Raw genomic sequence first — 56,924 nt, forward strand, 5'->3', positions numbered from 1 at the left:
TCGTTCGAGATGGAAAAATCGTGAAACGTGACCCCTTTCGCGATCCCTGTCCCCAATGCTTTTGAGGCCGCTTCTTTGACCGCAAAGCGCTTAGCAAGATAACGGCCTTGCAGCTTAAGCTGTGAAAATTTAGCCATTTCTTCTTCTGAAAGAATACGCTGAGCAAAAGGCTCACCACTACGAGCTAGCGCTTTTTCAATACGCTCAATTTCTGCAATGTCGGTGCCTAACCCTATAATCGCCATCTAGATAGCCCTATTACTGGCGTGCCTCAATCATCAGTGCTTTCATGTCCGCAACCGCTTTATTCAAACCATCAAATACCGCGCGACCAATGATTGAGTGACCAATGTTGAGTTCGTAAATTTCTGGTAATGCAGCAATTGGCGCGACATTGTGATAAGTCAGGCCATGCCCGGCATTAACAATAATACCTAGGTCATGAGCATAACTCGCACCAGCGGCAATCTTCTTCAGTTCAGCTTGTTGTTCGTCTTCTGTCGTCGCATCAGCATAATGACCCGTGTGTAGCTCAATAAACGGAGCACCACACTTTTTCGCAGCTTCAATCTGTTGACGGTCAGCATCAATAAAGAGTGAAACTTTAATGCCTGCATCTGTCAGCTTTTTCGTCGCAGCTTTAATTTTTTCAAGCTGCCCCACAACGTCCAAGCCACCTTCCGTCGTCAGTTCTTCACGTTTTTCAGGCACTAAGCACACAAACTCTGGTTGAGTTTGCAGCGCAATCTCAACCATTTCGTCTGTCACTGCCATCTCTAGATTCATACGCGTTTGAATGGTTTCACGCAGAATACGTACATCACGATCCAAAATATGGCGACGGTCTTCACGTAAGTGAATTGTGATACCATCCGCGCCTGCACGCTCAGCAATTTCTGCAGCGTGAACAGGATCAGGGTATTTTGTACCACGTGCATTGCGTAGAGTGGCAATATGGTCGATATTGACGCCTAAATAAATTGAGCTCATTTTCCGTTACTCCGTGCTCTGGGGTCTGAATGAAAAATTCACGACTTTTTAAAGGTTTGCCGCCAAGATACGGCTTTAAGGCTATACGTGTAAAGCGTTTTGCCGCTTTTAGCTGCTCTTTAGTGACGAACCGCCGCTCACTGATAGCAATCAGTTCATTCCCTAAAAACGTGAGGTTATCGCGCCTAACCGAAGCTATGAAGCCTTTTTGTTCCCGGTAACGATACGTCATCTCTGGGTCGACGGGCTCGCCAGTACCTGCACAGTGCAAGAAATCTACGCCATATCCCATCGCAGATAGCAATGCTAACTCAAAACGACGCAGTGCTGGCTCAGGGTTCTCGTTGTGTGCCAACTCTGTTAGCGCATGCAAATAATCATGAAATAGCGCTGGCATCGGCACTTCAGCCATCAATATCCGACCAATCAGTTCATTGACGTACATGGCAGAGTAGAGATTAATGCCCGTTAGCGGTAAGCCTAGGCTTATCGGCTCGGCTTGACGCAAAGTCTTCATCGAACCTTTCCCCGACCATTTAAGTAACAGCGGAGTAAAAGGTTGCAATGCGCCTTTTAAGTTCGAACGCTTACTGCGCGCGCCTTTGGCCATTAAAGTCATTCGACCATATTCCTCACTGAATACATCAAGGATTAAGCTCGATTCACTGTAAGGGCGGCGATGTAAAACAAAGCAGCGCTGTAAACCTTCGGAAGACAGATTACTCATCTAAGTCATTGTGCCTAAAAAGTGTGAAATAAAAAATAAGGAGCCGAGCGGCTCCTTATTTTAATCGATACTAATTTTTCATCGATGTTGGAGCGAAGCATCTTCGCAGCCAAGATTATAAATCGTCGATATAGCCCAACGAGCGCAGTGCTCGTTCATCGTCAGCCCAGCCAGATTTCACTTTTACCCATGTTTCTAGGTAAACCTTACGACCGAACAACTCTTCCATATCTAAACGCGCTTCACGACCAATGGTCTTGATCTTCTCGCCACCTTTACCAATCACCATTTTCTTCTGGCCATTACGCTCAACAAGAATCAAGGCATTGATGTGGAAACCGTCGGTTTCTGGGTTGTAATCAAAACGTTCAATCTCGACCGTTACCGAGTATGGCAATTCTTCACCCGTAAAACGCATTAACTTTTCACGCACAATTTCAGATGCCATAAAGCGCTGAGAGCGATCAGTCACGTATTCTTCTGGGAAGTGATGTGTTGCTTTAGGTAAGTGATTACGCACGTGCTTACGCAGTACATCAATGTTCTTCCCTTGCTTCGCAGAGATTGGCACAACGTCAACGAAGTCCATCTTTTTAGACATCTCAGCCATGTGTAGCATCACTTCGTTACGATCTTGCACGTTGTCGACTTTATTGACACAAAGCACAACTGGGAAGTTCGATTTTTGAAGCTTAGTTAGCACCATCTCATCGTCTTTAGTCCAATGCGTACCATCGACTAAGAAGAACACTAGGTTTACATCACTTAGAGATGAGTTAGCCGCACGGTTCATCAAACGGTTAATCGCACGCTTTTCTTCGATGTGAAGTCCTGGCGTGTCAACGTAAATCGCTTGGTAATCGCCGTCCGTGTCCACACCCATAATGCGGTGGCGTGTTGTTTGCGGCTTACGTGAGGTGATCGAAATCTTCTGACCCAAGATTTTGTTCAGAAGTGTCGACTTACCTACGTTTGGGCGACCAACAATAGCAATGAAGCCACAGTGCTGGTTTTCTGGCGAGCTTGGCTCACCTTGTGATGCGAAAAACGCATCGATATCGAATTCGTTATCAGCCATTTGTTAATTGCTCAAGTGCTGTTTCAGCAGCCGCTTGTTCTGCCTTGCGGCGGCTGGTGCCTTTCCCGATTACAGGCTTGTCCACACCTGCTACTTCACACTCAACCGTAAACTCTTGGTTGTGCGCTTCACCTTTAATATTAGTCACTGTGTACACAGGCAGCGGTTTTCTTCTGCCTTGTAGGAACTCTTGTAGGCGAGTTTTGGGATCTTTTTGTGAGACGCCAGGTTTAATGGCTTCAAGGCGTGAGTTGTACCAACTCAGTACAATGCCTCGCACGACTTCAAGATCGCTGTCTAGGTAAATTGCGCCAATAATGGCTTCAACCGCATCGGCTAAAATAGAGTCTCGGCGGAAACCGCCACTCTTCAATTCACCTGGACCTAATTTTAAATAATCTCCTAGATCGAATTCACGACCCAGTTCCGCCAATGTATGTCCACGAACCAAAGTAGCACGCATACGGCTCATGTCACCCTCGTTCACTTTCGGGAAACGATGGTACAGATCATCAGCGATGACAAAACTTAAAATTGAATCGCCCAGAAACTCAAGACGTTCATTATGCTTACTGTTGGCGCTGCGGTGAGTCAGCGCCAAGTTGATAAGCCCGGCATCTTGAAACTGGTAGCCGAGCTTTCTCTCTAGTTTATCAATTGGAGAATTCATACTCTCTCGATATAAAATGGTTAGTGAATACCACCGATGCGGTTAAAACGCACACCAGTTGGAATCCATGAAGGTAGAACGCTATCTGCGCCACGATCAAACTCGAAGCTGATCCAAATGGCGACAGCTTTGCCGACTAAGTTTGCTTCAGGAACGAAGCCCCAGTAACGGCTGTCAGCACTGTTGTCACGGTTATCACCCATCACAAAGTACTGACCTTGTGGTACAACCCACTCTGTCGTGCCGCTACGTGGGAAGTATTGCTCCACACGGTTACGAACAAGAGGGTTAACCAAAATATTGTGCTCCACGTTACCCAATCTTTCATCCAGTTGGATCATTGGAATACCGTTCGAGCTAAACTGACTTTCTTCAACATTGCTCAGTTTAACTGGTTTACACGCCGATTCACCTTGGCTTTGCACGCAAAGCTGCTTATCACTTGAATAACGCACGATATCACCAGGCAAACCAACAACACGCTTAATGTAATCCACACTTGGTTGTGGCGGGTATTTGAATACCACGATATCACCACGCTCAGGTTTACCTGTTTCAACTAACTGCGTGCGCCATACCGGATCTTTCAAGCCATAGGCGTATTTTTCTACCAAGATAAAGTCACCCACCAACAAAGTCGGCATCATTGAGCCTGATGGGATTTGAAATGGTTCGTAGATAAAAGAACGTAATACTAAAACGAACGCAATCACAGGAAAAATTGAGACGCTATTTTCAACCCACCAAGGCTGACGCTCAACTTTTTGCAAGGTCACTGCATCCAAACCATTAGACGTCTGAGCTTGAATCTCAGCCAGTTTTTCCTGACGCTTTTTCGCGAAAACCAGCTTTTCCAATAGCCAAACCACGCCAGTTACCAAAGTCGCAATAACCAGCATCAGTGAGAATGTATTCGCCATTAAATTCCCTTATCTAAAAATACGAAAGTGAAAGAGCCGAAACCCTTTCACTTATTTTAATATCTAACGTCTTAAGACCGACAAGTGTGAGACAAAGTTCAACTTTAGTCTTTACCTACGTGAAGGATGGCTAGGAACGCTTCTTGAGGCAGCTCAACGTTACCGATCTGCTTCATGCGCTTCTTACCTTCTTTCTGTTTCTTCAGAAGTTTCTTCTTACGACTTACGTCACCGCCGTAACATTTCGCGATTACGTTCTTACGCAGCTGTTTTACAGTTGAACGTGCGATAATGTGGTTACCAATCGCTGCTTGGATTGCGATATCAAACATTTGGCGAGGGATAAATTCTTTCATCTTCTCTACCAGCTGACGACCGCGAGTCTGAGACTGGTCTTTGTGTGTGATCATCGCCAATGCATCAACGGTGTCACCGTTCAGAAGAACGTCTACACGTACCATATTCGAAGCTTCAAAACGCTGGAAGTTGTAATCCAAAGACGCATAACCACGAGATGTCGATTTCAGACGGTCGAAGAAATCCAGTACCACTTCTGCCATTGGAATATCGTAAGTCACGGCAACCTGGTTACCGTGGTAAACCATATCGACCTGAGTACCACGCTTTTCAACACACAGCGTGATCACGTTACCTAGGTACTCTGAAGGTACCAGGATATTACAACGAGCGATCGGTTCACGAATTTCTTCAATATCATTGATCGCTGGTAGTTTGGCAGGGCTATCAACGTACAGCAGTTCACCATCGGTCTTTTCAACTTCGTAAACTACCGTTGGTGCCGTGGTGATAAGATCTAAGTCGTATTCACGCTCTAGACGCTCTTGGATAATTTCCATGTGCAGCATGCCAAGGAAACCACAACGGAAACCAAAGCCAAGTGCCGCTGAGTTTTCTGGCTCGTAGAATAGCGATGCGTCGTTTAGACTTAATTTGCCCAGCGCATCACGGAAGTTCTCGTAATCGTCAGAAGATACCGGGAACAGACCTGCGTAAACCTGAGGTTTTACTTTCTTAAAACCTGGTAGCGGTTTTTCACAGCCGTTCTTAGCCATAGTCAGCGTATCACCAACTGGTGCACCAAGGATGTCTTTAATACCACAAACCACCCAACCTACTTCACCAGTACGAAGGATGTCGGTATCTACTTGTTTTGGCGTAAAAATACCAAGACGGTCTACACCCCAAACTTGGCCCGTACTCATCACTTTGATCTTATCGTTCTTCTTCAGTTCGCCGTTTTTAATACGTACTAGAGAAACAACGCCAAGATAGTTATCAAACCATGAGTCAATGATCAGCGCTTGTAATGGCGCATCTGGGTCACCTTCCGGTGCTGGAATCGCTGATACGATGTTCTCTAGAACGTCATCAACACCGATGCCTGTCTTCGCAGAACAGCGGGTTGCTTCCATTGCATCGATACCAACGATTTCTTCAATTTCTTCTGCCACGCGCTCAGGATCGGCTGCTGGTAGGTCAATCTTGTTCAAGATTGGCACAACCTCTAGATCCATCTCAATCGCGGTGTAACAGTTAGCCAGTGTTTGAGCCTCAACACCTTGACCCGCATCTACAACCAATAGCGCACCTTCACAAGCCGCTAGAGAACGTGATACTTCATATGCAAAGTCAACGTGCCCCGGAGTATCGATGAAGTTCAGCTGATACGTTTCACCGTCTTTAGCGGTGTAGTTTAGCGTCACACTCTGAGATTTAATGGTGATACCACGCTCACGTTCAAGATCCATAGAATCCAGAACCTGTGCGGCCATTTCACGATCGGTTAACCCGCCACAAACTTGGATTAGACGGTCTGATAGGGTCGACTTACCATGGTCGATGTGGGCGATAATCGAAAAGTTACGAATGTGCTTCATAGATTTAGGGTGACTAACTCTTTACAAATAGGGACAGTAAGAAACGCCATCTACTGACGGCATTTCAATCAAGTTGGCAGATTCTACCGAATTTCGTTAACGGGCGCACGTAATTTAAAGTACATACCCAAATAACCTTTAGTGGAGGGGGACAACACTTACTGGATTGGCTCTCCAAGTACCCGAACGAGGGTAACTTGGCGCTTGGATTCATCCTCTAACGGACGAGAAACACGTTTTGCGATCCACATTCCACCAGCTGCAAATAGTACTGATGCCAATATGATGATACCTTCCCCGCCCGCGGTCAGCGGCGCTAATAGGAAGTGACCAAACATCGCACCGATAATCAAACCAAACAACGGCAGTAAATAAACCGCCATTGCTGATTTTATCAGGCTCGACTCAGGAAAGCCTATCTCGACGACTTGACCTATCTTCACTGATTTATCCGTGCGCAGGTGCCAAGATAAACTCTTGTTACCAATGGCTTTAGTCACAACGCCCGTTCCACAGCTTTTCTGTGAAGAGCAACTACTGCAACTGGTCTGCTGTTCGCAGCTTAAATCAATTTCGTATTGTTTACCGCGACGATGTACGTCTGTCACAGTAGCCAACGCGGTCATCATTGTTGTTTACTCTTTGTTACATTAAATGTGACAGATTGAGCGATACGCTGTGCTGTGGTCGGCGGAATGTCTCCAACTACGGAGATTTCATGTTGACCGCTCACAAAACTATGCAGCGTTCTTCGGCCTTGGCGAACCAACTGACCTTTTAACGAATGCTCATCTTTGTTTGCTACGTAAACAGAGAAGCTAAATAGACCGTCAGAGTACAGCTGACTCTCCACCATTTGATTAGTGACGGCCATACGATAGCGGTTCAGCTCGTTCGGTTCGAAACCTTCAGGGATCCAACCTACCTGCCAATTGCTGGTTCCAATATCGCCTTTTGGCATGGTGAGAACAGCTGGTAATTGAACATCTTGTAGGCCACTCATTAACTCTGCGATTTTTGGATTCACCGTGTAAGAAATAGTGCGATATTGTTCAAGCATCTCACCATCACGGTCCACAAGGTCGGCACGTAACGGCAATTTACTCTTTTCATCGATCCATAGTACGTATGAATAGCGCAGACCGTCTTTAGGGACGACACGCAGCACTTGTGTTGCTACACCTGCTTCACGAGCTCTACCCACTTTTACATAGTCGTAATACAAGTTTAGCTCATCGATATTGGTGTTGAGCATAGGCATGGTCGGAGCGACCATTTTACCTGACTCGATGGTGAATGGTTCTAAACCCGTTTCGATATAGCTTACTTCTGTGCCACGACGAATCACTTCGCGCACAGGGCCACTTAAATAAACAAGATGAGCATATTGATCGTCACCATGCGTCGCATGACGATACAGCAACGGCTCAATGCTGTTCTTTTTGATAAGGATATAAGAGAGTTCGTAACTTAAATTCTTACTCGCCTCGCTCATTTGATGCAATAAAGCCTCCGCTGGCTTATCACCAGCAAAGGCTTGAGAAGACATCATACTGAACAGAGCGCAAGCGCTGATCAGAAATTTTTTCATTCAATATCCGGATTCAGATTTGCATCTTGTTGAGATGCATCACTGTTAATTCGTAACTGCAATTCGTAGTCTCGCAGCATAGCATGAACACGCTTACGTTGCTCTTGCATATTTGCTTCACCTACAGAACGCTCAACAGACTCACGAGTTAAACTCACAGGCTCTGCGCTGCCAGCAAACGGAACTGTCTGCAACACAGGTAATTGATCTGTTTGCGGCGACATTGAATCGCTACCACCGTACTGCTGTACACCTAAAATAACGACAAGCGATACACATGCAGCAACAGCAACTTGACCAAACTGTGTCAACCAACCTGGCAACTGACGTTTTGCTTTTTGCGGTTCTGGTTGCGACTCTTTTGGCGTATCAGCGATTGAGATAACATTTGCACTGTGCGCATCAAACGCACGGTGTGCAGGTTCATCTTCTAACGCTAACGCCACGCTTTCAGCAATATTCCACTCAGGTTTTGCTGGCGCTTCGCCACGCATCACATCACCTATCAGGTGATAGTTCTGCCAAGCATCACGGCTCTCTTGGTCTTGCTCTAACTCTTGAATTAAAGCCTTATCGACCAATTCTCCATCCATGAGAGCTGAAAGTTTTTCTTTGTCAGCCATTATTTTCACCATAGTTATTACTTGTACTAGCGTTGCAAAAGAGGTCTGATTTTCTTTTTCCACCGCCTCACGAGCACGGAAGATACGCGATCGTACCGTTCCTACCGGGCAATCCATCACTTCTGCAATTTCTTCATAACTCAAGCCATCGAGCTCTCGTAATGTCATTGCGGTTTTTAAATCTTCAGGTAAAGCTTCGATTGCACTGAACACCACCCGTTGCAATTCTTTGGACAACGTTAAGTTCTCAGGGTTCGATATTTCTTTAAGTGCACTACCTGTTTCGTAAAATTCAGCATCTTCAGCATCGACATCTGTCGCTGGAGGTCTACGCCCTTGAGCAACAATGTGATTTTTCGCAGTATTCACTGCAATGCGATACAGCCACGTATAAAACGCACTCTCCCCACGAAAGCTGGGAATAGCTCGGTAAGCTTTAATAAACGCTTCTTGTGCTACATCTGGTACATCGCCAGGATTACTAACGTATCTGGAAATAAGATTACATACCTTGTTCTGGTACTTCGTTACCAGCAGGTTGAATGCTTGCTTATCGCCATTCTGAACTCGCTCAATCAATACTTGATCGGTCAGCTGCTCGTTCATTCGAGCGGATACTCCTATTTGTTATGCCCCTACTCTTCTCAGATATGGGTACTAATTATGCAAAACGTAGTATTGACACCACTGCTTACTTGAGCACTATTGTGACCCTAACGTGAATGAGAAAGTTCCATGGTTTCTCAAGTTTTTTGTCATTGTTTTTTCACAGTGTGATGTCTGTACCCAAATGACCACCGTTGCCTGACTTTAGTCTAAGTTTGACAAGCGAGCATCTTGAGGGGAATTGGGTATAATGAATGATCTCTGTCCCAGATTGTGCTGGGTCGAGCATGGAAAAGCAATGGCATTGACAAACTATTACTTTTCATTTGCATGGCTAATGGCTATCTGAACACCGCGTTACAAATATAACTTAGGAAGCATGCTCATGCTCTGCATGAAAAAGAAGAGTGGCTCAGTCACCGCAGTAACACGGATGTCGATAGGTCTCCCAACTTAGCCCTTAGCGACGGGTGTCGCGATAATGGAATGCACATGGTGTGCAAATAATACACAAGGTGACTTTGTTACCTTAGCTTGGGATTATAAAAGTTATATGAACACAAATCGTGAACATGAGTGTGATGTGTTAGTGGTAGGGAGTGGCGCGGCTGGTTTGTCGTTGGCTTTGCGCGTTGCTAACCACTGTAAAGTGATGGTGCTGAGTAAAGGGCCACGCAGCGAAGGGGCGACCTATTATGCCCAGGGTGGTATTGCTGCTGTATTTGATGAGTCAGACACCATTGAGTCACACGTTGAAGATACACAAATCGCCGGCGATGGTATTTGTGACGAAGATACTGTGAGGTTCATTGCTGAACATTCAAAAGAGTGCGTACAGTGGTTGATCGACGGTGGTGTCCCATTTGATCGTGAAGAGGATGACTCTGACGATGAGCCTCGTTACCACTTAACTCGTGAAGGTGGCCATAGTCGTCGTCGTATTCTTCACGCGGCAGATGCAACAGGTATGGCGATGCAAACCTCTCTGCAAGATAACGCTCACAACCATCCAAATATTCATGTTCTCGAACGTCACAATGCGCTGGACTTAATCACCGAAGACAAAATTGGCGGTGATAAAAACAAAGTTATCGGTGCTTATATTTGGAACCGCAACGAAGAGCATGTCGAAACCGTGCGGGCCAAATTTGTGGTTCTCGCTACAGGTGGAGCTTCAAAAGTTTATCAATACACCTCTAACCCAGATGTTTCGTCTGGTGATGGTATTGCCATTGCTTGGCGTGCAGGGTGTCGTGTGGCAAATATGGAGTTTAACCAGTTCCACCCGACGTGTTTATATCACCCAGAAGCACGTAACTTCTTGTTGACTGAAGCGTTACGTGGCGAAGGTGCTTACCTGCGTCGTCCCGATGGTTCTCGCTTTATGCCAGATTTCGATGAGCGTAAAGAGCTTGCTCCGCGTGACGTCGTGGCTCGCGCTATCGACTTCGAAATGAAGCGTTTGGGTGCCGACTGTATGTACCTCGACATCAGTCACAAACCTGCGGACTTTATTACGAAACACTTCCCAACCATTTACTCACGCTTGATGGACTTGGGCATTGATATCACCAAAGAGCCAATCCCAATCGTACCTGCTGCGCACTACACTTGTGGCGGTGTCATGGTGGATAGAAATGGCTGCACCGATCTTAAAAACTTGTATGCGATTGGCGAAGTCAGCTATACAGGGCTGCATGGTGCTAACCGCATGGCATCAAATTCACTTCTCGAATGCGTGGTTTATGCTTGGTCTGCGGCGAAAGATATTCTAAAACATCACACTAACGTGGAGCTTCCTTCACAGGTGCCATGTTGGGATGAAAGTAAAGTGACCAACAGTGATGAAGAAGTGATCATTCAGCACAACTGGCACGAGCTTCGTCTGTTTATGTGGGACTACATGGGCATTGTGCGAACTGACAAGCGTTTAGAGCGCGCCTTACGCCGTATCCAACTGTTGCAACAAGAAACACACGAGTACTACAGCAATTTCCGCGTGTCGAACAATTTATTAGAACTGCGTAACCTTTTACAAGTAGCAGAGCTGATGGTTCGTTGTGCGATGCAGCGTAAAGAGAGTCGAGGTTTGCACTACACGCTTGATTATCCGAACCAACTGGAAAACAGCGGACCAACGATTTTGGTCCCAGCTAAACAGCTTTAACTTTACCAAGTAAACTATTACATCAACAGGGAGCATTGGCTCCCTGTTTCATTTCCCACTGGCGTAATACTAAAGATAATTGACGATACTGCTCATCGTCACAGCTATCACGCCAAATCGTGACGCTACGGCCAGACTGCAATCGAAATGTTATCTTGAATGGCAATGTCGATGTATCGATTCGTTGTAACTGATCCTTTTCAGACTCAAGAGCCGCCGAACATTCACTATACTCAAGGGCCTCAAACCTAACCGAGCCATCGCAATGCACATACCAATAACCCTGACTTGTCGGTTTAACAAAGCCTTGGCTCAATAGTGCCTTAACAATCATTAATAACAAATAAATCGATAATACGAGAGGGATGCTAGAGAGGGTAACGGCCCAAGTCATCAGTAAGAAAAGTATTACATTGAGAACTCGGGCAGTCAGAGAGGGAGAAGCGGTAAAATTAACGAACTTTGCTGAGGTTATGGGCGACAATTTTATCAACCATTGCAGCATGACCTAAGTTTTCGCTGCGGCCATGCCCCATTATCCAAGTAAACAGATCAGGATCATCGCATTCAAGTAAAGAAACAAAGTCACGCTGCTCTTGTTCACTCAGAGTATCAAAGCACTCTTCAAAAAACGGCATAATTACTACGTCAAGCTCAAGCATGCCTCGACGACAAGCCCATTTAATACGCGCTTTTTCTTCCGGAGTGTACATTCACTATTCCTTCATAGATGTCTTGTTGTTAGTGCGGAGTGTAACAAGGGATGTGCTACGTCACTAGTGTGCGGGTCACAATACGATAGTGAAAGCAGACAAATGTTGATTCGTAAATCGCTCCCCTAGTATCTCAAGGTTATTTGGGTATAACATAGCGGAAAAATATCTTCAAAAGGCATTGTAATTATGGAATGGCAAACTCGTTTTTCAGCACTACCTCTCTCAACTCAAGACGCACTTCCAGAGTTATCTATCTCGCTGCTGGACAATTTCGGCATGATCACCATGGTCGGTGACGATAAAAAATCATACTTACAAGGTCAGGTTACCTGCGATGTCGTTTCTTTAGAACAAGACCAATCAACATTAGGCGCACATTGTGATGCGAAAGGTAAAGTGTGGAGTGTGTTCCGCCTTTTCCATCACCACGATGGCTACGGCATGATCCAACCAAAATCGGCGATTGACGTAGAACTTAGCGAAATAAAAAAATACGCCATTTTCTCTAAAGTAACGATTGAAGCTTCTGATGAAGTTATCTTAGGTGTTGCCGGCGTCAAAGCCGATGAGCTTATTTCTTCAATGAGCAAAACGACTGGCAGCGTTCGCCCTGTTGAAGGCGGCACCGCGGTACAAGTTTCACAAAACCGCTGGCTACTGATATTAAGTGCGCCAGCTGCACAACAAGTCGTTGAAAATACAGATGCTGCCCTTACGACAAATGAGCTTTGGAATCGTTTCGACATTGAAGCTGGTTTACCATTTGTCTCTGCATCCGCGCAGAATGCTCACATTCCACAAGCACTCAACGTGCAAGCTTTAGGAGGCATTAGCTTCACAAAGGGCTGCTACACAGGACAAGAAACGGTAGCACGAGCTAAGTATCGCGGTACAAATAAACGTGCGATGTACATCGTAAAAGGGGCAACTTCTGCTCCATTTAGTGACGAGCCAATTGAGCTCGAACGCAGCGTGGGTGAAAACTGGCGTTCAGTGGGTGCTTTATTAAACCACTACCAGTTCAGCGACAATCAAGCGATTGGCCTGATCGTACTGCCCAATAATCTCGATGAAGACACTCGTCTTCGTTTGGTTGCTCAACCAGAATGTGAATGGACAATCGAATCACTGCCTTACAGCCTTGATGATGAGTAATACAATCAATACTCCTTTGATGCAATTTCTCACAGACCAACACATTCCGTTTCGTCTGTTACCGCATCAAAGACCAGCAACCACTATTGAGGATGCCGCGCAACAACGCGGCATTCGCCCTTCTCAAATGGTAAAAGCGATCTTGCTACGAGACATGGGTAATCAATATGCTCTCGCCTGTGCGCCTGGTGATCGTAGTGTCGATCCCAAAAAAGTGCGCTCGTTACTGCAATGCCGCCGGATGACTTGCGTTGATCAAGCCGACGTTGAGGCCATCACGGGTTACAAAATTGGTACTGTCACTCCACTATTACTCAAACGACACATGCCGATCGTGTTCGATCCTAGCTTACTAGAAGAACAGGAAGTCACGATCAGCAGTGGCGATCGTATGGCTGGACTGGCGCTTTCTATCCAAGATCTTATCCAATTGTGTCAGCCGACCGTAGCTGAGATCTGTCGTTAGTCGTCTAAAAATAATGTAATAGCACGTAGTTTTTCTATCACCACGTGATCTCGCTCATATCTATAAAAATAGATGATAGAATTTTTAATCACATATAAAACATAAATAGTCACAAAGATAAAACTCGTATATGCTGAATTTGTTGGTTAAGTTTCAAACAAGCACTTAACCAACATAAAGTGAATCAGCTGACTGAATGACAGTATTCATGCCGTCAGCTGTCCACTTTTGTGTAATGCATCTGTGACTATTCGCCCGCTGAAGCGGGCTTTTTTTGTGCGGAACTTTTTTCTCTTCCTCTTTCTCTAACCGTTAGGACGTAAAGTTTGTTCTGTTGGATACCACCTCAATAGAAACAATTAGCAAACAATCATTTTCGTTCTATTCTTAATTCTGTAACAAAACTATTGCTTAATGCGTCACGTAAAAAGGAGTGTATTGTTGTAAGGGTTCCTTGAACGGTGATTTTTTGGGGTAATCCTCACGCTATTTAAGAGATGACACTGTCAAATTGTCTAAGACAACACAAATCTCTGACGCAACACCCTACATCTGTATTTAATACTATGGCTGTCACAATAATTTTCGCGTCCAAAACGTAGAATACCTAGGCTAGGTTAGATAAAAGGAAAGTAAATATGAGACTGTTTAAGCGCTATACACCAAGTATGATTGCTAAACATATAAGTCGTCTTTTTAAAGGAAGAATTTATATTTACGGGGTCGGTAGATTCGAGTTTGATAACGGCAAGTTAATACTGCCGGAGAAAGCAGAGCAACGCCATTTCCGAGCGGTCAAAGAGATCAACCAAGAAATAATGAAACTCCGATGCGCATATGCTTAGCAAAACGTTGATAAAACAAAGGCTGGATTAACCAGCCTTTTGTGTATTTGAAGTTCGCTTTACACCTACTGACGTGCCAGATCAGGCAGATGACCTTTTAGACCAAGCGCACGCTTCATGATCTCATCTTTCGCTCCCGGCAATTGACCCGCTAAACTCAAACCAATGCCACGAACCAGCTTCTTAGCAGGATTCTCTCCAGAGAACAGGTCTCGGAACCCTTGCATTGCAGCGATCATCTTTGCTGCTTCCGCTTTGCGCCAACGCTCATAACCTCTTAGGTTGCGTTTGCTGCCAATATCTTGGCCTTGCTTCCATAGCGCTAGCACCTCTTGAGCGAGGCTGGCTGCATCTAATAGACCTAAATTTACCCCCTGGCCCGCTAGAGGATGAATGGTATGGGCCGCATCACCAACCAATGCGACTCGCTCCACAACAAAATCTCGCGCATAACGCATTTTCAGAGGAAACGCGGCACGCTCTCCCACGACTTCACATAGACCAAGTCGTGTATCAAATTCGCTCGTCAATGCTTTGTTGAAATCATGCTCACTCATTGCCAATAGCTGCTCTGCACGATTTGGCTCAGTGGACCAAACAATAGAGCACATATCTGGTTGCGACATTGGCAAAAACGCCAATGACCCTTGAGGAGTAAAAATCTGTCGTGCAATGCTATTGTGCGGAGCAGCGGTTTTAACATTCGCGACCAGAGCATGATGTCCATAATCCCAATGCGTTAACGGAATATCCATTTGATGACGAAGCCACGAGTTTGCCCCATCGGCTCCGACCACTAACTTAGCCGTCATGGCTTGACCATTGTCGAGCGTCAACCAACTTTCTTGTTCGCCCACCGCTAAGGTCGCGCAACGTGCAGGCATGAACATCGTGACGTTATCGAGCTTTTGGACTTGTTCGAGCAGTGCGAGTTGAATCACTCGATTCTCAACAATATGCCCTAAATCAGGTTGTGCCATGCTTTGTGCATTGAACTCAATACTAGCGAAGCTATCTTGCTCCCACACTTCCATACCGTAGTATGGTGAAGCTCGGCGTTGCTCTATCCCCTGCCAAGCGCCAAGCTTACGCAAGATCGTTTCACTAGAACGGCTCAACGCAGACACACGCACATCAGGTAACTCTTTCAACGACTCATCTGGCACCTTGCCTTCTATTACGGCGACACGCAGGTCACTGTCCTTGAACGCGGCAGCAAGTGCCAACCCAACCATCCCTCCGCCGATGATGGCGATATCTACACTTTGCATCATTGCTTTTTATTACCTAATTCAGTGCGGCCGTTCATCGTTTTACCAAACCAAGCGTATGGCGCAGTAGCGGCTGCTTAAAAATAGAAAGGTTATCCATCGCTGCTAAGGCCGTATTTCGCCCAATTCGCATCGCGGGTAAATCATTTGAAAAAATATGCACTAAGGCACTGGTTAGCCAGATCGTTTCGCTTCGATCTGCCTCTCTACGCTGACTAAAGCGCATCAAGCCTTGATAAAGACCAACATCATCGCTTTGCTGCACGATTTCTTCTGCTAGCGAGACAACGTCGCGAATACCAAGATTAAAACCTTGTCCAGCTATCGGATGCAGCGTTTGCGCCGCATTCCCAACAATCGCAAAACGATGAGAGATATTTTGCTTTCGATGGCGAAGAAGCAATGGGTAACTCGCACGTCGTCCCACTTTTTTCATCGCGCCCAAACGCCAGCCAAAATCTTGTTGTAAACGTTGGAGAAATGCTTGGTCAGATAACTCAAGAACTGCTTGGGCTTCCTCAGGGTGCAGACACCAAACTAAAGACATTCTATTGTCACTCATTGGCAATAAAGCAACAGGGCCATTTTCAGTAAAACGTTCAAAGGCTCTACCTTGATGAGGTTCTTGAGTAACAATATTGGCAATGACAGCCACTTGTTCAAAATCTTGCTCAGAAAGCTCTAAACCAATTTTCTGACAACAAGTCGAAACAGCACCATCGGCTGCCACCAGCAGTTTTGCTTCAAGCTTCCCACCGCTTTTCAACGTAATATGGGTACAGTCTTGCTCGCGCTCGATATCGGTAACAGAGTCAGGGCAAAACAGCGTAATAGATGCGCTGCTATCTAATAATTCTTGATATACGCGACCAACATCGGCTAATTCGACAACATACCCTAGTGCTTCAACGCCAATCTCTTGCTTGGTAATTTCCGTCATCCCAACATGAGAGCGATCAGAAACGTGAATATGTTCAATGGGTGTGACAAACGGTTCTACTGAAGTCCAGAGCTGTAGTTGACGCAACAGATTGACAGTACCGTAAGACAATGCGATTGAGCGAGAGTCAAAACCAGGGTGCATATCTGACTGAGCTTTAAAAGGCTCAACGACGGCAATGCGGAGCTTTCCCTGGGACAAATGGTCAATCGCTAATGCCAACGTTGCACCAGCCATGGCACCACCAGCAATGACTACATCATATTGCTTCATGCTAACCTCTGGACCATCTACGATTAATGAATAGTAGGCTTTTTTATCGCTACTTTCAGGGCGAACACCAAACTCAGCATGAATCGTTAGTACGCAAGCTTTGATGTGTTCAATCACTTGTTCTAGCAATTGCGCTTGTTCACCGAGGTCGTCATCTTCATCAATGCCTAATTTGGCAATCTCTTCTAGGTCAGCCAATGCTTCTTTAGCGTCATCTGACGCTTTATTTAGCGCAATACCTGCTAGACCTAACCCAGAAATAAAGTGGTTTACGAAATCGGACACGCTGTCAGCCAACGCGAATAAGCCTTCTTCTCCCGGCTCATCTGGCAATAATAAAGACAGCTCCATCGATGTGCCCGTGAGTTCATTGACAGTAACGGTGAATACGCTTTGAGCAAAAGCTAGCGCAGTAGAAGGCCAACCCATACCATCATTGGTGTAGTCAAACAGAATAGGCTGCCAAGTTTGATCATTAATCGCCAATCCACCACTTAACATGCCGACAAATAAGCCATGTAATTCCGCAGGTGTTACTGCTAGGCTTGCAGATTGCAGTTCAGCAGCAATAGATTGGTATTCAGGAAGGGTGATTTCACTCATAACTTGGCTCATTCTTGCATAATAATGTATTGGTATATCCTACCATCAAGGTTAGTGGTCTGAAACGGCTATCAAATTCAATTTTGAACAGCATTTGCTCAATTTGCCCAATTCCTGTGTGATCTCGTCATCATTTCTCTTTCTGTGATGGGAAATGCTTGAATCTTAATAGCGGTTTTCCTATAGTTTGCTCCTCGGTAGTTGTATGAAGCAACACCTTAGATAGCGCGAATATAGAGTTTATTCATCATGAGCAATCAAGCGATCGACGTTGAAATATTAGGCAAAGTTACACGAGTGAATTGTCCTACAGGACAAGAAGAGTCTCTTGTTGCAGCGGCAAAAGATCTGGATCGCCGATTGAAAGAAATGAGCGAACGTACTAAGGTAACCAATGAAATCCAACTGCTGACCTTCGCTGCATTGAATATTTGTTATGAGTTGCACACCAAGTCATACGAATCAAACGGTCAACAGCAAGAAATTACTGAGCGAATGGAAAAGCTCACTGCGTCTCTTGAGAACGCACTAAGCAAAGTTACGCAAGGACAGCAGTAAATACAAAATTTACCCTGGGGTGTGCGTCAGCAGGATTTAAGTCCCTGAGCCGATAAGCAATACCTAAGGGTTAGTATTTGGTAACTATTGAGCAAGCTCGGCATGTACCGAGAAGCCTACGGTTGTCATTGCTGATCCGCCTTGAACCAGCTGGTTCAAGGGCCACAATCCTCAACGGCACCCTGGGGTATTCTCTCTATGTCAGACCTCTCTCGACAAGACTTCCGCAAACTGATTCGTGAAAAGCGCAACGCATTGTGTAGCGATACGCAATTCCAAGCGGGGATCGACCTTGTCACTCAGTTCTCTCAACTTCCTGAAATCCAGCAAGCACAGCATATTGCTATTTATCTTTCTGCTGACGGTGAACTTGATACCAAGCCGCTCATTGAGTGGTTGTGGCAACAGGGAAAATCGGTTTATCTACCTGTCATCCATCCGTTTTCCAAAGGTCAGTTACTGTTTCTTTTGTACGTAAGTGATGATCAATTGGTCTACAACAAATACGGCATCTTAGAGCCCAAACTGGACATCCGCCACCTCAAGCCCGTTCGTCAACTTGATATCATTTGTACACCTTTGGTTGGATTCGACAGCATCGGCCACCGCTTAGGCATGGGCGGAGGGTATTATGACCGTACCCTGTCTCATTGGTTTATAACCGGAGAAGGTGCCAAGCCTGTTGGTATCGCTCACGACTGCCAACATGTAGAACGCTTACCAATTGAAAGCTGGGACATTCCATTACCTAAGATCGTGACCCCAAGCCGAATATGGCAATGGGAAAGTGGCAAGTAAGCCGCTATAATCACGCCCGCAAACGTTAACGAACATCTATTCAGGAGATTGGCATGACTCAAGATGAAATGAAAAAAGCGGCTGGTTGGGCAGCACTAAAATATGTTGAGAAAGGCAGCATTGTCGGTGTTGGTACTGGCTCTACCGTGAATCACTTCATCGATGCACTAGGCACTATCAAAGACGATATTAAAGGTGCAGTGTCTAGCTCTGTCGCTTCAACTGAGCGCCTTAAAGAGCTTGGTATTGAAGTATACGAGTGTAACGACGTAATGAAGCTGGATGTGTATGTTGATGGCGCAGACGAAATTAACCCAGCACGTGAAATGATCAAAGGCGGCGGCGCGGCTCTGACTCGTGAGAAAATTGTCGCAGCAATCTCTGATAAGTTTGTATGTATTGTTGACGGCACCAAAGCAGTTGACGTACTAGGTCAGTTCCCACTACCTGTAGAAGTGATCCCAATGGCACGCTCTTACGTTGCGCGCGAATTAGTAAAACTGGGCGGTGACCCGGCTTACCGTGAAGGTGTTGTGACTGACAACGGCAACGTAATTCTGGATGTACACAACATGCAGATTACTAACCCGAAAGAAATGGAAGACAAGATCAACGGTATCGCGGGTGTGGTGACTGTGGGTCTTTTTGCTCACCGTGGTGCTGACGTCGTAATCACAGGTACACCAGAAGGCGCAAAAATTGAAGAATAAATAACAGCTCAAATCGACCTATCTGGTTCACTTTTCTGTTATTTCATTACATACGGTGCTGCAAGGCACCGTTTTTTATTCCTTTCTCTAAGAAAATTATCTCTTATTCCGTAATTTTCTTACCCAAAGCAATTTTTTTGTTACTTTATTGAACAGAAGACGCACAAGGAAACGTTTGTCCTCCTACAAAACTATCAATTATCCCCTTTTTAATAGTTTTGCCCAATGTGCGCCACATTAGCCCACCTTTCCATTTTAAGGACGAGAAAAATGGCCAAAGTTTCACTGGAAAAAGAAAAGATTAAGATCCTCTTGTTAGAGGGACTCCACCCTTCTTCAGTTGAAGTTCTTCAAGCAGCTGGTTATACCAACATTGAGTACCATAAAGGTTCCCTTCCGGAAGAAGAATTGATTGAAGCGGTTAAAGACGTGCACTTCATCGGTATTCGCTCCCGTACGAACCTATCCGAAGAGGTAATCAATGCGGCGAATAAACTGGTTGCAATTGGCTGTTTTTGTATCGGTACTAACCAAGTAAACCTAGACGCAGCAGCAAAACGCGGCATTCCTGTGTTTAATGCACCGTTCTCTAACACACGCAGTGTGGCTGAGCTAGTGCTTGGTCAAATCCTACTACTTCTGCGTGGCATTCCTGAAAAGAATGCGCTTGCACATCGCGGTATTTGGAAGAAAAGTGCAGACAACTCTTACGAAGCACGTGGCAAACGTCTTGGCATTATCGGATACGGCCACATTGGTACGCAGCTAGGTATTATTGCCGAAAACTTAGGTATGCGCGTTTACTACTACGACATCGAGAACAAATTGTCCCTTGGTAATGCGACGCAAGTACATACCATGAGTGAACTACTAAACAAGTGTGACGTAATTTCTCTGCACGTTCCTGAAACGCCAGAAACAAAAAATATGATGGGTGAAGCTGAGTTTGCTCGCATGAAGCCAGGCTCAATCTTTATTAATGCAGCACGCGGCACTGTCGTGGATATTCCAGCGCTTTGCCATAGTTTAGAAGCAGGTCATATTGCGGGCGCTGCGATTGATGTATTCCCAACAGAACCGAAAACGAATGCCGACCCGTTCGAATCTCCTTTGCAGAAGTTCGATAATGTCATTCTCACTCCGCACGTTGGTGGTTCAACGCAAGAAGCACAAGAGAACATCGGTGTTGAGGTCGCAGGAAAACTGGCGAAGTACTCTGACAACGGCTCTACGCTTTCAAGCGTAAACTTCCCAGAGGTGTCACTGCCAGAGCACGGTGGTGAATGCTCTCGCTTGCTTCACATCCATAAAAACCGTCCTGGTATTCTTACTCAGATCAACACCATCTTCGCGGAAGACGGTATTAACATTGCTGCACAGTACCTACAAACAGCCGCTGAAATCGGCTACGTAGTGATCGATGTTGAAACCGAGCGCTCAGAAGAAGCGCTAGCGAAACTGAAAAGTATTGAAGGCACTATCCGTGCTCGTATCCTTCACTAATTTGTGAAGCAGAAATAACAAAGGCAGGGAATACCCTGCCTTTTCTTTTTGCACCCAGCCTTATTTCAGCTTGTAAATCACGTCAACTTGATCGCGAATAATCATGGTAGAATCTTGGTAGCTGTTTGCCCCTTCTTTACTGTCCATCGCCATCGAGCGCATTAGAACTGGCTGAACGTGCATCTGTCTGTAATTGATCTGCCAAACATCACCCAATTTTTTCTCAAAGCCAGTAGCCAGTGACGCTGCTTTTTCTCGCGCATCCTGGATAGCCGCCATGCGTGCCTTTTGCTGATACTCAGCCTGGTTGCTTACCTTAAGTTGAATATTATCAACCTGATTAATCCCTGCTTCTAACGCCATATCTAGGTACTGGTTTAGGTTTTTTAGATCCGTAACCGTCACATCAATGCTACGAGAAGCGCGATAACCAACGAGCTCTGCTTTGCCTGATTTAGGGTAGTGGTATTGAGGCGCAAGGTATAAATTCGAACTGGTAACATTGTCTTTTGATAAGCCAGCATCGGATAGATTTTTCAGAAATTGCTCAACGGTTTTGTCAACTGACTGCTTGGCCTGTTCAGCAGTCATTGTCGTATCTACCACTTTCACAGAAAACGTCGCCATATCTGGTGTAGCAATAACTTCACCATAACCCGTCGTCGTTACGTGAGCAAATTCAGGCGAGTTCGCCAACACTGAAGCACTAGTAAGGCTGAGTGCAGAAGCCAGCAAAAATGAATACAGTCTCATTCAATAAATCCATCCATACAAAAATAAAGTACTTACTCTCAGCAGAAAGGCTCAAGATTCAGACAAAACTATCACTACTGAGAAAGTGTATGGTTTCATAATAGAAACTTCTGTCGATTATCCAAGCACTCAGAATGACTTCTAACACAACTTTGACTATGTAACATTGGCGTAATTTTTCAACGAAACACTCTGTCGGCAATGAACCCATCGCTGCGTGCGTATTTCGGAGCATTCCGAACAGCCATTTCGGTATGACCCGAACACCTATTTCGGTTTAATCCGAACGTACATTCCGCGATTATCCGAACACTTTTAAGCGAACTCCGAAATCAGCGTTCGGAATAGCGAAAACCGCGTTCGGAATGCCCGAAATCCTTCCTTTTTCTCTTTTAAATCAATAGCTCGCTATTCTTTACTTCTTAAACAAGAACGTAAGGAAGCGACAATGGCTAAAAAGAGAACTCCAATGAACAAAATCAAAGAGATATTACGCCTTAAGTACGAGTGTGGGTTGTCCTACCGTAGTATTGCTAGTTGTCTCAATGTCAGCCTTGCAACAGTCTCAGAGCTTGTCGCTCGCTTTAAGCAAAGTCAGATAGGCTGGCCTCTCCCAGAAGGTTGCAGTGATACGGACCTTACCAAAGCCCTATATCATTCGAAGCAAGCCAGTCGAGACAAGGTTATGCCAGACTTCGCTCAGTACGCTGTCGAACTCAAACGTAAAGGCATGACAAAGATGTTATTGTGGCAGGAGTACCATGAGCAATATCAAGAGCAAGCTTACGCTTACACTCAGTTCTGCGAGCACTTCACTCGTTGGTTCAAAACCCAAAAGCGCAGTATGCGTCAGCTCCATGTTGCAGGTGATAAGCTGTTTATCGATTACTGTGGGCCTCGGCTTCAAGTGGTCAACCCTGATACAGGTGAAGTGCGCGAAGCAGAAGTGTTCGTAGCAAGCTTAGGCGCGTCCAACTACACCTATGTGGAAGCCTTCCCCAGCCAAGGGAAGTCTTACTGGTTAGAGGCGCATGCCAATGCCTTCGAGCACTTCGGTGGCGTCCCCCATCTCTTGGTTCCCGATAATCTACGCAGCGCGGTCAGCAAACCTAACCGTTATGAACCGAGGCTTAATGAAAGCTATCAAAAACTGGCAAATCATTATCAAACTGCCGTGATGCCAGCTCGCCCCTACAAACCGAAAGACAAAGCCAAAGCAGAAAATGCCGTCCTCCTAGTGGAACGTTGGATCATGATGCGACTTCGCCATCAAACCTTCCATACCTTTAAAGAGCTGAACCTCGCCATCCGTGAGCTTATGAATGACTTAAACGAACGTGAGATGAAGCAGTATGGTGCGAGCCGCAAAGCACTGTTCGACAAACTCGATAAACCCGCGTTAAAGCCCCTTCCTAAACAGCGATATCTCTATACCGAAACCAAGCGAGCCAAAGTTGGGCCTGATTATCACATCGAATATCGCCGTCACTACTACTCGGTTCCCCATCAACTGGTTGGCCACCATGTCGAGCTGGAAGCCTCCAACCGTCTGGTGCAGATCTACCACCAAGGTAACTTGATCGCTCAACATCCACGCAGCCAAAGGGAACGTGGAAACAGCACTCAACCAGAGCACATGCCGAGTAACCATCAACATCAAAAGTGGTCGCCTGGACGCTTGCTCAACTGGGGAGCCAATATCGGCCCAGCCACCCGAGAAGTCGTCAATAAGATGCTGAACGCCAAACCTCATCCAGAGCAGGCCTATCGTTCCTGTCTTGGGCTGCTCAATCTGAGTAAAACCTATGGCGAGTCGCGCCTAGAACAAGCCTGTAAAGATGCATTGATGCTGACAAAACCCAATTACACCTTCGTCAACAATCTACTCAAGAACAATCGTGAGGGGCACCTGAGTAAAGATAAAGCGAATACGCCGAACCTTGTTCACAGCAATGTTCGTGGCCCGAACTGTTATCACTAGGAGAAAGGATATGAACGCACTGAATGACCAACTCAAAACCCTGCGCTTAAGTCATGCGGCGAAAGCGTTAGAGCAGCAACAAGAGCAACTGACCACCTACGCAGAGCTGGACTTCGAGGAGAGGTTAAGCCTACTTCTGGAAAGTGAAATCTTGAATCGCAATCAAACCAAAATCCAACGCCTGAAACGACAAGCCAAGCTGAGAGTGGATGCTCAGCCGAGCCAACTTATTTACAAGGAGGGACGAAACCTCAACCGCAAGCAGATGAGCGAACTGCTAACGGGTGGCTATCTGCACAAGCACCAGAACATCTTGATCACAGGCCCAACAGGCGCAGGTAAAACGTATCTTGGTTGCGCACTGGCAACCAGCGCCTGCGACCAACAGCAAACGGTCAGATACTACCGATTAACTCGCTTGCTCGATGACCTGACCGCAGGTCGTCTGGATGGTAGTTATCAAAAACAACTTCAGTCGCTGGCTAAGAAAGGCTTACTACTCCTCGACGACTGGGGGATGGAAAAACTGACTCAAGAGCATGCTGGTCACTTGTTAGAAGTACTTGAAGATCGTTACCAAAACAGCAGCACAATCGTCATCAGCCAGTTACCAGTAAAAGAATGGTACAACATGATCGGCAACGCCACTGTCGCTGACGCTCTAATGGATCGTCTAGTTCACAATAGTCATCGAATAGAACTGGGAGGAGAATCAATGAGAAAACTGGCGCAATCCGAACACTTAGAGTAAAAATAGGGAAAGAGAAAAAGTGCTGGTTAAGGTGTTCGGAATAAACCGAAACAAGCGTTCGCAATCACCGAAATACGCAGCTGCGACAATGAACTTATTGAGGTAAGTGTCGCTGAGCATACCCGACTATCGCGTGTGAGATTTCTTGTAGAACCCCCGTTTCCAGTTGCCAATGATGCCAATAAATCCGATGGGACATTAAAAAACCGGGAGTAACATCAACCAACGCGCCACGCTCTAGCTCGTCGGTAATTTGCAAACGAGGGATTAAGCAATAGGCTACACCAGCTAACGCCACTTTTAGAAACGCTTCAGAGCTACTGATGTTATGGTGAATGACGCTATCAGGGCTGACATTGAAATGCTCGGTAAGAAAGGTTTTATGTAGGTCATCATATTGATCATACGAAACGGCCGGCGCCTTGGCCAAAGTCTGGTTATTGACGCCTTGAGCAAAGTAACGCTGATAAAACTCCGGGCTCGCGACACAAACGTAATCAACACGTCCCAAGTAATCCGCTCTACAGCCAGGTATCGGCTGGGATTCTAAGCTAATCGCCCCCGTCACTTCGCCACTTTTTAGCTTTTCGATGGAACGAGATTCACCATAGATAGTGAGTTTGAGTTCAACTTGACGCTGCTTCATGACATCTTGCAGTGCAGGCAGTAGCCAAGTAGCAAGGCTATCAGCATTGGTCGCCAAAGAGAGTTGTACAGGTCGAGTACTGGTATCATTCTTGATTTCGGGCAGAATTTCATGCTCGAGTAAGCGCACTCGACGATAAAGGCCTAATAACTTTTTACCAATCGGCGTTGGCTTGGGTGGTTGACTACGAACCAAAACGGGTTGTGCGAGAAACTTCTCTAATTGTTTAATACGTTGAGAAATCGCTGATTGCGAGACAAATAAATGTTCGGCTGCACGCTCAAAGCTCCCCTGATAAACCACTGCATCTAATGCCTCAATCCATTTATAGTCCAACCCTCTCATCCTGCTCTTCCTCTCCTGATAAAACATCAACCCTTAAATTAGCTTAGCTAATATAATATTAAAATCATTAATTATACTTATTTAGATAAACTCTTTATCTTTCACCCTTCTGAGCATTTATTGGTTATCTTGAAGTGAGGTGAAGTGTGAGCTTGTGGGTTCTATTGCAAGGGTTTGGTTTAGGGGCATCAATGATCATTCCGATTGGCGCACAAAATGCGTATGTCTTAAATCAAGGCATAAAGCGCAATCATCACCTGACGACTGCCACTATTTGTAGCATCCTAGATATGATCTTCATTTCTCTAGGTATCTTTGGTGGTGGTGCGATTTTGTCTCAAAATGAAATCTTACTAACATCGGTGACGCTTGGTGGTATTGCCTTCCTGAGCTTTTATGGATTACTGTCACTTAAGAGTGCGTTTAAGTCAGACAGTGAGTCAGAATCAAAAGGTGAAGTCGTCGCTCGTGGTCGTCGAACGGTCATTTTAGGCGCGTTAGCCGTCACAGTACTTAACCCACACTTGTACTTAGATACAGTCGTTATTCTGGGCTCTATTGGTGGGCAGTTTGAAGGCCATGACCGAATTGCTTTTGCACTAGGTACGATGATGGCTTCCTTTGTTTGGTTCTATACCTTGTCAATAGGAGCCGCAAAACTAGGTCCTACCCTATCAAAGCCAAGAGTGAAAAAAGGCATCGACATCGCGGTCGCAGTAATGATGTTCACGATTGCGTATGTTTTAGCTAGCGAACTTATTGAAAAGTACTGGTAATCAACAGGACAACAAAGACATGGAGTCACTAAAGCGTATCTATGATATCAATAGAGAGCGACTCAACGCGCTCTCTATTCCTTTTCGGGAATGGCAGCATGAAGCCATCTTAGACTTTGACACGGATATAAGAGTTGTGTCCGAGCTTGGATGGACAGGCACGCACACCAAAAGCCTCTTCTTAAAACTCAAAGGACAAGGCTACGCAATTTATCTAACAGAAAAAGACTCTCGCCTCGATGCCAAACAAATAAAAGCCGTCACAGGCAAACGCCCCTCAATTTGTGACGACGATGAAATGGTCGAAGTGTTAGGTTGTTTGCCTGGAGCGGTATGTCCGATTGGCTTACCTGAATATGTCACGCTCATTGTTGATACAGCCCTGTATCAACACGAAGAGTTGCTCTATACGCCAGGGTTGCCTGAATTCACCTTTGGCTTTGCCGGTAAACATCTAAAACGTCTATTGCTTGCCGGTAATCACATTCTTTATGAGATATAAAAAAGCGAGGCCAATTGGCCTCGCTTTCGAATATCTACCGCTTGTATTAAGCGTCGATTTTGTTCAGATGAACATCCATTTGTGGGAATGGAATTTCGATACCATTTTCATCCAATGCTTCTTTAATACCTTGCATTGCATCAAAGTATACGCCCCAGTAATCTTCAGTTTTCACCCATGGGCGAACCACAAAGTTTACTGAAGAGTCTGCCAGCGTAAGTACGCCGATTGTGATATCAGGATCTTTCAAGATACGCGGATCTTTTTCTAGCGTCTCGCGAATTACTTTCTTCGTTAGTTTAAGATCCGCTTTGTATGACACACCAATCACTAAGTCGACACGTCGCGTTGCATGACGAGAGTAGTTAGTAATTGCACCACCGATTACTGACGAGTTAGGCACAACAACCATCTTGTTGTCTGGTGTTTTTAGAACAGTTTGGAAGATTTGAATTGCTTCAACACTACCCGCTACACCGCCAATTTCTACGTAGTCGCCAGATTTGAATGGACGGAACGCAACAATGAGTACACCAGCTGCAAAGTTTGATAGTGAACCTTGTAGCGCAAGACCAACAGCAAGACCTGCCGCACCGATTACAGCCACGACTGAAGCGGTTTGAACGCCTAATCGACCAAGAGCGGCGATAAGTACGATTACAAATAGCAAGTAACGAACAAGACCGTGAATAAATTCAACGACAGCCTTATCCATGTTTTTCTTTTCTAGTACTTTAGAAACACTACCAGCGACTGCTTTAACGATAATATTACCGATAAACAGAATAAGCAGCGCAGAGATAATGTTCACACCGTACTGAACCAGTAGATCTGAGTTGTTTGTCAGCCAAGTTTCAGCCTGAGTTAGACCATCCGTTAAAGTGGTATCGATACCCACCGATTCACCTGCCATAATTCTTATCCTCAAAAATAAAGATATATAAATCCAATTGCCGTTAATTTATGAACCTTGTTTTTTAAAGGCTCTTTTCTAAAACAACATCCTTATTGCCCCACTGAACAGTGTCAGATTTTTGGCACAATATCCCAACTTTGACTTTTTTCAAAGTCAGAGTTTCGCAAAGATATGCAAAACAAGACTTTATCAGAGTTTTCTGATATTGGCTTGTTACAGGTTACGCAATGCACTCTTATTTCGCCACTCCTATGACTGATATTCCTATGTTTTTATTTAAAAACGTTAAAGGGGGAACATCCCACCAGAAATACAACCTGACGCATAAAGATATCAATAGGAAAACAGGGAAAGAAACATAGGGGCAAAATGATAGACATAAAAAAACCCGCTCAAAAAGCGGGTTTTTAAGTAACTTAATCAGTAACGATTATAGTACGTCAACTGCGTTTAGGTCAGCAAATGCTTGCTCTAGACGAGCTACCATTGAAGCTTGACCAGCACGTAGCCATACGCGTGGATCGTAGTACTTCTTGTTTGGTGCATCTTCACCAGTTGGGTTACCGATTTGACCTTGTAGGTAATCGTGGTTGTCAGCTTCGAACTTACGGATACCATCCCAAGTTGCCCACTGTGTATCAGTATCGATGTTCATTTTGATAACACCGTAACCGATAGACTCACGGATTTCTTCTAGAGAAGAACCTGAACCACCGTGGAATACGAAGTTTAGAGAGTTCGCTGGAAGACCGAATTTCTCAGAAACGTGCGCTTGAGAATCACGTAAGATAGTTGGAGTTAGAACAACGTTACCTGGCTTGTACACGCCGTGTACGTTACCGAAAGATGCTGCGATAGTGAAACGGTGGCTGATTGCGCTTAGTTTCTCGTATGCGTATGCAACGTCTTCTGGAGAAGTGTATAGCTCAGACGCATCCATATCAGAGTTGTCAACGCCGTCTTCTTCACCACCAGTACAACCTAGTTCGATTTCTAGAGTCATGTTCATTTTAGCCATGCGCTCTAGGTACTTAGCAGAAATTTCGATGTTCTCTTCTAGAGACTCTTCAGAAAGATCGATCATGTGAGAAGAGAATAGTGGCTTACCAGTTTGCGCGAAGTACTCTTCACCAGCGTCTAGTAGACCGTCGATCCAAGGAAGTAGTTTCTTAGCAGCGTGGTCAGTGTGTAGGATTACTGGTACACCGTAAGCTTCAGCTACAGCGTGAACGTATTTCGCACCAGCAACAGCACCTAGGATTTGAGCTTCTTGACCTTCAAGTTTTAGACCTTTACCAGCAAAGAAAGCAGCGCCACCGTTAGAGAATTGAACGATAACTGGAGCTTTAACTTTTGCAGCTGCTTCAAGTACTGCGTTTACAGAGTCAGTACCCACACAGTTTACTGCTGGAAGTGCAAAGCTGTTTTCTTTTGCAACTTCAAATACTTTCTGAACGTCATCGCCAGAGATAACACCTGGTTTTACGAAGTCGAAGATCTTAGACATGGATGTAATCCTATTTATCTGTCGTTTTTAAACAAAACTTGTTAAGTTGAAAATCTTGCAAACGTTTGCTCACAACTGAGGCTATTCTAGCAGAGTTCCTCACACGTTGCAGCAAACAAGAAAGCGGGAGAATCACTCCCCCGCTTTGCTTTAATTACTTAGCGCGTGCTTCTAGCATTTCTACTGCTGGAAGAACTTTACCTTCTACGAACTCAAGGAAAGCGCCGCCACCTGTAGAGATGTAAGAAACGTCAGCTTTGATACCGAACTTGTCGATAGCTGCTAGCGTGTCACCACCACCTGCAACAGAGAAGCCTTCAGATGCTGCGATAGCTTCTGAGATACCTTTAGTACCTGCTTCGAAGTTCTTGAATTCGAATACGCCTACTGGACCATTCCATAGGATAGTCTTCGCGTTCTTAAGGATTTCTGCTAGTTCAGCTGTTGAATCTGGGCCAAGGTCGAAGATCATGTCGTCGTCTTGTACTTCAGAAACGTGTTTAATTTCTGCTTCTGCGTTTTCGTCGAATGCTTTCGCACATGCAACGTCAGTTGCTACTGGAATTGCACACTCATCCATTAGCTTCTTAGCAGTGTCTACTAGATCCGCTTCGTATAGAGACTTACCAACGTTGTGGCCAGCAGCTGCGATAAATGTGTTAGCAATACCACCACCAACAACTAGTTGGTCAGCGATTTTAGATAGAGACTCAAGTACAGTTAGCTTAGTAGAAACTTTTGAACCACCTACGATAGCAACCATTGGACGAGCTGGGTTGTCCATTGCTTTACCTAGCGCTTCAAGCTCGTTTGCTAGAAGAGGGCCAGCACAAGCGATAGGTGCGTGCATACCAACACCATGAGTTGACGCTTGAGCGCGGTGAGCCGTACCGAATGCATCCATTACGAATACGTCACATAGTGCTGCGTATTTCTTAGATAGCTCTTCGTCGTTTTTCTTTTCGCCTTTGTTAAAGCGAACGTTTTCTAGAACAACAAGTTCACCAGCGTTTAGCTCTAGGCCATCTAGGTAGTCTTTTGCTAGCTTAACTTCACAATCTAGTGCGTCGTTTAGGTAGTTAACAACTGGTTGTAGAGAGAACTCTTCAGCGTATTCACCTTCAGTTGGGCGACCTAGGTGAGACGTAACCATTACTTTAGCGCCTGCTTCTAGGCAGTGCTTAATAGTTGGAAGAGATGCGATGATACGTGCATCTGAAGTTACTTTACCGTCTTTTACTGGCACGTTTAGGTCAGCACGGATAAATACACGTTTACCTGCAAGATCCAGGTCAGTCATCTTGATTACAGACATGATGTGTCCTCTCAAATATTGATAATTAAAGTTTTTGAAAACTCGGCAACCCTGCCAAGCCTGTTAATTCTTCAAACTGGTTATAGATGATATGGAGATATCATGGATTTATTTCAAGGCTTGAAATAAAAATTCTCCATCACTTCTTCGTCATTACTGCTCCACTTGAGAAGAAGCTTGCATTGCTAAGGCAGTATCCAGCATCCGGTTAGCAAAGCCCCATTCGTTGTCGCACCAAACAAGCATTTTTACGAGTTGCCCGTTACTCACTCTAGTCTGGCTTCCATCCACAATCGCACTATGGGGGTCGTGGTTAAAGTCGATGGAAACGAGTGGCGATTCAGTATAGTCAACAATGTTACGTAATGTACACTGAGATGCGTTAACAATGGTTTGATTTACGTCATTAACTTTCACATTTGTATTAATTGTGACACTTAAATCCATTGCGGTGACGTTAACGGTTGGGACACGAACAGAAATTGCTTCGAATTTGTTGGAAAATTTCGGGAAGATTCTTTCAATCCCCTTATGCAACTTGGTGTCAACCGGAATAATAGATTGGCTAGCAGCGCGGGTACGGCGTAGATCGTTATGGTACGCATCGATTACTTGCTGATCGTTCATGGAAGAGTGAATCGTGGTAATGGTACCGGACTCAATACCGAAGGCTTCGTCTAACACTTTAATGATGGGAACGATACAGTTGGTAGTACAAGAGCCATTGGAGACAACACGGTGCTCGTCTTTCAGAGTTTCGTGGTTCACACCATAGATAATCGTATTATCTATGTCGTTTGCGCCCGGGTGTGAAAACAGCACTTTCTTCGCGCCAGCTTCTATATGCGCTTGCCCATCAGCTTGTGAACCAAACACGCCAGTGCAATCCAAGACAATATCGACTTCTAAATCGCGCCAAGGAAGTAGTTCGAGTTCAGAGAGGTGAAGAATGCGAATAGAGTCATATTCGCCGCTGTCATGATGAACATGCAAGTGTTCTTGGTCGTGGGAGATTTTTTTACCGAAGCGACCATGACTAGTGTCATATTGCAGTAGGTGCGCCATCGCTTCTGGCTGCGCTAATTCGTTAACCGCCACAACCTTGATCTGCTGATGTTTTCCGCTTTCATATACGGCTCGCAGAACATTACGACCTATACGTCCAAATCCATTGATCGCAACCTTTAGCATTTATCCTTCGCCCTACCAAAAATTTCGTGTCACAGATACTACCTGATCAGGCTGAAAAACGCACCTGTTGAATCATAGTAAAGCAGGATTAAAAAAGGCCGAGACAATGCTCGGCCTTATTACAACAATAATTAAAATGCGACGTCTAAACCTAACCAGTAGCGACGGCCATCTTCGACATATCCGTATTCTTCGTAACTGATTTCCTCATCCAGCAAGTTATAGATCGCGCCTTTAATACGAGTATTGTCGGTTAACTGGTATGTCACACCTGCGTCCACAAAGGTATAAGCAGGCTCTACAATACTGTTTCTTGATGGGCCAGTAACCGGATCCATTTCTTTACCTCGGTAAGTGACTTTAGCCCAGCTTTCTAGATCTGTTGTTGTTTGCCAAGTTACATCCACATTAAACAAATGCTTTGGTAACTGCTGCAGCGGCATGCCTTTGTATTCACCTGTTTTTTGCTCTGAATCGGTAAATGTGTAGCTCGAGCTGAGGTAAATGGTTTCCGTTAATGGCGATGCTAAGGTCGCTTCAATACCTTGTGTGACCGCTTCGTCCACGTTAATGCGGTACGTTGGATCTGCACCCCATTGGTTTGGTCCATCTGTACAGATGGTATCTGGACAAACAACACGTGTGATCTTGTCTTTGAACTCATTATGGAACGCAGTCAAAGAGACATCTAAACCAGAGTCGCCTTGATACAAGACACTGATTTCTTTGTTTAGCGACGTTTCAGGGTCAAGGTCTGGGTTACCGTAGATATTACCGCCGCCACTGACTTGCGCCCAACCAGGAGTAATTTCACGTAATTGCGGAGAACGGAAACCTGTTGCCACGCCACCTTTCACAGTCCAAGACGGGTCAACTCGCCATACACCATAGACACGCGGACTAAAGTGCGCGCCATAGTTTTCGTCATGATCTAGACGACCACCAAGCGTAACGCTAAACGGATCGGCGATTCTCCATTCATCTTCAATGAAAACAGCCCACTGCGTATTCGATGTTTCGGTCTTCGATGACGCTTTATTGGAAGTAAAATCCTCAAGCTCGGCATGAGTAGCATCCACACCGCTCGTCAGCGTATGGTTTCCAATACCAGTCACCAAGCTCGACTTGAATGTAGTGTTGGTGATCGTCATCTCACGAGATTTGTTTTCGCTCTCTTCACGTTGTAAGTAAGTATCTGAGATGCCAACCGAGTCCCAGTCGCCATTGTGACTTAGCGTTACATAATTACGACGATATTCGTTGAGTGAATCCTCACAACCTCTTCGGCAACCCGTCGTTGGTACGGAAAGGCCAACGTTACCGCGACGACTTTGTGCCGATGTGCCACCCTCTAGTTGCACAGAATGGCGGTCATTAATCTGGTAGGTCAGTTTTGAAGAGATACTTTGCATATCTTTATCTTCATAACCGTATTCAATATCGTCTTCTTCTCTTGCGGTATACTGACCGTATACTTGGAGAGATAGATTTTCGGCTAGCGGCCCATTGACGAAGAAATTCGCGCTCTGCTCTCCGCCCGAGCGACTGTTTTCTTGCAGAACCGTGCCTAGCTGAACATTACCTGTCCACTCCATCGCGTCTTTTCGCGTGATCACGTTAATTACACCACCAATCGCATCAGAGCCATAAAGCGTCGACATTGGACCACGGATAACTTCAATTCGCTCAATCGCTTGAAGAGGAGGCAACCAACCTTGTTCGATACCAGGGCCGTCACTATTTGGACGAGTTTCACGTGTGCTTTGACGTTTACCATCGACCAGTATCAAAGTGTATTTGGAGCCCATACCACGGATACTGATGTCGGTAGTGTCACCACCGCCTGTCACGACAACACCAGGCACACTTTTTAGTGCATCAGTCACATCGCGGTAATAACGAGAGTCCAACTCCTCACGCGAAATCACACTAATACTTGCAGGCGCGTCCGCTTGAGATTGCTCATAACTTGATGCAGTTACAACCACTGTTTCCATTTTAGAAACTGCATCATTGGCAAACACATGAGGGACACTGACGAAGGCTAAAATACCAGTTGCAGTAATAACTGGCAGTCTAAGAGTAGACATCTATATCTCCATAATTGATAATGATTATTATTTTCTAAAGTGAATTATTCACAAATAGAATGAGATGCATAGTGAGAGTTATGGAACGGTTCTTCCCATTTATGGAACCCGTGCATAACGCAGTAAGGAGTAAATGAAATATGCACGACTTAGCATCAATTCGAGCCTTTGATGCGCTCAATCAGCATAAGAGTTTGACCGCCGCTGCCAAGGCCCTTAACCAGCCTAAATCAACGCTGAGTCGTCGCTTAGCACAATTAGAAGAAGATTTCGGTCAGGCTCTCACCGCAAGACAAGGTAACCGATTAGTTCTGACAAGGGCGGGAGAAATTTTTGCCCACTACAGTCGCCAGATTCTTGAGCTAAGTGAAGAGAGTTATGACGCACTTCAAGGTTTAACAAACCAAGTTTCAGGGCCGCTGCATATTGTTTGTCACACAGCATTAGTTAGAAGTTGGCTAGGAGGTGTGCTCAACGGCTTTCTTGCCGATAATCCTGACGTTAGGGTTCAACTTACCAGTGACTTTTCTGAAGCGCACCATGACCCAGATTTGTTCATCTGGCTCGGTGAGCGTAAAGATCTCGATTGGCGCAAAGAGGTATTAGGCTCATTTCGTTACACGCCCTTTGCCTCTCCAGCTTATCTTGAACAACACGGTTCGATCCTGCACCCCAAAGAGCTTGAAGCGCATCCGTGGATCGATTTTGGCTCGGTACAAGAAAATGGATTGATGCTCACACACCCTCAACACGGTGAGTTCTTTTTAGAGCCATTTGTGAGTCGCTTATACAGCGACAACATCGCAATGCAGATCGACAGCATCGCGAATGGTCATGGTATTGGACTGTTGCCAACTTGGACAGCAAGCGGCTACGAGAAACATCATCCGGGTCGAATCACACCTTGCTTAGAAGGTTGGCTTTCAGAGCCCATCTCCATTAACTGCTATACGCCTGCAGGAAGACCACCACTGCGCTTATCCGTACTTTTAGACTGTATTCACCAAAGCATTCCACAAGGTTGGAAAACCTGACAAAAAACAAAAAAGGCCATCGCAATGATGGCCTTTCCAACTTTAGTATCTAACAGTCGTCCTTTACGTTCGGACTATTGAGACAATCTAGCAGTTACGCTAGCAATTCTTTTGCTGTGTTCACTACGTTTTCAGTCGTAAAGCCAAACATCTCGAATAGCTGACCAGCAGGTGCAGATTCACCAAATGAAGTCATACCGATGATGCGACCGTCGAAACCAACGTACTTGTACCAGAAGTCTGCGATGCCCGCTTCGATAGCGATGCGTGCTGTTACGTCTGATGGCAATACTGCTTCACGGTAAGCAGCGTCTTGTTTGTCGAATGCATCTGTTGATGGCATTGAAACAACGCGTACTTTCTTACCTTCTGCCGTTAGTTGAGTCGCAGCTTCTACTGCTAGCTCAACTTCAGAGCCTGTTGCGATAAGGATAAGCTCTGGCTTGCCTTCGCAATCTTTCAGGATGTAAGCACCTTTCGCGATGTCCGCTACTTGCTCAGCTGTACGATCTTGTTGCGCTAAGTTTTGACGAGAGAAGATAAGTGCTGTTGGTGCATCTTTACGTTCAATCGCTAGTTTCCATGCTACGGCAGACTCAACCTGGTCACACGGACGCCATGTGCTCATGTTTGGCGTTACGCGTAGAGATGCCATTTGCTCAACCGGTTGGTGAGTTGGGCCATCTTCGCCAAGACCAATCGAATCGTGCGTGTACACTTGGATGTTCTGAATTTTCATCAGCGCAGCCATACGCATTGCGTTACGAGCGTATTCCATGAACATTAGGAATGTTGCGCCGTAAGGAACGAAACCACCGTGCAATGCGATACCGTTGATGATAGCTGTCATACCGAATTCACGTACACCGTAGTGGATGTAGTTGCCAGAGAAGTCATCCGTTTCTAGAGACTTAGAACCAGACCACATGGTCAGGTTAGAAGGCGCTAGGTCAGCAGAACCACCCATAAACTCAGGAAGCATTTGACCAAACGCTTCTAGTGCATTTTGCGATGCTTTACGTGATGCAATGTTCGCTGGGTTTGCTTGAAGATCAGCAATGATTTGGTTCGCTTTTTCTTCCCATTCCGCTGGAAGTTCGCCGTTTAGACGACGTTTAAGCTCTGCTGCTTCTGCAGGGTAAGCTGCTGCGTATGCTTCGAACTTTTCATTCCAAGCCGCTTCTTTCGCTGCACCTGCTTCTTTTGCATCCCACTCAGCGTAAACATCTGCAGGGATTTCAAATGGACCGTACTCCCAACCTAGGTATTCGCGAGCCGCTTGAATCTCATCGTGACCTAATGGCGCACCGTGACAGTCGTGCGAACCAGACTTGTTAGGAGAACCGAAACCGATAATTGTTTTAGTACAGATTAGAGTCGGACGAGGATCCGCTTTAGCCGCTTCAATCGCTGCGTTGATTGCTTCAGGATCGTGACCGTCTACCGCTGGGATTACGTGCCAGCCGTAAGCTTCGAAACGCTTAGGTGTATCGTCAGAGAACCAACCTTCAACGTGACCGTCGATAGAGATACCGTTGTCATCCCAAAACGCGATCAGTTTGCCTAGACCTAGCGTACCTGCTAGAGAGCATGCTTCGTGCGAGATGCCTTCCATTAGACAGCCGTCACCCATGAACACATACGTAAAGTGGTCAACGATGTCGTGACCTTCTTTGTTGAACAGTGCCGCTAGTGCTTTCTCTGCGATAGCCATACCAACAGCATTAGTGATGCCTTGGCCAAGAGGACCCGTTGTTGTCTCGATACCAGGCGCGTAACCGTACTCTGGGTGACCTGGGGTTTTTGAGTGCAATTGACGGAAGTTTTTCAGATCGTCAATAGATAGCTCATAACCGCTTAAGTGCAGTAGAGAGTAAATAAGCATTGATCCGTGACCGTTTGACAGCACGAAGCGGTCGCGGTCGGCCCACTCTGGGTTTGATGGGTTGTGGTTTAGGTGAGAGCGCCAAAGAACTTCAGCGATATCAGCCATACCCATTGGTGCGCCTGGGTGGCCTGAGTTAGCTTGTTGAACACCATCCATGCTTAGAGCACGAATTGCATTGGCAAGATGTTTACGAGACGACATGTCTGCTCCTGAGTACATTAAGCGAAACGAAAAGTAGGTCATAATTCTCTCAAAGCCCTCTTGGGTGTGCAAACGTTTTCCAGTCCAAAACCTCACAAATATTGCACCTTTCGCGCCAAATCGTTCGAAGTTCTTAAAATTATCAATAAATCAGGCAAACGTTTGGTTATAACAAAAACCAAAAAAGAGCTTGTAATTCGAGCAATCAAATTTAGAATAGACGTCTAGATGTAGATACACCTACAAAAATTAGTATTAATTTGCGCTGGAGAGTTTATCATTCCCCAGTTTTAAACCAGATATAGTGGAGCTAACATGGCTAAGCACCTGTTTACTTCTGAGTCAGTATCAGAAGGTCATCCAGATAAAATTGCAGACCAGATTTCTGATGCGGTTCTTGACGCGATTCTAGAGCAAGATCCAAAGGCTCGTGTTGCATGTGAGACTTACGTTAAAACCGGTATGGTAATGGTGGGTGGTGAAATCACGACTTCAGCATGGGTAGACATCGAAGAGTTAACTCGTGAAACCGTTCGTGAAATCGGCTACGTACATTCAGATATGGGCTTTGACGCAGATTCTTGTGCGGTACTAAACACAATCGGTAAACAGTCGCCAGATATCAACCAAGGTGTTGATAAAGCTGACCCTAAAGAACAAGGTGCAGGCGACCAAGGCATCATGTTTGGTTACGCTTGTAACGAAACTGAAGTACTAATGCCAGCGCCAATTACTTACTCTCACCGTCTTGTTCAAAAGCAAGCAGAAGTTCGTAAAAACGGCACACTACCTTGGTTGCGCCCTGATGCAAAATCTCAGGTAACATTCCAATACGATCAAGGTAACATCGTTGGTATCGACGCGGTTGTTCTTTCAACTCAACACTGTGATTCAATCTCAACTTCAGACCTGCGTGAAGCGGTAATGGAAGAGATCATTAAACCAGTGCTACCTTCTGAGTGGATCAACAAAGAAACAAACTTCTTCATCAACCCAACTGGTCGCTTTGTAATCGGTGGTCCTATGGGTGACTGTGGTCTAACAGGTCGTAAGATCATCGTAGATACTTACGGCGGCGCAGCTCGTCACGGTGGCGGTGCGTTCTCTGGTAAAGATCCATCAAAAGTTGACCGTAGTGCAGCATACGCAGCACGTTACGTAGCGAAAAACATCGTAGCGGCTGGCATGGCTGACCGTTGTGAGATCCAACTTTCTTACGCAATCGGTGTTGCTGATCCAACGTCTATCATGGTGGAAACGTTCGGTACTGAGAAAGTATCTCACGACATCATCATTGAAGCGGTTCGTCAATTCTTCGACCTACGTCCATACGGTCTACAAGAAATGCTTAACCTTCTTCAACCTATCTACAAGAAGACAGCCGCTTACGGTCACTTCGGTCGTGAAGAATTCCCGTGGGAAGCGACAGACAAAGCTGCACTTCTACGTGATTTCGCTGGCATCAAATAATCAAGCCAAGCAAGAATCAATCAAGCCCTCGCCTATGGCGGGGGCTTTTTATTTTCAGCAACGTTTATCCAGCCATTTCAGCTCATACCGCCCTGCCCCACAAAGCAGTCCTGTTTCTCCCTCATTTTTATACCGAATAAATTTTCAGCAATTATTTGTAAATTATCCCATCTCCGCCAATAGTTAAAATATTGTTAACTCCAATTTAAATAGAGACGTCGGATGCTGGCGATGTGGCAGCAACACTTAATAAAGACACGAGTCAGGCATCTTTATGGCCGATACCAAACTAAGCCAATGCTCAGAAGTAAGCTTGAAAAAGTCGCTTCAAGTTTGACTGAACAAAAACCGCTGTCAGTTGGTATAAGCGGATAATGTGGGAATAAATCAAGGAGGAGTTATGCCTCGAACTGTTAATCCATCGGACTTCCACAACAAGCGAAAGGAAGTGCCAGATAACGAATACGCCAGAACCATACCGTGCAATACGGTTAATCTTTCTGCACCTTTTCATTGGCTCGCATTAGGTCTGCATGATTTCGTGCGAATGCCCCTCATCAGTGCTTTCTATGGCATCTGTTTTATGGCGGCTGCGATAGGTATTGTTTTGCTCGTACAGTGGCAAGGCACACACTTGGTCGTCATGCCCAGTTTGATTGTTTACATGTTAATCGGTCCGTTCCTCGCGCTCGGCTTGTATGATGCCAGTTGGGAGAGAGAGCGCGGACACAAAGCTAGCTTGTTCCATTCCATGAAAGCGATCGGTCGTAACTCAACATCTCAATGGGCATTCGCCGTGTTACTCGCTGTGTGTATGATATTTTGGATGCGCATTGCCGCTCTACTTCATGCGCTCTACCCTTCTGTTCAAGGGGCACCTTTAAGTGAGTTCCTACCCTTCCTTGTCATCGGCTCTCTAGTTGGCTTTGTTTTGGCTTGTGTGGTGTTTAGCATTTCAGCCTTTTCTATTCCGCTCATGATGGAGCGTCGCGTAGACATGATGACCGCTGTATTTACTAGCTTTAATGCCGTGAAATCCAACATTCCAGCGATGATTGTTTGGGCGGCGATCATCTGTGGCGGTATTCTTATCGGCTTTGCGACCTACGGGATCGGAATGTTGTTTACCATGCCAATTCTAGGCTACGGTACATGGCATGCTTACCATGCCACCATCAAGAAAAAACACACTCCGTAATTAACTGATGCTATGATCTGGCCCTCGCAAATGCGGGGGCTTTTTTATTTGATTTATCGAGGTGAATTGTGGATATAGAACTAAGCTATAAAGCGAAGCAAGTGATGGCGGACTGCATCGCGATGGCAGAGCAAGCTTTCAAACGTTCTTTCCCTATTCCAACAATCACCTTCAACGTCCGCGGGAAAGCGGCAGGAAAAGCCTACCTTCAATTGAATCAAGTGCGCCTGAATCCCGTTTTATTTCGCGAAAACACCCAAGCATTCTTAGATGAAGTCATTCCTCACGAGGTGGCTCACCTGATTACTTATCAGGTTTACGGACGAGTTAGACCTCACGGCAAAGAATGGCAAGGTGTCATGGAAGCCGTATTTAAAGTGCCCGCCAAAACCACTCACAGCTTTGAAGTAAAATCCGTTCAAGGTAAAACCTTTGAGTATCGTTGTGGCTGTATGACCTACCCTCTATCGATTCGCCGTCATAATAAAGTGCTGCGCAAAGAGGCGACGTACTCTTGTCAAAAATGCCGCCAACCACTTAACTTCACGGGCGTTCAGTTATCGTAATCTATATCTCATAGTGTTACTTGCGTTCCCAAAATAAAGATCGAGTTTATCAAAACCTTCCCTTCGCCATTTATTGTTAACTTACTCATCACTAAAGCTATTTTATGCGTGTTATCATGAATAAAGTCATACTTTATAAAGACTTTAATCATGAAATACCTATTCTCTCTGTTACTTATCGCGCTTTCTAGCACTGCGGTTGCCGCGCCACCAAGCTCATTCTCTGCCGCCAAGCGTGAGGCGGTAAAAATTTATCAAGACCATCCAACGAGCTTTTACTGTGGCTGCAACATTCAATGGCAAGGCAAAAAAGGCTCCCCAGATTTAGCCTCTTGCGGTTACCAAGTCCGTAAACAGGAAAAGCGGGCCGCACGAATCGAATGGGAGCATGTGGTACCTGCGTGGCAATTTGGCCACCAGCGTCAATGCTGGCAAGATGGCGGACGTAAAAACTGCAAGAAAAAAGACAAAACCTTTCGCTTGATGGAAGCAGACCTGCACAACCTAACCCCTGCCATTGGTGAAGTAAACGGTGACCGTTCGAACTACAACTTTAGCCAATGGAACGGTATCGATGGCGTGAGTTATGGTCGCTGTGAGATGCAAGTGAACTTTAAGCAGCGTAAAGTCATGCCACCAGACCGTGCTCGAGGTTCGATTGCTCGTACCTACCTATACATGAGCAAAGAGTACGGCTTTAAATTATCAAAACAGCAAACGCAGTTGATGAGTGCTTGGAACAAAACCTACCCAGTCGATAAATGGGAATGTGAGCGTGACGAGCGCATTGCCAAAGTACAAGGCAATCATAACCCATTTGTTCAAAAAGCCTGTCGCGCACTCTAGTGCTCCTCTACCTTGAAGCGTTTCAATAACTGATATTGAAACGCTTCTTGCCCCTTGTTTTTTCGGTTTAAAGCATCCATGTTAGGGTTTAAGTTTATTCTCTTGCTGGAAATCTCATGCGTATCCCTCGAATTTATCATCCAGAAACCATTCATCAACTTGGCTCACTTGCTTTAAGTGACGACGCAGCAGGCCATATTGGCCGTGTTCTGCGCATGAAAGAAGGCCAAGACGTTCTCCTATTTGACGGCAGCGGCACAGAATTCCCAGCGGTTATCAGTGAAGTCAGCAAAAAGACGGTTTTGGTTAACATTACTGAGCGTGTAGAAAACAGTATTGAATCCCCTTTAGACCTGCACCTTGGTCAAGTTATTTCACGTGGCGATAAGATGGAGTTCACTATCCAAAAGTCAGTGGAACTTGGCGTCAATACCATCACACCTCTGATTTCCGAACGTTGTGGCGTCAAGCTTGACCAAAAGCGCTTTGAGAAAAAACTCGCGCAATGGCAAAAAATCGCCATCAGTGCCTGTGAGCAGTGTGGACGCAATGTCGTTCCAGAAATTCGTCCAATTATGAGCTTGGAAGAGTGGTGTAAAGAAGAGTACGATGGCTTAAAGCTCAATCTTCATCCTCGTGCTAACTACTCAATCAACACACTGCCAACACCTGTTGAGAAAGTGCGCCTACTGATCGGCCCTGAAGGCGGTTTATCGTCTGAAGAGATCGAGATGACTCGAGAATATCAATTTGAAGAAACGCTACTCGGCCCTCGCGTTCTGCGCACCGAAACAGCGGCTCTGACAGCAATTACAGCCTTACAAGTTCGTTTCGGCGATCTTGGTTAAACGGAGAAAAATAATGATCAAACTCGGCATTGTGATGGACCCAATTTCGTCCATTAACATCAAAAAAGACTCTAGCTTTGCCATGATGCTTGAAGCGCAACGACGCGGCTATGAAATCCACTACATGGAAATGAATGATCTGCATCTCGATCAAGGCGTTGCCATTGCAGATACTAAAGTGGTGGAACTAAAAGAAGATCCAAACGGTTGGTACGAGTTCAAATCAGAGCAAACGATCGAACTGTCTGAGCTAGACGCTGTACTAATGCGTAAAGATCCTCCGTTTGACACAGAATACATCTACGCGACTTACATCCTTGAGCGTGCAGAAGAACAAGGTGCACTGATCGTTAACAAACCTCAAAGTCTACGTGATTGTAATGAAAAACTGTTTACAGCGTGGTTCCCTGAGCTGACACCAACGACAATCGTGACGCGAAAAGCAGAGAAAATTAAAGAGTTTCGTGAAAAACATGGTGATGTCATCCTAAAACCGCTTGATGGTATGGGCGGCGCATCTATCTTCCGCGTAAAAGAAAACGACCCTAACGTCTCTGTAATCATCGAGACACTTACCAACCACGGTCAAAACTACGCAATGGCGCAAACCTTCGTGCCAGATATCAGCAACGGTGACAAACGTATCTTAGTCGTAGATGGTGAACCAATGCCTTACTGTCTAGCTCGTATTCCTGCAAAAGGTGAAACGCGCGGTAACCTTGCAGCTGGTGGCACAGGTGAGGCTCGACCACTAAGCGAGACCGATATTAAGATTGCTCAAACTGTGGCTCCTACACTGAAAGAAAAAGGCCTTATCTTTGTTGGCCTTGACGTAATTGGCGATAAGCTAACGGAAATCAACGTCACCAGCCCAACCTGTATTCGCGAAATTGAAGCGGCTTTTGACATCTCAATCACTGGCAAACTGATGGATGCGATTGAGCGTCGAGTAAAAGGCGAATAACTCAAACTGTATTACAGTTAATAGAGAGCGTAGTACATTAACTTAAGCAAACTCATGCACATACCTAGATGGTAAACTGTATGATGTTTGCTTAAGGGCATTTACGAGAGTTAAGGGTCAATATGAGTATGAATCTCACAAATCACTTTTTAGTTGCCATGCCTGGGATGAAAGATCCGTACTTTCAAAACAGCGTGATCTACGTTTGTGAGCACAACGAAGACGGCGCTATGGGGTTGATGATCAATGCTCCTGTTGATATCACCGTCGGCAACATGCTCAAGCAGGTGGAAGTTCAGCCAGTACACCCGCGCCTATTTGAAGCCAGCCTAGATAGACCAGTCTACAATGGCGGCCCAATCTCGGAAGATCGTGGTTTTATTCTGCATAAACCTAAAGATTACTACGAGTCCAGCGTCCAAATGACTGATGATCTCGCTGTAACCACTTCACGTGATATTCTTTCGGTGTTAGGAACAGAAGCAGAACCAAGTGATTACTTAGTGGCACTTGGCTACTCAGGTTGGAGTGCAGGCCAATTAGAAAATGAGCTGGTCGAAAACTCTTGGCTCACCATTGAAGCGACGCCTGAAATTATCTTTAATACACCAATCAACGAGCGTTGGAAGAAAGCGGTCGAAAAGCTGGGCATCGACCCAAGTCATCTTTCAGCAGACTCTGGACATGCTTAGTCCGAAATACAGTTACATTAGATAGAGACACCTTATGTCACGCACAATTATGGCTTTTGACTTTGGAACCAAAAGCATTGGTAGCGCTATTGGCCAAGAAATTACTGGTACGGCTTCCCCATTAAAAGCCTTTAAAGCCAATGACGGTATTCCAAATTGGGACGATATCGAAAAGCAAATCAAAGAGTGGCAGCCAGATTTGCTAGTGGTCGGTTTACCAACTGATCTTCATGGTAAAGACCTTGAGACCATAACCCCTCGTGCACGAAAATTTGCTAAGCGTCTGCAAGGCCGATACGGCTTACCTGTTGAACTGCATGATGAGCGATTATCTACAGCAGAAGCTCGTGCGGAGTTGTTCAGCATGGGCGGCTACAAAGCCCTATCGAAAGGGAATGTGGACTGCCAGTCAGCGGTGGTGATTCTAGAAAGCTGGTTTGAAGCCCTCTGGGGTGAATAAAACACAATACTCAAAACAAGAAAAGGTTGGCAAGTGCCAACCTTTTTTCGTCTAAACACGCTTAATCCATATCGATCTTAACGTTAGCAAGACTGCCCGTAGAGAATGCTTCGCCACGCTGTGTTTTCAACATCAAGCGCAAATCATTCGCCGAGTCGGCACTGTGCAGCGCATCCTCTTCGCTGATCTTACCTTGCATCACCAACTTATAAAGAGATTGATCGAACGTCAGCATACCAAACTCATTTGAGCGAGCCATGGTTGACTTCAACTCATGCAAATCTCCGCGACGGATCAAATCAGATACTCGTGGGCTATTTAGCAAGATCTCAAATACACCATGACGCCCCTGCCCATTTTTGTCTCGGATCAGCTGCTGACCAACCACACCTTTTAGGTTCATCGACAAATCAAACAAGAATTGTTCTTTTTGATCTTTCGGTACCAAGTGAAGAATGCGCTCTAAGGCTTGGTTGGCGTTGTTGGCGTGCAAAGTTGCCATACACAAATGGCCTGTTTCAGCGAATGTCATCGCGTATTCCATTGTTTCACGGCTACGGATCTCTCCAATCAAAATCATATCTGGCGCTTGGCGCAGCGAGTTTTTAAGCGCAACTTCATAGCTTTCCGTATCTAACCCAACTTCGCGTTGAGTCACGATACAGCGCTTGTGCTCATGCACGAATTCGATCGGATCTTCGACCGTCAAAATGTGTCCCGTCTTGTTGCTGTTTCGATAGCCCGTCATTGCCGCCATTGTGGTGGATTTACCTGACCCAGTAGCACCAACCACCAGCACCAAACCACGCTTGGCTATCGCTAAATCTTGCAACACTAACGGTAACTTTAATTGCTCAAAGGTGGGAATATTGGTTTCAATACGACGAATCACCGCACCCGGTAATTCCCGTTGAAAAAAAGCACTAACACGGAAGCGGCCACAATCTCTCACAATGGCAAAATTCGATTCACGACTTTTACGAAATTCCTGACGCCGATCTGGCTCCATAGCACTGTCGAGTAATGCCGCCACATCACTCTCGGTGAGTTTTTCACCTTGAGGTCGCAATTCGCCATCCACGCGAAACAAAATTGGCGCACCAACCGTGATGTACAGATCCGACGCTTTCAGCGCCAGCATACCTTCGAGAAATTTATTTAGATCCATCTTCCGTGTTCACCTACGTATTACGAGAATTGCTGCACTTCTAACCCGATCTTACTATCGACCTCTTCACGAGCGACCATACCTTGTGCCATTAACTGACGAGCATTTTGCTCCATGGTTTGCATGCCGTGAGCCGCACCAGTTTGAATGATCGAATACATCTGCGCGACTTTGTCTTCACGGATCAAGTTACGAATCGCAGGCGTTGCCATCATGATTTCATGGCATGCAATACGGCCACCACCATTACGTTTCAATAATTTTTGTGCGATAACCGAACGAAGGGATTCAGAAAGCATCGAGCGCACCATATCTTTATCACTACCAGGGAACACATCGATAATACGGTCAATGGTTTTTGCCGCCGAGCTGGTGTGTAACGTGCCGAACACTAAGTGCCCCGTTTCCGCTGCCGTTAACGCAAGGCTGATGGTTTCTTTGTCACGCATCTCACCAACCAGAATGACATCCGGGTCTTCACGTAATGCGCTGCGCAGTGCGTTTTGGAAACTATGCGTATCACGGTGTACTTCACGCTGGTTGATCAAACATTTATTGTTGTTGTGAACAAATTCAATCGGATCTTCAATTGTGAGTACGTGCTTGTTGTGATTACGATTAATGTAGTCAACAATGGCTGCTAAGGTCGTCGATTTACCAGAACCTGTTGGGCCAGTAACCAGAACTAAGCCTTTTTCAGCGTTCGCAATTTTTTTGAAGATCTCGGGAGCTTCCAGCTCTTCCAAAGTTGGAATGCTACTTGGAATGGTACGGAATACTGCCGCACAGCCACGAGATTGGTTGAAAGCGTTGACACGGAAACGACCAACGTTATGCAACTCAAAAGAGAAGTCGACTTCGAGTTTTTCTTCGAACTCACTGCGTTGGGCATCGTTCATGATTTCGAAAACCAAACGATGCACTTCTTGGTGTGTAAACGCTGGAATGCCTAGTTTTCTCACATCCCCATCAATACGAACCATTGGTGGGACACCTGCAGAAAGATGTAGATCCGAGGCATTATGTTTTACACTAAAATCCAGTAACTCAGTGATATCCATTTAAAATCCTTAAGTCTAAAGTACAGCTATGAGTAGTATTCAACAAAATATTGAACATATCACCTCTCAAATTCGATATGACGAGCAAAAATGTGGTCGAACTCCAGAGTCAGTGCAACTTCTAGCGGTAAGCAAAACTAAACCTGTCGAGGCAATTCTCGAAGCCTACCAAGCGGGACAAACCGCCTTTGGTGAAAACTACGTCCAAGAGGGCGTCAGTAAAGTTCAGCACTTTGCCGAGCATTATCCAGATAATCGAATCGAATGGCACTTCATTGGCCCGATTCAGTCGAATAAATCGCGACTTGTTGCTGAACATTTCGATTGGGTTCACACCATCGATCGAACCAAGATTGCTCAACGCCTGAATGATCAGCGTCCCAGTGAACTTAAACCGCTACAAGTTCTGATTCAGGTTAACACCAGTGGTGAAGCATCTAAGTCTGGTGTCACCGAAGCGGAAGTATTCGAGCTGGCGGAGTTGATTTCTCGCCTACCCAACCTCACTTTAAGAGGGTTGATGTCGATTCCTGCCAACGTGTCTGACTACGAATCACAACTTCATGAGTTTCAGAAGTTGGCCACATTGAAGCAAACACTCGAAGCTCAGTTCCCAGAAATCGATACATTATCAATGGGAATGAGTGGTGATATGACCGCTGCAATCGAAGCTGGTAGTACAATGGTTCGTATTGGAACCGCTATTTTCGGCGCACGAGACAACAGCTAAATTAACAAAACGCTCACTCGCGACATAAATTCGTCGTTAAATTAAAGAGTAAATCGCGCAATCATCTTACTCGCCAATAGGAGCAGTAAGTAACAGCGGCGCCATTATACACCTGAGCGCACAACAAACTCTAAATATCATGATGGAAATCAGACAAATGGAACATAAAAAAATCGCCTTCATTGGTGCTGGCAACATGGTGAGAGCCATTGTTTCTGGCTTGGTTGCTAACGGATACCCAGCGCAAAACATTACCGCGACAGCTCCTTCAGAGGCTCGCCGTCTTCCGCTAGAACAAGATTTTGGCATCCGTACCACCAGCGATAACATCCAAGCTGCGACCGAAGCGGATGTGGTGGTATTGTCTGTGAAACCGCAAATGATGGCTGATGTTTGTAAACCACTGCAAGCGATCGATTTCACTAATAAACTGGTGATTTCTATTGCCGCTGGCATCAACTGTTCACGATTGGATGGTATGCTAGCCACCAAATTGAACTTGGTTCGTGTTATGCCAAATACGCCATCACAACTTGGGTTGGGCATGAGTGGTTTATTCGCACCAGCCCATGTAACTGAGCAAGACAAAGCTTTTGCTGCAGAGTTAATGGAAGCGGTCGGTAAAGTATGTTGGGTTGAGCAAGAGTCTGGCATCAATAATGTGATTGCCGCAGCAGGCAGTGCTCCGGCATACTTCTTCCTGTTTATGGAGGCGATGCAAGCAGAAGCGATTGCTCAAGGTTTTGATAAAGACACCGCTCGACTATTGGTTCAGCAAGCTGCATTGGGCGCGGCCAGTATGGTGGTTAGCAACCCAGAAACTGAGCTATCGACCCTGCGTGAGAACGTGACATCGAAAGGTGGGACAACGGCAGAAGCACTGCGTACATTCAACGAACATCAACTTTCAGATATTGTTGCTAAAGCCATGCAAGCTGCTGTGGCTCGCGCGGAAGAAATGGAAAAACTGTTTTAATTATTTGGATGAACTCCGTTTAGTATCATCCATCACTTGTTAAGGGTACCTTATGAATTCAATGAGTTTTCTCATCTCAACCCTATTTGACCTGTACATCATGGTCGTAATTTTGCGAATTTGGTTGCAAGCTGCACGCGCAGACTTCTACAACCCATTCTCGCAATTCATAGTAAAAGCGACTCAGCCAGTCATTGCTCCACTGCGCCGCATTATCCCTTCCGTGGGGAATATTGACCTAGCAACCGTGTTGTTTGCCTACGTGTTGTGTGTGCTTAAATTTGTCGTTCTGATCCTGATAGCTTCGAACGGTTCCGTCTCTTTCAGCGCTGATTTCTTGTTCTTGGGCTTGTTATCATTAATCAAAGCCGCTGGAGGTCTGCTGTTCTGGGTACTATTGATCCGTGCAATTTTGAGCTGGGTAAGCCAAGGTCGCAGCCCTATCGAGTACGTATTCCATCAATTAACCGAGCCAATGTGCGCACCAATCCGTCGTATTATTCCGGCTATTGGTGGTCTTGATTTGAGCGTACTGGTGCTGTTTATCGGCTTGCAGTTCGCGAACTTCTTGATGGGTGATATCATTGGTCCAATTTGGTTCCAGTTATAATGTCAGCCGCAGTTTGGCAAGATGGCGAGGACATCATCCTAAAGCTCTATATTCAACCTAAAGCAAGCCGCGATAAAATTGTTGGCTTGCATGGTGAAAAGCTCAAAATCGCCATTACTGCTCCACCTGTCGATGGCAAAGCTAATGCACACCTAACTAAGTTCTTAGCTAAGCAGTTTAAAATCGCTAAGGGTTTGGTTCACATAGAAAAAGGTGAATTAGGACGGCACAAACAAATTCGGATAGAATCACCTACCCAGATACCGACAGAAATTAAAGCCATCTTATGATGGCTTTTTATTTACAATTTTGTACCACACTTACTAGTACCAATGACTGAGTTCGCATTTTTACCCCGTGACCAAGGTAAAATTGCGGCTATGGTTGTTTTATAACAAGTGCTTTGAGGAAGTAACAATGAGCAAATGGATTACCGCATTACTGATCAGCCTATTGTCGTTACCAAGCTTCGCCGATCAGTTTAAAAATATGAAAGATATCGAAGTACACTATGTCGCGTTTAACTCGACATTCTTAACACCGAAAGTCGCACGTAGCTACGATATCAAGCGTAATGGATACCTCGCTGTGGTTAATATTAGCGTGCTAGATAGAGCTTCATTGGGTAAACCTGCATTAGAAGCAAAAATTGCTGGACGCGCGAAAAACCTCATCGGCCAAACTCAGACCTTGTCCTTTCGTGAAGTCAAAGAAGGCAATGCGATATACTATTTAGCCGAACTGCCAATTACCCACGAAGAAACTTTTACTTTCGATATTGACGTAAAAGCTGGAAACAAAGGCTCAGGTAAGCTTAAATTCACCCAGAAGTTTTATGTTGAAGAGTAATTGGGTTGTGATGTTCCAAAAGCTTTTGGATCTAAGCAGGCTAAAAACCACTTATTAGTTAAAGAATATCTAGAGGAGAACGATTTGTTCTCCTCTATCACTATTAAAAGAGATTCCCATGAAAAAAATTGTGCTAGCAACTGGTAACCAAGGCAAAGTTCGTGAAATGGCAGATTTGTTGTCTGACTTCGGCTTTGAAGTATTAGCGCAAAGTGAATTCAATGTATCGGAAGTAGCTGAAACGGGCACAACGTTCATTGAAAACGCAATCATTAAAGCTCGCCATGCCGCACAAGAAACAGGGCTTCCTGCGATTGCAGACGACTCTGGCTTAGAAGTCGATTTCTTAAAAGGCGCTCCGGGCATTTACTCTGCACGTTACGCAGGCGAGAACGCATCTGACCAAGAGAATCTAGAAAAATTGCTAGCGGCAATGGAAGGCGTACCAGAAGCAGAACGTACAGCACGTTTCCACTGCGTATTAGTCCTCATGCGCCACGAGAACGACCCAACGCCTATCGTCTGCCACGGTAAATGGGAAGGCCGAATTCTAACTGACGCACACGGTGAAAATGGCTTTGGCTACGACCCAATCTTCTTTGTTCCTGAAAACAACTGTGCGTCAGCCGAACTTGAACCTGCACGTAAGAAACAACTGTCTCACCGCGGTAAAGCGCTCAAGTCGTTGTTTGCTCAACTGTCTGAGCAAGTGTCTCAGTAATCACGAGCGAATTAGACCATGTTAACGCCCCCAGCACTCAGCTTGTATGTACACATCCCTTGGTGTGTACAAAAGTGCCCGTATTGCGACTTTAACTCTCACGCGCTCAAAACCGAGATTCCAGAAGAAGAGTACATCAGTGCTCTTCTAGAAGATTTAGATACTGACATTCAGAAATACCGCCTTAACGAAGTGCCACGTCCACTGCATTCAATCTTCATTGGTGGTGGTACGCCGAGTTTGATTTCGGCAGAAGGCATCGAGCGTCTACTTAAGGGCATTGAAGCGCGTATTCCGTTCAAGCCTGAAATCGAAATCACCATGGAAGCGAACCCAGGCACTATCGAAGCAGAGCGTTTTGTTGGCTACCGCAAAGCTGGTGTAACGCGTATCTCTATCGGTGTGCAAAGCTTTGAGCAGCAGAAGCTTGAGCGTTTGGGGCGCATTCACGGCCAAGACGAAGCCGTCAATGCTGCTAAGCTGGCGCACCAAATCGGTTTGAACAGCTTTAACCTCGATCTCATGCACGGCTTACCTGATCAAAGCATCGAACAAGCCTTGGCAGATTTGGACAAAGCGATTGAGTTGGCACCGCCGCACTTGTCTTGGTATCAGCTGACCATCGAACCAAACACCATGTTTTACTACAAGCCACCAACGCTACCTGACGATGATGACTTGTGGGATATTTTCGAGCTCGGACACCAAAAACTTTCAGCAGCGGGTTATGTGCAATATGAAATCTCGGGTTACAGCAAGCCGGGCTATCAGTGTCAGCACAACCTCAACTACTGGCGCTTTGGCGATTACCTTGGTATCGGTTGTGGCTCTCATGGCAAACTCAGTTTTACCGACGGACGTATTATTCGAACGACAAAGGTAAAACACCCGCGTGGCTATTTAGCGGCTTATCAAAATATGGTCAAACCTTATCTGCATACGGAACATGTCGTCGCGGGTGAAGATCGTCCATTCGAGTTCTTTATGAACCGATTCCGCTTAATGGAAGCATGCCCGAAGCAAGATTACGTGGACACCACAGGCTTGCCGCTCAGTACGATTCAAGAAACTATTGATTGGGCGTTAGAAATGGGCTACTTGAGTGAAACCGCCACTCATTGGCAAATTACTGAAAAAGGGAAGCTCTTCCTTAATGACTTGCTCGAAGCCTTTATGGCCGAAGAAAGCGAAGAGTAACGCAACCCAAAAACAAAAAAAGCCTCTCAATTGAGAGGCTTTTTATTTAGAAACAGTACCATCCTAAATAAGGTTGACACACTTCCAACATTAGAAAATTGAACGGCCAATTCGCTCAGAGAGCAGCTCAAGCGCCTTAGTACCAGCAAGCGAGTTACCTGAAGGGTCAAGCTCTGGAGACCATACTGCAATGGTCATTTCGCCAGGTACTACCGCGATAATGCCACCACCGACACCAGACTTACCAGGCATGCCAACACGATAAGCAAATTCGCCCGCGCCATCATACAGGCCACACGTTGCTAACAGTGCATTAAGTTGTTTGGTTTGCACGGGAGAAACAACGGGCTTACCCGTTTGTACCGATGTGCCCTTATTTGCCAAATAGCTAAACGTTTTAGCCAAATCGACGCAACTCATCTTCAGCGCACAAGCGTGGAAGTAGTTTTGTAGTACTGGAATCACTTCATTTTCGAAGTTGCCAAACGAACGCATGAGATATGCAATCGCCGCATTACGATCACCATGCATCATTTCGGATGCCGCGACGACTTTGTCATACACAATATGAGTATCACCAGAAAGCTGACGTACAAATTCCAATAGGCGCTGACGAGGTGCAGATAAGCGAGTTTGCAACAGATCCGCCACAACTATCGCTCCAGCATTAATAAAAGGATTGCGAGGAATACCTTGCTCCATTTCTAGCTGGATTAGCGAGTTAAATGCCTGCCCCGAAGGCTCTTTTCCCACTCGAGACCAAATTTCTTCTTGCTTGTACAAGCACATCGCTAACGTCAAGCTCAATGCTTTTGAAATAGATTGGATAGAGAAAGGTTCATCGGCATCGCCCGCCTTAATAACCTCACCTTCGTTGGTGTATACCGCAATACCTAACTTGTTGCTGGGTACTTTTGCCAGAGCAGGAATGTAATCAGCCACTTTGCCTTGGCCGATTAAAGGGCGCACTTCCGCCAAAATATCTGTCAAAATTTCCACTGTCGGTTTCATTCTCTACCTTCTATTTACAAGAGAACTCGTTGAGCTCAGAGGTAAAAAAAGCCAACGTGTCGTTGGCTTTTCCATAGGGTTCGTTCGACTCAAGTCGATTATGGTTTTACTGCCACAATAATATTGCGGTTGATAGATTGATCAACACGGTGAAGATAACCGATGTAAGGCTCTTCTGAAAGTACCTTCCAACCTTGCTCTTCAAATAATGCCGCGACGTCTTTCCATTTCAACGTAAATTCATTGAAAGACAACACCACTGAACCTTGTTTTTTCAATACCACTTTCCATGCAGGCAGAGCCTCGTTTAAAAGCTCTAGTGGGCTGCGGTTCAGTTTGCTGTCCTTGGCATTTTTGCTGCCGTGCTGCACACCATAAGGCAAGTCAGACACCATCACATCAACTGAGTTCTTTTTCACGACTTGATCAGCGATACGAGTATCAGCCGAATACAGCTTCATAAACTGAAGGTTGCCTTGGTTGTAATCTTCTTTATTTGCTGCAGCTTCAACCACGAAACCATCCGCCACTTTCTTGCCACCCGCAGTGCGCTTTTCTTTGCTCACTTTGTGCTTAAAGCGGCCATTCTTCATGAACTTAACGATAAAGGTCTGGATCTCTTGCACCCACTTGGCATTGATCTCTACCCCCACCACGTTCAAACCATGGATCAAGCCTTCAAACAAGGTTGTACCTTTACCACACATTGGATCCATTAAGGTCAGTTGTTTACTTCCCGTATTGGACGCACTAATGCCGATATTCACCATCAAGCGAGTAAACTGCTCGTTTGTTTTCCCGGTATAACGCAGAATCTGACTCATGCTTTCCGGGAAAGTATTGAACGCTGGCGCTTGAATTGGTCGAAGTAAACCATCTTCGCGCACTTCAAATAGTGCATAGTAAATCGAAGAGGCTGCGATTCTTCGCGTCTGCTCATCGCTTAGAGCTTCCTGACAAGAAAACACCAACGCTGCAGGTAAGCCAACCTCTTTACTACCAATTTCTGTCACATCCACGCCTTGTGAAGCTAAAATTGCTTTTAGCTCTGAACAGGCAATGGTCATTGCGCTATCAAAGTAAATTCGGTTATGACCCGGATTCGCTAATATCGCGTAATGGTACATCCCATGAACTCCTCTAGTTACGCGATACGCTTATATTTGATATCCCACACACCGTGACCAAGACGGTGACCACGAGCTTCAAACTTCGTTAAAGGACGGTCGTCTGGACGAGGAACGAAATCACCATCTTTAGCAATGTTTTCGAAACCTAGCGCTTGGTTCATAACTTCAATCATGTGCTCTGCGTAGTTTTCCCAGTCTGTCGCCATGTGGAAAATACCTTCATTAGGGATCAGCTTCTCACGAACCATTTCAGCAAAACCTAATTGAACGATGCGACGCTTGTGGTGACGTTTCTTGTGCCAAGGGTCTGGGAAGAACAACTGCAGTGTCGATAGGCTGCCGTTTGGAATCATATGCTCAAACACTTCGACTGCGTCATGGCACATCACACGCAGGTTAGTAACTCCCGCCTCACGCGCATCCGCAAGACAAGCACCAACACCTGGGCTGTGTACTTCGATACCAATGAAGTTCTTCTCTGGTGCATTCTTTGCCATTTCAACCAATGAAGCACCCATACCAAAACCGATCTCTAGTACAACGGGGTTGTCGTTACCAAACACTTCTTTCCAATCGAGAAGTTCAGCTTTGAAGTCAATACCCATCGTTGGCCAGCATTCATTCATCGCGCTCTCTTGACCTTTAGTCAAACGCCCTTCACGGCGCACAAAGCTGCGGATTTTGCGGATCAGCTTTCCGTCTTCGTTGTATTCGTTAGTGGTTACTTCACTCATTGATTTTGCCTGCACATTGATTAATCAAAGCGGGGATTATCCAAAGAATTTACTGAGGTGCAAGTATTTGTTGAGCTCTTGGCCTATGGCAGCCCAAAAGCAATAGCACACCTCTTTATATCCCTACTGTTTATCCGTTGTACTTCTTGCCCATTATGTGGTGCAATTTTGCACCTAACCAATAATAGAATACAGAGCAAGTCGTGACACCTTTCGCCAATGCCATCCTAGAATGGTATGACGCATATGGAAGAAAAGATCTTCCGTGGCAACAAAATAAGACCGCATACAGTGTCTGGTTGTCTGAAATCATGCTTCAGCAAACTCAGGTCACTACGGTTATTCCGTATTACCAACGTTTCTTAGAGCGTTTTCCAACCGTGCTCGATCTTGCCAATGCTGAGCAAGATGAAGTCCTGCACCTTTGGACTGGCTTAGGGTATTACGCCCGAGCCCGTAACCTTCACAAAGCAGCACAAGAGGTCGCCTCTACATACAATGGTGAGTTTCCTCTTGATATAGAGAAAATGAACGCCTTACCGGGGATTGGCCGCTCTACCGCAGCCGCCGTTTTATCGTCTGTGTATAAACAACCACATGCGATTCTTGATGGCAACGTGAAGCGCACCCTATCCCGCTGTTTCGCAGTCGAAGGATGGCCAGGACAAAAAAAGGTTGAAAACCAGCTGTGGGAAATTGCCGAAACGCATACCCCACAAACGGACGTAGATAAGTATAACCAGGCAATGATGGACATGGGCGCGATGGTCTGCACACGCAGCAAACCCAAATGTAGCCTCTGCCCTGTTGCGGATCTGTGTGTGGCAAAACAACAAGGCAATGTGCTCGACTACCCGGGTAAAAAACCGAAAAAAGACAAGCCAATCAAGCAAACTCGTTTTGTAATGCTTCATCACAACACCGAAAATGGTCATGAAGTGTGGTTAGAACAAAGACCACAAACAGGCATTTGGGGTGGCTTATTTTGCTTCCCACAAACCGAACATGTAGATGTAGAAAGCGACATTGAATTGCTACTGGATCAACGTGGCATTCAAGCCAGCAATATCAAGCAGCAGCAAACACTGATTACCTTTCGCCATACCTTTAGCCATTACCACCTCGATATCACGCCAATTTTGATTGATTTATCAAAGCAACCGGACGTGATAATGGAAGGCAACAAAGGTCTTTGGTATAACTTATCTAAACCTGAAGAAGTCGGTTTAGCCGCGCCAGTAAAACTATTGCTGGAAGCGCTACCCCACGAACTTCGTTAATTGAATACAAGGAGTCATTATGAGCCGCACTGTATTTTGTGCTCGACTAAAAAAAGAAGGCGAAGGTCTAGACTTTCAACTTTACCCTGGTGAACTAGGTAAACGCATTTTCGACAACATCTCGAAAGAAGCGTGGGCTCAGTGGCAACACAAACAAACCATGTTGATCAACGAAAAGAAACTCAACATGATGGATCCAGAGCACCGAAAACTGATCGAAACAGAAATGGTAAACTTCCTCTTTGAAGGAAAAGACGTTCATATCGAAGGTTACACACCGCCGAGCGAATAAAGTCGCTTGAGTTAAACAATGACATCACAACCATTTGTGGTGTCATTTTTCTATTACCTTCAATAACTCTGATACTTATGAAAAAAATTGTCTTTATTGCTGCCGCACTTTTAATGGCAGGCTGTAGCCGTGAATTCGTCGAAAAGATTTATGACGTCAACTACGAGCCAACAAACCGTTTTGCCAATAACTTAGCTGAGCTACCAGGACAATTTGAAAAAGATACTGCGGCGCTAGATGCCTTAATCAATAGCTTTTCAGGCAATATTCAAAAGCGCTGGGGTAAAAAAGAAATCAAGTACGCTGGCAAAAGTAATTACGTTAAGTACATCGATAACTATCTTAGCCGCGCCGAGGTCGACTTTCGCAAAGGCGTGATCACGATAGAGACCGTATCACCGACCGAGCCCCAAAAGCACCTCAAAGAGGCGATTGTCACTACCTTACTCACGCCAGACGACCCAGCTCACGTCGACTTATTCTCCTCTAAAGGTATCACGTTAGAGGGGCAACCATTCCTGTATAAACAAGTTGTCGACCAAGACAATAAGCCAATTCAATGGTCTTGGCGGGCAAACCGATTTGCGGAATACCTCATCGCAAATAAAATAAAAACCAAAAATGTAGATTTCAAGAAAGCGTATTATGTCGAAATTCCCATGGTTGAAGACCACTTTTCAACACGCAGCTACCAATACGCCGATATCGTGCGTCGAGCTTCCAAGAAATATGATATTCCAGAAGACTTGATATACGCCATTATTAAAACCGAGAGCAGTTTCAACCCATACGCGGTAAGTTGGGCAAATGCATATGGCCTAATGCAAGTTGTACCTAAAACCGCCGGTCGAGACGTATTCAAGCTTGTGAAAAAGCGCTCAGGCCAACCAAGCCCTGAATATTTGTTTAATCCAGAAAACAACATCGATACCGGTACTGCGTATTTCTACATCTTAAAAAATCGTTATTTAAGAGAAGTCCATCACCCTACCTCTCTCGAGTACAGTATGATTTCCGCTTACAATGGCGGTACTGGAGGTGTTTTAAACACATTCCATCGCAGCGATCGCAAACGCGCAATGCAAGATCTTAATTCGTTGCAACCCAACCAAGTTTA

General features: G+C 45.5%; 57 protein-coding genes, 1 other RNA gene and 3 pseudogenes (2 of these 61 running past the window's edge). 32 read left to right on the forward strand and 29 right to left on the reverse strand.

Translation table 11 applies throughout. From position 1 onward, the window contains the following. From acpS to rpoE, 11 genes and pseudogenes are all read right to left on the reverse strand, one after another. Positions 1-245 carry the 5' portion of a holo-ACP synthase gene (gene acpS / locus P4S59_RS13100; protein ID WP_012841407.1) on the reverse strand. 136 nt of this gene lie to the left of the window's left edge, so only the first 245 of its 381 coding nucleotides appear in the window; the start codon lies at positions 243-245; its stop codon lies beyond the left edge, outside the window. 13 nt (positions 246-258) lie between these two features. Then, entirely contained in the window at positions 259-990 is a 732-nt protein-coding gene (pdxJ, locus tag P4S59_RS13105) for a pyridoxine 5'-phosphate synthase (protein ID WP_006743311.1), read from the reverse strand. Continuing rightward, a pseudogene (recO, locus tag P4S59_RS13110) lies at positions 987-1,717 on the reverse strand (DNA repair protein RecO). Before recO ends, pdxJ begins: the two are co-directional and overlap by 4 nt. A 115-nt stretch (positions 1,718-1,832) precedes the next feature. Further along, positions 1,833-2,795 carry a GTPase Era gene (era, locus tag P4S59_RS13115; RefSeq protein ID WP_006743309.1) on the reverse strand — a complete coding sequence of 321 codons (963 nt, stop codon included), beginning with the start codon at positions 2,793-2,795 and terminating at the stop codon, positions 1,833-1,835. Then, positions 2,788-3,465, reverse strand: coding sequence for a ribonuclease III (gene rnc / locus P4S59_RS13120; RefSeq protein WP_005393907.1), 678 nt, complete (start codon positions 3,463-3,465; stop codon positions 2,788-2,790). The genes era and rnc overlap by 8 nt, the downstream gene beginning before the upstream one ends. Before the next feature lie 20 nt (positions 3,466-3,485). Continuing rightward, positions 3,486-4,385, reverse strand: coding sequence for a signal peptidase I (gene lepB, locus P4S59_RS13125; protein WP_337168528.1), 900 nt, complete (start codon positions 4,383-4,385; stop codon positions 3,486-3,488). A 104-nt stretch (positions 4,386-4,489) separates the two neighbouring features. Continuing rightward, on the reverse strand, positions 4,490-6,283 hold the full coding sequence (gene lepA, locus P4S59_RS13130) for a translation elongation factor 4 (protein WP_005393909.1): 1,794 nt from the start codon (positions 6,281-6,283) through the stop codon (positions 4,490-4,492). Between the two features lie 158 nt (positions 6,284-6,441). Beyond that, complete coding sequence (locus tag P4S59_RS13135) at positions 6,442-6,912, reverse strand: SoxR reducing system RseC family protein (protein WP_005384575.1); 471 nt, start codon at positions 6,910-6,912, stop codon at positions 6,442-6,444. Continuing rightward, entirely contained in the window at positions 6,909-7,874 is a 966-nt protein-coding gene (gene rseB / locus P4S59_RS13140; protein WP_005393918.1) for a sigma-E factor regulatory protein RseB, read from the reverse strand. The genes P4S59_RS13135 and rseB overlap by 4 nt, the downstream gene beginning before the upstream one ends. Then, entirely contained in the window at positions 7,871-8,497 is a 627-nt protein-coding gene (locus P4S59_RS13145) for a sigma-E factor negative regulatory protein (RefSeq protein WP_012841405.1), read from the reverse strand. The genes rseB and P4S59_RS13145 overlap by 4 nt, the downstream gene beginning before the upstream one ends. 26 nt (positions 8,498-8,523) lie before the next feature. After that, positions 8,524-9,103, reverse strand: a pseudogene (rpoE, locus tag P4S59_RS13150) (RNA polymerase sigma factor RpoE). A 553-nt stretch (positions 9,104-9,656) separates the two neighbouring features. Here rpoE and nadB point away from each other — a divergent pair. Then, entirely contained in the window at positions 9,657-11,270 is a 1,614-nt protein-coding gene (gene nadB / locus P4S59_RS13155; RefSeq protein WP_337168529.1) for an L-aspartate oxidase, read from the forward strand. A gap of 22 nt (positions 11,271-11,292) precedes the next feature. On the opposite strand, the gene P4S59_RS13160 is transcribed toward nadB, so the two are convergent. Beyond that, positions 11,293-11,775, reverse strand: a complete 483-nt coding sequence (locus P4S59_RS13160; protein WP_308400457.1) for a protein YgfX — start codon at positions 11,773-11,775, stop codon at positions 11,293-11,295. Beyond that, the gene (locus P4S59_RS13165) at positions 11,723-11,983 is read right to left on the reverse strand and encodes an FAD assembly factor SdhE (protein WP_005393925.1); all 261 of its coding nucleotides are present in this window, start codon (positions 11,981-11,983) and stop codon (positions 11,723-11,725) included. Before P4S59_RS13165 ends, P4S59_RS13160 begins: the two co-directional genes overlap by 53 nt. Before the next feature lie 189 nt (positions 11,984-12,172). On the opposite strand from P4S59_RS13165, the gene ygfZ reads away from it, so the two are divergent. The 3 genes from ygfZ (at position 12,173) to P4S59_RS13180 (ending at position 14,452) form a co-directional block, all read left to right on the forward strand. Continuing rightward, positions 12,173-13,141 (forward strand): tRNA-modifying protein YgfZ, encoded by a 969-nt coding sequence (ygfZ, locus tag P4S59_RS13170; protein WP_170903473.1) that lies wholly within the window; start codon positions 12,173-12,175, stop codon positions 13,139-13,141. Next, the gene (locus tag P4S59_RS13175; protein WP_031780369.1) at positions 13,134-13,607 is read left to right on the forward strand and encodes an aminoacyl-tRNA deacylase; all 474 of its coding nucleotides are present in this window, start codon (positions 13,134-13,136) and stop codon (positions 13,605-13,607) included. Before ygfZ ends, P4S59_RS13175 begins: the two co-directional genes overlap by 8 nt. Positions 13,608-14,245: 638 nt before the next feature. Next, on the forward strand, positions 14,246-14,452 hold the full coding sequence (locus P4S59_RS13180) for a DUF1107 domain-containing protein (RefSeq protein ID WP_005380970.1): 207 nt from the start codon (positions 14,246-14,248) through the stop codon (positions 14,450-14,452). A gap of 65 nt (positions 14,453-14,517) precedes the next feature. Here the strand turns inward: P4S59_RS13180 and P4S59_RS13185 are convergent, their stop codons facing one another. The 3 genes and pseudogenes from P4S59_RS13185 to P4S59_RS13195 form a co-directional block, all read right to left on the reverse strand. Beyond that, positions 14,518-15,726 carry an FAD-dependent 2-octaprenylphenol hydroxylase gene (locus P4S59_RS13185; RefSeq protein ID WP_337168530.1) on the reverse strand — a complete coding sequence of 403 codons (1,209 nt, stop codon included), beginning with the start codon at positions 15,724-15,726 and terminating at the stop codon, positions 14,518-14,520. Between the two features lie 31 nt (positions 15,727-15,757). After that, positions 15,758-16,936 carry a 2-octaprenyl-6-methoxyphenyl hydroxylase gene (ubiH, locus tag P4S59_RS13190; protein ID WP_012841403.1) on the reverse strand — a complete coding sequence of 393 codons (1,179 nt, stop codon included), beginning with the start codon at positions 16,934-16,936 and terminating at the stop codon, positions 15,758-15,760. 57 nt (positions 16,937-16,993) lie between these two features. Next, positions 16,994-17,539 (reverse strand): annotated as a pseudogene (locus P4S59_RS13195) (YecA/YgfB family protein); the annotation flags it as partial. A 249-nt stretch (positions 17,540-17,788) separates the two neighbouring features. Between P4S59_RS13195 and P4S59_RS13200 the strand changes: the two are divergent. The 5 genes from P4S59_RS13200 to serA all read left to right on the forward strand — a co-directional run bounded on the left by P4S59_RS13200 (position 17,789) and on the right by serA (position 21,108). Continuing rightward, on the forward strand, positions 17,789-18,097 hold the full coding sequence (locus P4S59_RS13200; protein WP_005393932.1) for a cell division protein ZapA: 309 nt from the start codon (positions 17,789-17,791) through the stop codon (positions 18,095-18,097). A gap of 8 nt (positions 18,098-18,105) precedes the next feature. Beyond that, positions 18,106-18,290, forward strand: a non-coding RNA gene (gene ssrS / locus P4S59_RS13205) — 6S RNA. Positions 18,291-18,295: 5 nt separating this feature from the next. Then, on the forward strand, positions 18,296-18,895 hold the full coding sequence (locus P4S59_RS13210) for a 5-formyltetrahydrofolate cyclo-ligase (RefSeq protein WP_074191801.1): 600 nt from the start codon (positions 18,296-18,298) through the stop codon (positions 18,893-18,895). Positions 18,896-18,948: 53 nt separating this feature from the next. Continuing rightward, a complete protein-coding gene (gene rpiA / locus P4S59_RS13215; protein WP_005380982.1) occupies positions 18,949-19,605 on the forward strand; it encodes a ribose-5-phosphate isomerase RpiA in 657 nt (218 codons plus the stop codon). A 270-nt stretch (positions 19,606-19,875) separates the two neighbouring features. Beyond that, positions 19,876-21,108, forward strand: a complete 1,233-nt coding sequence (serA, locus tag P4S59_RS13220; protein WP_005393937.1) for a phosphoglycerate dehydrogenase — start codon at positions 19,876-19,878, stop codon at positions 21,106-21,108. 60 nt (positions 21,109-21,168) lie between these two features. Here the strand turns inward: serA and P4S59_RS13225 are convergent, their stop codons facing one another. Beyond that, positions 21,169-21,861, reverse strand: a complete 693-nt coding sequence (locus P4S59_RS13225) for an oxidative stress defense protein (protein WP_005393939.1) — start codon at positions 21,859-21,861, stop codon at positions 21,169-21,171. Positions 21,862-22,309: 448 nt separating this feature from the next. Here P4S59_RS13225 and istA point away from each other — a divergent pair, with 448 nt between their 5' ends. Next, a complete protein-coding gene (gene istA, locus P4S59_RS13230; protein ID WP_337167981.1) occupies positions 22,310-23,842 on the forward strand; it encodes an IS21 family transposase in 1,533 nt (510 codons plus the stop codon). Between the two features lie 10 nt (positions 23,843-23,852). Further along, positions 23,853-24,593, forward strand: coding sequence for an IS21-like element ISVch3 family helper ATPase IstB (gene istB, locus P4S59_RS13235; RefSeq protein WP_238131037.1), 741 nt, complete (start codon positions 23,853-23,855; stop codon positions 24,591-24,593). A gap of 94 nt (positions 24,594-24,687) precedes the next feature. On the opposite strand, the gene P4S59_RS13240 is transcribed toward istB, so the two are convergent. After that, positions 24,688-25,584, reverse strand: coding sequence for a LysR family transcriptional regulator ArgP (locus P4S59_RS13240; RefSeq protein ID WP_053807735.1), 897 nt, complete (start codon positions 25,582-25,584; stop codon positions 24,688-24,690). A gap of 146 nt (positions 25,585-25,730) precedes the next feature. Here P4S59_RS13240 and P4S59_RS13245 point away from each other — a divergent pair, with 146 nt between their 5' ends. Further along, positions 25,731-26,360, forward strand: coding sequence for a LysE/ArgO family amino acid transporter (locus P4S59_RS13245; RefSeq protein WP_074191802.1), 630 nt, complete (start codon positions 25,731-25,733; stop codon positions 26,358-26,360). 19 nt (positions 26,361-26,379) lie between these two features. After that, positions 26,380-26,862 (forward strand): YbaK/EbsC family protein, encoded by a 483-nt coding sequence (locus P4S59_RS13250; protein WP_337168531.1) that lies wholly within the window; start codon positions 26,380-26,382, stop codon positions 26,860-26,862. 46 nt (positions 26,863-26,908) lie between these two features. Here the strand turns inward: P4S59_RS13250 and mscS are convergent, their stop codons facing one another. The 5 genes from mscS to P4S59_RS13275 all read right to left on the reverse strand — a co-directional run bounded on the left by mscS (position 26,909) and on the right by P4S59_RS13275 (position 33,881). Next, on the reverse strand, positions 26,909-27,775 hold the full coding sequence (gene mscS, locus P4S59_RS13255) for a small-conductance mechanosensitive channel MscS (protein WP_337168532.1): 867 nt from the start codon (positions 27,773-27,775) through the stop codon (positions 26,909-26,911). Between the two features lie 433 nt (positions 27,776-28,208). Further along, positions 28,209-29,285: a class II fructose-bisphosphate aldolase gene (gene fbaA, locus P4S59_RS13260; RefSeq protein WP_337168533.1), complete on the reverse strand. Its 1,077-nt coding sequence runs from the start codon at positions 29,283-29,285 to the stop codon at positions 28,209-28,211. A gap of 154 nt (positions 29,286-29,439) precedes the next feature. Next, positions 29,440-30,600, reverse strand: coding sequence for a phosphoglycerate kinase (locus P4S59_RS13265; RefSeq protein ID WP_005393948.1), 1,161 nt, complete (start codon positions 30,598-30,600; stop codon positions 29,440-29,442). A 153-nt stretch (positions 30,601-30,753) separates the two neighbouring features. Then, positions 30,754-31,791 (reverse strand): erythrose-4-phosphate dehydrogenase, encoded by a 1,038-nt coding sequence (epd, locus tag P4S59_RS13270; RefSeq protein WP_006743084.1) that lies wholly within the window; start codon positions 31,789-31,791, stop codon positions 30,754-30,756. Positions 31,792-31,922: 131 nt separating this feature from the next. After that, complete coding sequence (locus P4S59_RS13275; RefSeq protein WP_337168534.1) at positions 31,923-33,881, reverse strand: ligand-gated channel protein; 1,959 nt, start codon at positions 33,879-33,881, stop codon at positions 31,923-31,925. 140 nt (positions 33,882-34,021) lie between these two features. Between P4S59_RS13275 and P4S59_RS13280 the strand changes: the two genes are divergently transcribed. Beyond that, positions 34,022-34,915: a LysR family transcriptional regulator gene (locus P4S59_RS13280; RefSeq protein WP_006743086.1), complete on the forward strand. Its 894-nt coding sequence runs from the start codon at positions 34,022-34,024 to the stop codon at positions 34,913-34,915. 94 nt (positions 34,916-35,009) lie between these two features. Here the strand turns inward: P4S59_RS13280 and tkt are convergent, their stop codons facing one another. Further along, positions 35,010-37,004, reverse strand: a complete 1,995-nt coding sequence (tkt, locus tag P4S59_RS13285) for a transketolase (RefSeq protein WP_337168535.1) — start codon at positions 37,002-37,004, stop codon at positions 35,010-35,012. Between the two features lie 315 nt (positions 37,005-37,319). Here tkt and metK point away from each other — a divergent pair, with 315 nt between their 5' ends. The 8 genes from metK to ruvX all read left to right on the forward strand — a co-directional run bounded on the left by metK (position 37,320) and on the right by ruvX (position 44,048). Further along, positions 37,320-38,474 (forward strand): methionine adenosyltransferase, encoded by a 1,155-nt coding sequence (metK, locus tag P4S59_RS13290; RefSeq protein WP_005381027.1) that lies wholly within the window; start codon positions 37,320-37,322, stop codon positions 38,472-38,474. Positions 38,475-38,874: 400 nt separating this feature from the next. Beyond that, complete coding sequence (locus P4S59_RS13295; RefSeq protein WP_005381026.1) at positions 38,875-39,672, forward strand: DUF2189 domain-containing protein; 798 nt, start codon at positions 38,875-38,877, stop codon at positions 39,670-39,672. Positions 39,673-39,740: 68 nt separating this feature from the next. Next, positions 39,741-40,238 (forward strand): SprT family zinc-dependent metalloprotease, encoded by a 498-nt coding sequence (locus P4S59_RS13300; protein WP_048626010.1) that lies wholly within the window; start codon positions 39,741-39,743, stop codon positions 40,236-40,238. Positions 40,239-40,388: 150 nt separating this feature from the next. Beyond that, complete coding sequence (gene endA / locus P4S59_RS13305) at positions 40,389-41,084, forward strand: deoxyribonuclease I (protein WP_047008832.1); 696 nt, start codon at positions 40,389-40,391, stop codon at positions 41,082-41,084. A 116-nt stretch (positions 41,085-41,200) separates the two neighbouring features. After that, on the forward strand, positions 41,201-41,932 hold the full coding sequence (gene rsmE / locus P4S59_RS13310) for a 16S rRNA (uracil(1498)-N(3))-methyltransferase (RefSeq protein WP_150919465.1): 732 nt from the start codon (positions 41,201-41,203) through the stop codon (positions 41,930-41,932). A gap of 13 nt (positions 41,933-41,945) precedes the next feature. Next, on the forward strand, positions 41,946-42,896 hold the full coding sequence (gene gshB, locus P4S59_RS13315; RefSeq protein WP_006743090.1) for a glutathione synthase: 951 nt from the start codon (positions 41,946-41,948) through the stop codon (positions 42,894-42,896). A 128-nt stretch (positions 42,897-43,024) separates the two neighbouring features. Further along, positions 43,025-43,588: a YqgE/AlgH family protein gene (locus P4S59_RS13320; protein ID WP_005393973.1), complete on the forward strand. Its 564-nt coding sequence runs from the start codon at positions 43,025-43,027 to the stop codon at positions 43,586-43,588. Between the two features lie 34 nt (positions 43,589-43,622). Continuing rightward, on the forward strand, positions 43,623-44,048 hold the full coding sequence (gene ruvX / locus P4S59_RS13325; RefSeq protein WP_005381017.1) for a Holliday junction resolvase RuvX: 426 nt from the start codon (positions 43,623-43,625) through the stop codon (positions 44,046-44,048). A gap of 61 nt (positions 44,049-44,109) precedes the next feature. Here the strand turns inward: ruvX and P4S59_RS13330 are convergent, their stop codons facing one another. Then, positions 44,110-45,216, reverse strand: coding sequence for a PilT/PilU family type 4a pilus ATPase (locus P4S59_RS13330; RefSeq protein WP_006743091.1), 1,107 nt, complete (start codon positions 45,214-45,216; stop codon positions 44,110-44,112). A gap of 20 nt (positions 45,217-45,236) precedes the next feature. Continuing rightward, positions 45,237-46,277, reverse strand: coding sequence for a type IV pilus twitching motility protein PilT (locus P4S59_RS13335; RefSeq protein WP_005381015.1), 1,041 nt, complete (start codon positions 46,275-46,277; stop codon positions 45,237-45,239). A 28-nt stretch (positions 46,278-46,305) separates the two neighbouring features. Between P4S59_RS13335 and P4S59_RS13340 the strand changes: the two genes are divergently transcribed. The 7 genes from P4S59_RS13340 to hemW all read left to right on the forward strand — a co-directional run bounded on the left by P4S59_RS13340 (position 46,306) and on the right by hemW (position 51,360). Then, the gene (locus P4S59_RS13340) at positions 46,306-47,007 is read left to right on the forward strand and encodes a YggS family pyridoxal phosphate-dependent enzyme (RefSeq protein WP_337168536.1); all 702 of its coding nucleotides are present in this window, start codon (positions 46,306-46,308) and stop codon (positions 47,005-47,007) included. Positions 47,008-47,164: 157 nt separating this feature from the next. Then, positions 47,165-47,983, forward strand: a complete 819-nt coding sequence (gene proC, locus P4S59_RS13345; RefSeq protein ID WP_134648193.1) for a pyrroline-5-carboxylate reductase — start codon at positions 47,165-47,167, stop codon at positions 47,981-47,983. 52 nt (positions 47,984-48,035) lie between these two features. Continuing rightward, a complete protein-coding gene (locus tag P4S59_RS13350) occupies positions 48,036-48,593 on the forward strand; it encodes a YggT family protein (RefSeq protein WP_005393978.1) in 558 nt (185 codons plus the stop codon). Then, positions 48,593-48,883 carry a DUF167 family protein YggU gene (gene yggU, locus P4S59_RS13355; RefSeq protein WP_337168537.1) on the forward strand — a complete coding sequence of 97 codons (291 nt, stop codon included), beginning with the start codon at positions 48,593-48,595 and terminating at the stop codon, positions 48,881-48,883. Before P4S59_RS13350 ends, yggU begins: the two co-directional genes overlap by 1 nt. Before the next feature lie 127 nt (positions 48,884-49,010). Further along, on the forward strand, positions 49,011-49,442 hold the full coding sequence (locus P4S59_RS13360) for a DUF4426 domain-containing protein (RefSeq protein WP_005393982.1): 432 nt from the start codon (positions 49,011-49,013) through the stop codon (positions 49,440-49,442). A gap of 118 nt (positions 49,443-49,560) precedes the next feature. After that, positions 49,561-50,163, forward strand: coding sequence for an XTP/dITP diphosphatase (locus tag P4S59_RS13365; RefSeq protein WP_182037138.1), 603 nt, complete (start codon positions 49,561-49,563; stop codon positions 50,161-50,163). 18 nt (positions 50,164-50,181) lie between these two features. Then, positions 50,182-51,360, forward strand: a complete 1,179-nt coding sequence (gene hemW, locus P4S59_RS13370; protein WP_337168538.1) for a radical SAM family heme chaperone HemW — start codon at positions 50,182-50,184, stop codon at positions 51,358-51,360. Positions 51,361-51,450: 90 nt separating this feature from the next. Here the strand turns inward: hemW and glsB are convergent, their stop codons facing one another. From glsB to trmB, 3 genes are all read right to left on the reverse strand, one after another. Beyond that, positions 51,451-52,371, reverse strand: coding sequence for a glutaminase B (gene glsB / locus P4S59_RS13375; protein ID WP_005393987.1), 921 nt, complete (start codon positions 52,369-52,371; stop codon positions 51,451-51,453). Positions 52,372-52,469: 98 nt separating this feature from the next. Further along, positions 52,470-53,498: a TRM11 family SAM-dependent methyltransferase gene (locus P4S59_RS13380; protein WP_150919473.1), complete on the reverse strand. Its 1,029-nt coding sequence runs from the start codon at positions 53,496-53,498 to the stop codon at positions 52,470-52,472. Between the two features lie 17 nt (positions 53,499-53,515). Next, a complete protein-coding gene (gene trmB, locus P4S59_RS13385; RefSeq protein ID WP_337168539.1) occupies positions 53,516-54,235 on the reverse strand; it encodes a tRNA (guanosine(46)-N7)-methyltransferase TrmB in 720 nt (239 codons plus the stop codon). Positions 54,236-54,438: 203 nt separating this feature from the next. On the opposite strand from trmB, the gene mutY reads away from it, so the two are divergent. The 3 genes from mutY to mltC form a co-directional block, all read left to right on the forward strand. Next, the gene (gene mutY / locus P4S59_RS13390; protein ID WP_114323654.1) at positions 54,439-55,515 is read left to right on the forward strand and encodes an A/G-specific adenine glycosylase; all 1,077 of its coding nucleotides are present in this window, start codon (positions 54,439-54,441) and stop codon (positions 55,513-55,515) included. Positions 55,516-55,534: 19 nt separating this feature from the next. Next, positions 55,535-55,807 carry an oxidative damage protection protein gene (locus P4S59_RS13395; RefSeq protein ID WP_005381002.1) on the forward strand — a complete coding sequence of 91 codons (273 nt, stop codon included), beginning with the start codon at positions 55,535-55,537 and terminating at the stop codon, positions 55,805-55,807. A 77-nt stretch (positions 55,808-55,884) separates the two neighbouring features. Continuing rightward, positions 55,885-56,924: the 5' portion of a membrane-bound lytic murein transglycosylase MltC gene (gene mltC, locus P4S59_RS13400; RefSeq protein WP_237312394.1), read on the forward strand. Its footprint extends 100 nt past the window's final position; the window shows 1,040 of its 1,140 coding nt (coding positions 1-1,040); the start codon lies at positions 55,885-55,887; the stop codon falls past the right edge of the window.

The sequence above is a fragment of the Vibrio sp. M60_M70 genome, from assembly GCF_037162085.1.
In the GTDB taxonomy this organism is placed as follows: domain Bacteria; phylum Pseudomonadota; class Gammaproteobacteria; order Enterobacterales; family Vibrionaceae; genus Vibrio; species Vibrio diabolicus.

What these genes read in the sequence shown, in the direction of transcription:
- pdxJ (WP_006743311.1), bottom strand. Translation starts at nt 990, where the DNA reads ATGAGCTCAATTTATTTAGGCGTCAATATCGACCATATTGCCACTCTA.
- era (WP_006743309.1), bottom strand. Translation starts at nt 2,795, where the DNA reads ATGGCTGATAACGAATTCGATATCGATGCGTTTTTCGCATCACAAGGT.
- rnc (WP_005393907.1), bottom strand. Translation starts at nt 3,465, where the DNA reads ATGAATTCTCCAATTGATAAACTAGAGAGAAAGCTCGGCTACCAGTTT.
- lepB (WP_337168528.1), bottom strand. Translation starts at nt 4,385, where the DNA reads ATGGCGAATACATTCTCACTGATGCTGGTTATTGCGACTTTGGTAACT.
- lepA (WP_005393909.1), bottom strand. Translation starts at nt 6,283, where the DNA reads ATGAAGCACATTCGTAACTTTTCGATTATCGCCCACATCGACCATGGT.
- P4S59_RS13135 (WP_005384575.1), bottom strand. Translation starts at nt 6,912, where the DNA reads ATGATGACCGCGTTGGCTACTGTGACAGACGTACATCGTCGCGGTAAA.
- rseB (WP_005393918.1), bottom strand. Translation starts at nt 7,874, where the DNA reads ATGAAAAAATTTCTGATCAGCGCTTGCGCTCTGTTCAGTATGATGTCT.
- P4S59_RS13145 (WP_012841405.1), bottom strand. Translation starts at nt 8,497, where the DNA reads ATGGCTGACAAAGAAAAACTTTCAGCTCTCATGGATGGAGAATTGGTC.
- nadB (WP_337168529.1), top strand. Translation starts at nt 9,657, where the DNA reads ATGAACACAAATCGTGAACATGAGTGTGATGTGTTAGTGGTAGGGAGT.
- P4S59_RS13160 (WP_308400457.1), bottom strand. Translation starts at nt 11,775, where the DNA reads ATGCTGCAATGGTTGATAAAATTGTCGCCCATAACCTCAGCAAAGTTC.
- P4S59_RS13165 (WP_005393925.1), bottom strand. Translation starts at nt 11,983, where the DNA reads ATGTACACTCCGGAAGAAAAAGCGCGTATTAAATGGGCTTGTCGTCGA.
- ygfZ (WP_170903473.1), top strand. Translation starts at nt 12,173, where the DNA reads ATGGAATGGCAAACTCGTTTTTCAGCACTACCTCTCTCAACTCAAGAC.
- P4S59_RS13175 (WP_031780369.1), top strand. Translation starts at nt 13,134, where the DNA reads ATGAGTAATACAATCAATACTCCTTTGATGCAATTTCTCACAGACCAA.
- P4S59_RS13180 (WP_005380970.1), top strand. Translation starts at nt 14,246, where the DNA reads ATGAGACTGTTTAAGCGCTATACACCAAGTATGATTGCTAAACATATA.
- P4S59_RS13185 (WP_337168530.1), bottom strand. Translation starts at nt 15,726, where the DNA reads ATGATGCAAAGTGTAGATATCGCCATCATCGGCGGAGGGATGGTTGGG.
- ubiH (WP_012841403.1), bottom strand. Translation starts at nt 16,936, where the DNA reads ATGAAGCAATATGATGTAGTCATTGCTGGTGGTGCCATGGCTGGTGCA.
- P4S59_RS13200 (WP_005393932.1), top strand. Translation starts at nt 17,789, where the DNA reads ATGAGCAATCAAGCGATCGACGTTGAAATATTAGGCAAAGTTACACGA.
- P4S59_RS13210 (WP_074191801.1), top strand. Translation starts at nt 18,296, where the DNA reads ATGTCAGACCTCTCTCGACAAGACTTCCGCAAACTGATTCGTGAAAAG.
- rpiA (WP_005380982.1), top strand. Translation starts at nt 18,949, where the DNA reads ATGACTCAAGATGAAATGAAAAAAGCGGCTGGTTGGGCAGCACTAAAA.
- serA (WP_005393937.1), top strand. Translation starts at nt 19,876, where the DNA reads ATGGCCAAAGTTTCACTGGAAAAAGAAAAGATTAAGATCCTCTTGTTA.
- P4S59_RS13225 (WP_005393939.1), bottom strand. Translation starts at nt 21,861, where the DNA reads ATGAGACTGTATTCATTTTTGCTGGCTTCTGCACTCAGCCTTACTAGT.
- istA (WP_337167981.1), top strand. Translation starts at nt 22,310, where the DNA reads ATGGCTAAAAAGAGAACTCCAATGAACAAAATCAAAGAGATATTACGC.
- istB (WP_238131037.1), top strand. Translation starts at nt 23,853, where the DNA reads ATGAACGCACTGAATGACCAACTCAAAACCCTGCGCTTAAGTCATGCG.
- P4S59_RS13240 (WP_053807735.1), bottom strand. Translation starts at nt 25,584, where the DNA reads ATGAGAGGGTTGGACTATAAATGGATTGAGGCATTAGATGCAGTGGTT.
- P4S59_RS13250 (WP_337168531.1), top strand. Translation starts at nt 26,380, where the DNA reads ATGGAGTCACTAAAGCGTATCTATGATATCAATAGAGAGCGACTCAAC.
- mscS (WP_337168532.1), bottom strand. Translation starts at nt 27,775, where the DNA reads ATGGCAGGTGAATCGGTGGGTATCGATACCACTTTAACGGATGGTCTA.
- fbaA (WP_337168533.1), bottom strand. Translation starts at nt 29,285, where the DNA reads ATGTCTAAGATCTTCGACTTCGTAAAACCAGGTGTTATCTCTGGCGAT.
- P4S59_RS13265 (WP_005393948.1), bottom strand. Translation starts at nt 30,600, where the DNA reads ATGTCTGTAATCAAGATGACTGACCTGGATCTTGCAGGTAAACGTGTA.
- epd (WP_006743084.1), bottom strand. Translation starts at nt 31,791, where the DNA reads ATGCTAAAGGTTGCGATCAATGGATTTGGACGTATAGGTCGTAATGTT.
- P4S59_RS13275 (WP_337168534.1), bottom strand. Translation starts at nt 33,881, where the DNA reads ATGTCTACTCTTAGACTGCCAGTTATTACTGCAACTGGTATTTTAGCC.
- P4S59_RS13280 (WP_006743086.1), top strand. Translation starts at nt 34,022, where the DNA reads ATGCACGACTTAGCATCAATTCGAGCCTTTGATGCGCTCAATCAGCAT.
- tkt (WP_337168535.1), bottom strand. Translation starts at nt 37,004, where the DNA reads ATGTCGTCTCGTAAACATCTTGCCAATGCAATTCGTGCTCTAAGCATG.
- metK (WP_005381027.1), top strand. Translation starts at nt 37,320, where the DNA reads ATGGCTAAGCACCTGTTTACTTCTGAGTCAGTATCAGAAGGTCATCCA.
- P4S59_RS13295 (WP_005381026.1), top strand. Translation starts at nt 38,875, where the DNA reads ATGCCTCGAACTGTTAATCCATCGGACTTCCACAACAAGCGAAAGGAA.
- endA (WP_047008832.1), top strand. Translation starts at nt 40,389, where the DNA reads ATGAAATACCTATTCTCTCTGTTACTTATCGCGCTTTCTAGCACTGCG.
- rsmE (WP_150919465.1), top strand. Translation starts at nt 41,201, where the DNA reads ATGCGTATCCCTCGAATTTATCATCCAGAAACCATTCATCAACTTGGC.
- gshB (WP_006743090.1), top strand. Translation starts at nt 41,946, where the DNA reads ATGATCAAACTCGGCATTGTGATGGACCCAATTTCGTCCATTAACATC.
- P4S59_RS13320 (WP_005393973.1), top strand. Translation starts at nt 43,025, where the DNA reads ATGAATCTCACAAATCACTTTTTAGTTGCCATGCCTGGGATGAAAGAT.
- ruvX (WP_005381017.1), top strand. Translation starts at nt 43,623, where the DNA reads ATGTCACGCACAATTATGGCTTTTGACTTTGGAACCAAAAGCATTGGT.
- P4S59_RS13330 (WP_006743091.1), bottom strand. Translation starts at nt 45,216, where the DNA reads ATGGATCTAAATAAATTTCTCGAAGGTATGCTGGCGCTGAAAGCGTCG.
- P4S59_RS13335 (WP_005381015.1), bottom strand. Translation starts at nt 46,277, where the DNA reads ATGGATATCACTGAGTTACTGGATTTTAGTGTAAAACATAATGCCTCG.
- P4S59_RS13340 (WP_337168536.1), top strand. Translation starts at nt 46,306, where the DNA reads ATGAGTAGTATTCAACAAAATATTGAACATATCACCTCTCAAATTCGA.
- proC (WP_134648193.1), top strand. Translation starts at nt 47,165, where the DNA reads ATGGAACATAAAAAAATCGCCTTCATTGGTGCTGGCAACATGGTGAGA.
- P4S59_RS13350 (WP_005393978.1), top strand. Translation starts at nt 48,036, where the DNA reads ATGAATTCAATGAGTTTTCTCATCTCAACCCTATTTGACCTGTACATC.
- yggU (WP_337168537.1), top strand. Translation starts at nt 48,593, where the DNA reads ATGTCAGCCGCAGTTTGGCAAGATGGCGAGGACATCATCCTAAAGCTC.
- P4S59_RS13360 (WP_005393982.1), top strand. Translation starts at nt 49,011, where the DNA reads ATGAGCAAATGGATTACCGCATTACTGATCAGCCTATTGTCGTTACCA.
- P4S59_RS13365 (WP_182037138.1), top strand. Translation starts at nt 49,561, where the DNA reads ATGAAAAAAATTGTGCTAGCAACTGGTAACCAAGGCAAAGTTCGTGAA.
- hemW (WP_337168538.1), top strand. Translation starts at nt 50,182, where the DNA reads ATGTTAACGCCCCCAGCACTCAGCTTGTATGTACACATCCCTTGGTGT.
- glsB (WP_005393987.1), bottom strand. Translation starts at nt 52,371, where the DNA reads ATGAAACCGACAGTGGAAATTTTGACAGATATTTTGGCGGAAGTGCGC.
- P4S59_RS13380 (WP_150919473.1), bottom strand. Translation starts at nt 53,498, where the DNA reads ATGTACCATTACGCGATATTAGCGAATCCGGGTCATAACCGAATTTAC.
- trmB (WP_337168539.1), bottom strand. Translation starts at nt 54,235, where the DNA reads ATGAGTGAAGTAACCACTAACGAATACAACGAAGACGGAAAGCTGATC.
- P4S59_RS13395 (WP_005381002.1), top strand. Translation starts at nt 55,535, where the DNA reads ATGAGCCGCACTGTATTTTGTGCTCGACTAAAAAAAGAAGGCGAAGGT.